This window comes from Massilia cellulosiltytica (genome assembly GCF_047325105.1).
GTDB lineage: Bacteria > Pseudomonadota > Gammaproteobacteria > Burkholderiales > Burkholderiaceae_D > Telluria > Telluria orientalis.
The window spans coordinates 7,189,919-7,247,589 of record NZ_CP168562.1 but is presented as its reverse complement, the minus strand read 5'-3'; the positions used below and the strand labels follow the sequence as shown (position 1 = coordinate 7,247,589).

Below are 57,671 nucleotides of genomic sequence, written 5' to 3'. Positions count from 1 at the left end.
CCAGCCGAGGGCCGTGACGCTCAGCCGCATGTCGCCCGGCAGCGCGGCGCGGATGCGGTGCACGAGGTCGCGGTAGTCGGCGCGCTGCGACGGCCGCGCTTCCAGGTCGAGCTGCACCCAGCCCGACGTCGACGCGCGCGCGGCGCTGTGCATGGCGGCCAGCACGGTATCGCGTGCGGCCTGCAGACCCGATGGCGGATGCAGCGGATCGATCTCGACGTGCACGACGGGAATCACGCGCGTGTCGCGCGCGAGCGCACGCGGGCGCGCGCCCGGCCGCACGAGCACCTTGTCGCCGGCGAGCCAGATATGGCGGTCGACCACGGCGACAGTAGTGCGCGAGAACGCGGGGACGGGCGCGTCTCTCCACAGCCAGGCGATGGCGCCGGCGGGCGGTTCGGGCGGCAGGGCGGGAATGGGCAAGCGGGTCTTTCGGCAGCTGCGGCGGACGCCATGTTAGCAAGTTTTATTGGCCGAATTTGCACACACAATCACACACGACAGGCGTAAAAAAAACCCGCCGGAGCGGGCTCATTGTCGGCTCACTTGCCGATACAGAAGCGGCTGAAGATCACCCCCAGCAGATCGTCCGGCGTGAACTGCCCGGTAATGCTGGACAGCTGATCCTGCGCGAGCCGCAGCTCTTCCGCGAACAAATCGAGCGACTGGTCATCCTGCGCCGCATGCTCGGCGGCATACCGCAGGTGCTCGCGTGCCTGGCGCAACGCGACGAGGTGGCGTTCGCGCGCGAGGTACAGCGACTCGCCCGTCTGCTGCCAGCCGGCGATGCGCAGCAGTTCCGCGCGCAGCAGGTCGATGCCGATCTTCTCGTGTGCGGACAGGTAGATGTTGACCGCCTCCGCGCCCTGGTCCACGGATGGCTTGTGTCCGGACAGGTCGATCTTGTTCCAGATGCGCACGACGGGCACACCCGGCGGGAACGCGGCGACGATGTCCTCGTCGGCCTTGGCCGGGCCGAGGCTCGCGTCGAGCAGGTGCAGGATCACGTCCGCCTTGCCGACCTCGCCCCACGTGCGCTCGATGCCGATGCGCTCGACGACGTCGATGCCTTCGTCGATGGCGCGGATGCCGGCCGTGTCGACGATGTTCAGCGGGATGCCCTCGACCTGGATCGTCTCGCTGACTTTATCGCGCGTCGTGCCCGCGATCGGCGTGACGATGGCGACGTCCGAGCCGGCCAGCGCGTTCAGCAGCGACGATTTGCCGACGTTCGGCTGGCCGACCAGCACGACATTCAAACCCTCGCGCAGCAGCGCGCCTTGCGCGGCTTGGCGGAACACGGCTTCCAGCGCGTCGACGATGCCTTTCAGCTGGCCGCGCGCATTGGATTTCTCGAGGAAGTCGATCTCCTCTTCCGGGAAATCGAGCGTGGCTTCGACGAGCATGCGCAGGTTGATCGTCTTCTCGACCAGTTCGTGCACGACCTTCGAGAACGCGCCGGACAGCGATTGCGACGCCGATTTCGCGGCGGCCTCGGTGGACGCGTCGATCAGGTCGGCGACGGCCTCCGCCTGCGCGAGATCGAGCTTGTCGTTCAGGAAGGCGCGGCGTGTGAATTCGCCCGGCTCGGCGAGGCGCAGGTCCAGGTCGCGGCCCGCCTCCAGCACGCGCGCGAGCAGCATGCGCAGCACGACGGGGCCGCCGTGGCCCTGCAGTTCCAGCACGTCCTCGCCGGTGTACGAGTGCGGCGCCTTGAAGTACAGCGCGAGGCCTTCGTCGATGACGGTGTCCGCGGCATCCTTGAACGGCAGATAAGTGGCGTGGCGGGGCGCGAGCTTCGTGCCGGGGAACAGCACGGCCACGAGCGGTGCGAGGTTCTTGCCGGAGGCGCGCACCACACCGATGCCGCCGCGGCCGGGGGCGGTGGCGATGGCGGCGATGGGGGAGGTGTCGAGTTTCATGTTGAGGATTCTAGTCGATTAGTCGCCGTCATTCCCGCGGAAGCGGGAATCCATACTGAGCATCTTCGGTCGACTCAGCATGGGTTCCCGCTTTCGCGGGAACGACGGGACAACCTAATAAAAAAGCCCGTGCAAGCACGGGCTCTTAACGCATTCAACCGCGATTACTTGGCCGGCGCGAACTTCTTGGTGATGACGTACTGCTGCGCCATCGAGATCAGGTTGTTCACGACCCAGTACAGCACGAGACCGGACGGGAAGAACAGGAAGATGACCGAGAACGCCAGCGGCATGAACATCATCATCTTGGCCTGCACCGGATCGGCCGGCTGCGGGTTCAGCTTCTGCGTGATGAACATCGAGATCGCGTACAGGATCGGCAGGATGAAGTACGGGTCCGGTGCCGTCAGGTCGTGGATCCAGCCCACCCACGGTGCGCCGCGCATCTCGACCGCGGCCTGTAGCACCCAGTACAGGGCCAGGAACACCGGCATCTGCACGAGGATCGGCAGGCAGCCGCCCAGCGGGTTGATCTTCTCGGCCTTGTACAGCTCCATCGTGGCCTGCTGCATCTTGACCGGATCGTTTTTGAAACGCTCGCGGATCGCCTGCATCTTCGGCGTCACCGTCTTCATCTTGGCCATGCTGCGGTAGCCGGCCGCCGACAGCGGGAAGAACAGCAGCTTGATCAGGATGGTGAAGGCGATGATGGTCCAGCCCCAGTTGCCGATCATCGAGTGCAGCCAGTTCATCGTGGCGAAGATCGGCTTGGCGATGATCGCGGCCCATGCGTAGTCGCGCACCAGATCCAGGCCCGGGGTCACGCCTTCCAGCAGGCTCTGCACCTGCGGACCCGAGTACAGGCGCGCGGCGTTCGAGACGGTCGCGCCCGGTGCGACGGTGCCCAGCGGCTCGACGGCGCCGATGGCGAACAGGTTGTTACCCAGCGACTTCGTGTAGATGTCGCGCTGCGTGTTCGCCGGCGGGATGAAGGCCGAGACGAAGAAGTGCTGCGAGATCGCGATCCAGCCATCCTTCGACTGCTTGGCGTGGTCGGCCGAGCCCTTGCCGATCTTCTCGAACGTCAGCTTCTGGTAGTGCTCTTCCGGCGTCCACAGCGTGGGGCCCGTGTAGCTGCTGTTGAAATAGGTGTCGCCTTCCGGCTTCATGCCGTCATGCTCGAGCTGGAAGTACAGCGACGGCGTGACCGGTGCCTGGGTCAGGTTCGTCACGTCGTGGCGCACGTCGATCACGTAGTCGTTGCGCTTGAACGTGAAGGTCTTGGTCAGGCGCACGCCGCCCTGCTCCGCGTCCAGCACGACCTGCACCTGGTTGTTGCTGTCCAGCGTACGCGGGCCCGGACGGACCGTGAACGGGGTGTTGTGGTTCGGCAGGACGCCGGCCGCGCTGGCGCCGGTCAGGCCCGTCTGCGCGAGGTAGACGCGCGGACCGTTGGCCTGAAACAGCACCTGGTTCTTCGTATGGTCGACCTTGTCGCGGTACTTCAGCAGCTCCAGGCGGCGGATCACGCCGCCGGCCGTGTCGATGTCGACTTTATAGACGTCGGTGGTGACGGTGATGACCTGGGTCTGCACGGGCGCGGGTGCCGCGGGCGTGCCCGGGACGGTGCCGGCCGGGGTCGGCGTCGCGGCCGTCGGCAGATCATTCGGCTTGGCCGGGTTCGGTGCCTGCGCGACCTTGGCCGGCGGCTGCGCCGAGAACATCGACTGCTTGCCGTTGGCCACCATCCAGTCGTTCCACAGGACGACCAGCGAGACGGCGAACACGATCCACAGGATGGTACGTTTATTGATTTCCATTGGTCTTATTCAGGAATGCTTGCAACCGCAAGCGGTTGGTGAGGAATGCTGCTCCCCGGGACGCGGTACCAGGTCGACGCCGCCATCGTTCCACGGATGGCAGCGGCAGACGCGGCGCAGGGCCAGCCATCCGCCGCGCGCGGCGCCGTGGATCTTGACGGCCTCGATCGCGTAATTGGAACAGGTCGGAAAGAAACGGCAGTTCTGTCCGAGCATCGGAGACACCAGCAACTGGTAACCGCGCAACAGCCAGACGAGCAACCGGTTCATGATAGTCCCGGTTGCGAACCTGAAGGCGCAACGCTTGCCGCCTGTGGAGCGGCATTGGCCTTACGTGGACGCGGCAACTGCGATGCGAACAACCGCGCCAGCTCGACGCGCAACTGCGCCTTCAGCGCGGACGTCGTCGCCGGACCGTCCTTGCCGTTGACCGGACGCGACAGGCGCACGATGCAGTCGAGCGCCGGCAGCTGCGTGGTCCGGAACAGTTCGCGCGTGATGCGCTTGATGGTGTTGCGCGTGACCGCGCGCGGCGCAAAACGTTTGGCCGCGACGACGCCCAGCCGCGCATGAGGCAGGGCATTCGGTCGGGTATAGAGCACGAAATGCGCGGTTTTTTGTGCAGGGCGCAAACGAAAAACGGATGAAAACTCATCCGTTTTTACGATACGCCGAACGCGCGCAAAGTCGAGCGAACCTTCGCCTGACATATGTCGTAGGCGTGGTCGATGCGGCTTTCCGGGCTTAGACAGCCAGGCGCTTGCGGCCCTTGGCGCGGCGAGCGTTCAGGACAAGGCGGCCACCACGGGTAGCCATACGTGCGCGGAAGCCGTGCGTGCGCTTGCGACGGACGACGGAAGGTTGGTAAGTACGTTTCATGGTGGTCTCGCTTAAAGCAAAATAGAATGCAAAAAATCGGGGCTGAGCTCACGATGAGTCAGCATTGCGCCAATGACATTTCGCAGTTGTTAAGCCAGCGTCACGCCACAGCAAAGCTTGTCGCCTGTGTGCCATTTGTTGGATTAACAAGGCGTACGGGCGGGGAACCCTGAATTATTCAGCATTTTTACTTCAACTGTCAAGGCGGCCGTTGTGTCAAGACCGCGCCATTGTGCGCCGCAAACGGTTGCGGACGCACGTCGGGCGTTCCCGTTTCAGTGGAAAATTCCTGTATCGCCTGTGGATAACTTGCGAGAACACAGGTAAAATAGAGTGTTACGCTTAACTTAGTCGATGTATGGATAACTTTTGGCAGACCTGTTCCAACCAGTTGGAGCTCGAGCTGACACCGCAGCAATATACCGCGTGGATCAAACCACTCGTCGCCCTCGACTACGAGGACGGCAAGCTGCGCATTGCGGCGCCCAATCGATTCAAGCTCGACTGGGTGAAGTCGCAGTTCGCCAACCGCATCACCGCGCTGGCGTCCGAGCATTATCAGCGGCCGGTCGACGTGCAGTTCGTGCTCGACCCGAAGAACAGCATGCCGAAAAAAGCGGTGTCGTCGGCCCCTGCCCCGATGCCGTCCAGCAGCGGTGCGCTGGGCATCAACGCCGCCGCCGACAAGACCGTGCCTGAAATGCCTGTCGTCACGCCGGACAATGTCATCGCGAACAATCCGCGCCGCGAACAGAGCCGCGTCAACCCGGACCTTACGTTCGAGAACTTCGTGACCGGTAAGGCGAACCAGCTGGCGCGTGCCGCCGCGATCCAGGTCGCCAACAACCCGGGCGTCTCGTACAACCCGTTGTTCTTCTACGGCGGCGTCGGCCTCGGTAAGACCCACTTGATCCACGCGATCGGCAACCAGGTGATGGCCGACCAGCCGGGCGCGCGCATCCGCTATATCCACGCGGAACAGTATGTGCGCGACGTCGTGACCGCGTACCAGCGCAAAGGCTTCGACGACTTCAAGCATTACTATCACTCGCTGGACATGCTGCTCATCGACGATATTCAATTCTTCGGTGGCAAGAGCCGCACGCAGGAAGAATTCTTCTATGCGTTCGAGGCACTGATCGCAGCGAAAAAGCAGATCATCATCACGTCGGATACCTATCCGAAAGAGATCACGGGCATGGACGACCGCCTGATCTCGCGCTTCGACTCGGGCCTGACGGTCGCGATCGAACCGCCGGAACTGGAAATGCGCGTGGCGATCCTGATGAAGAAGGCGGAATCGGAAGGCGTCATGCTGAACGACGACGTCGCCTTCTTCGTCGCGAAACACCTGCGCTCGAACGTGCGCGAACTGGAAGGCGCGTTGAGGAAGATCCTCGCGTACTCGCGCTTCCACGGCAAGGACATCACGATCGACGTCGTGAAGGAAGCGCTGAAAGACCTGCTGTCCGTGCAGAACCGCCAGATCTCCGTGGAAAACATCCAGAAGACCGTGGCCGATTTCTTCAACATCAAGGTCGCGGACATGTATTCGAAGCGCCGCCCGGCCAACATCGCGCGTCCGCGCCAGATCGCGATGTACCTGGCGAAAGAGCTGACGCAGAAGAGTTTGCCGGAAATCGGCGAACTGTTCGGCGGACGCGACCACACGACGGTGCTGCACGCGGTCCGCAAGATCGCCCAGGACCGCACCAAGAACGCAGAGTGCAACCACGAATTGCACGTGCTGGAACAGACCCTGAAAGGCTGATGCGTGAACGCGGGGGAAAAGGCGGTACCCCCGATGATTTCTGGCAAAATATTGCGCGAACAACATTTTTACCCTACCCATAACCGAGGATATTTATGCAACTGGTCAAATCCACCCGAGACACGCTTCTCCGGCCACTGCAGATCGTGAGTGGTATTGTCGAGCGTCGGCACACCATGCCGATTCTGGCCAATATCCTCATCCGCAAGACTGGCGAAAGCGTCTCGTTCCTGTCGACCGACACCGAGGTGCAGATCACGACCCTGGCCAACATCGGTTCGGGTCCTGAAGAGACGGGCACGACCGTCGCGGCACGCAAGCTGCTGGACATCCTGCGTGCCCTGCCGGAATCGGGCGACGTCACGATGACCCTGCTGAACAAGCGCCTGACCGTCCAGAGCGGCAAGTCGCGCTTCGCGCTGCAGACGCTGGCGGCCGAGGAATTCCCGACCGTGTCCGTGGCCGACAGCTACAACGCGACCGTCACGCTGCCGCAAAAAACGCTGAAGCACCTGTTCAACATGGTGCACTTCGCGATGGCCCAGCAAGACATCCGCTACTACCTGAACGGCCTGCTGCTGGTGCTGGACGGTAACAACGTCATCGCCGTCGCCACCGACGGCCACCGCCTGGCTTTCGCGCAAGTGACGGCCGAGCAGACGTTCGAGCGCCAGGAAGTGATCATCCCGCGCAAGACCATCCTGGAACTGCAGCGCCTGCTGGAAGAAAGCGACGACGAAGTCCGCCTGGACATCGCCGCCTCGCAGGTCAAGCTGACGTTCGCCGACATCGAACTCGTGTCGAAACTGGTCGAAGGCAAGTTCCCGGATTACACCCGCGTGATCCCGAAGGGTTACAAGAACGACTTCACGATCAGCCGCGAAGAGCTGCTGCGCTCGCTGCAGCGCGCCGCGATCATGACGAGCGACAAGTTCAAGGGCGTGCGCTGCATGATCTCCCCGGGCTCGATGAAGATCAGCTCGACCAACGCCGACCAGGAAGAAGCGGTGGAAGAGCTGGAAATCGACTACGGCGGCGACACGATCGACATCGGCTTCAACGTCACGTACCTGCTGGACGTGCTGAACAACCTGAAGTGCGACCAGGTGAATATCTCGCTCGGCGACTCGAATTCGTCGGCGCTGATGTCGATTCCGGAAAATGGCGACTTCAAGTATGTCGTCATGCCGATGCGTATTTAATTAGGGCGAAACGCCCATATATTCGTCCTGTTGTGCGGGGATTCAAGTGGTGATTGGGTCCCTGCCTGCGCAGGGACGACGGTGTCGAGGCCGCGTGCCCCAATCCGTCGTTCCCGCGAAGGCGGGAACCCAAGTTCGCAATCGAAGCCGCTCCCCGTATTTATTGACGATCTAGACAGCTGGCCCCTCGCCCGCCCGTCTGATTCACACGTTATTTGAGAAAGCAGTCATGTCCGAGAACACTCAAGCAGTTTTGGAATCCTCCCCTGCCAAGGCGGAAGAGTACGGCGCCTCGTCGATCCAGATTCTGGAAGGCCTGGAAGCGGTACGCAAGCGTCCGGGCATGTACATCGGCGACACGTCGGATGGCACCGGCCTGCATCACCTGGTGTTCGAGGTGCTCGATAACTCGATCGACGAGGCCCTGGCCGGCTACTGCTCCGAAATCCACGTCACGATCCATTCCGACAACTCGGTCTCGATCACCGACAACGGCCGCGGCATCCCGACCGGCATCAAGATGGACGACAAGCACGAGCCCAAGCGCTCGGCGACCGAGATCGCCCTGACGGAACTGCACGCCGGCGGCAAGTTCAACCAGAACGCGTACAAGGTGTCGGGCGGCCTGCACGGCGTCGGCGTCTCGTGCGTGAACGCGCTGTCGAAGCTGCTGCGTGTGACCGTCCGCCAGAACGGCAAAGTGCACCAGATGGAATTCGAGCGCGGCGTTCCGCTGAACCGCGAAATCGAAATCCGCGACGGCGTGGAAGTCTCGCCGATCAAGGTCATCGGCGAGACCGACAAGCGCGGCACGGAAGTCCATTTCTGGGCCGACGAGGAAATTTTCTCGCACGTCGAGTTCCACTACGAGATCCTGTCCAAGCGCATCCGTGAACTCTCGTTCCTGAACAACGGCGTCAACATCAAGCTGACCGACCAGCGCACCGGCAAGGAAGAAGTGTTCGCCTTCGAGGGCGGTACCCGCGGCTTCGTCGAGTACATCAACAAGTCCAAGACCGTGCTGCACCCGACCGTGTTCCAGGCGACCGGCGACCGTATGTCGGAAAACGGCACCAATGTCTCGGTCGACGTGTCGATGCAGTGGAACGACGCGTACAACGAGCAAGTGCTCTGCTTCACGAACAACATCCCGCAGCGCGACGGCGGCACCCACCTGACGGGCCTGCGTGCGGCGATGACGCGCGTGATCAACAAATACATCGACGAGAACGACTTCGCCAAGAAGGCCAAGGTCGAGATCTCGGGCGACGACATGCGCGAAGGTCTGACCTGCGTGCTGTCGGTGAAAGTGCCTGAGCCGAAGTTCTCGTCGCAAACGAAGGACAAGCTCGTGTCGTCGGAAGTGCGCGGCCCGGTCGAAGAAATCGTGGCGAAGACGCTCACCGACTTCCTGATGGAAAAGCCGAACGACGCCAAGATCATCTGCGGCAAGATCGTGGAAGCCGCACGCGCGCGCGAAGCCGCCCGCAAGGCCCGCGACCTCACCCGCCGCAAGGGTGTGATGGACGGCCTGGGCCTGTCGTCGAAACTGGCCGACTGCCAGGAGCGCGACCCGGCGCTGGCCGAGCTCTACATCGTCGAGGGTGACTCCGCAGGCGGTTCCGCCAAGCAGGGCCGCGACCGTAAGTTCCAGGCCATCCTGCCGCTGCGCGGCAAGGTGCTGAACGTGGAAAAGGCGCGCTTCGAGAAGATGCTGTCGTCGGAACAGATCACGACGCTGATCGCGACGCTCGGCACGTCGATCGGCCCGGACGAGTTCAACGTCGACAAGCTGCGCTACCACCGCATCATCATCATGACCGACGCGGACGTCGATGGCGCCCACATCCGCACCCTGCTGCTGACGCTGTTCTACCGCCAGATGCCGCAGCTGGTCGAACGCGGCCACATCTACATCGCGCAACCGCCGCTGTACAAGGTGAAAGCCGGCCGCGACGAGCGCTACCTGAAGGACGACGTCGAGGAAGCGAGCTACATGATGCGCTTCGCCCTGAACGGTGCTGCCCTGATGCCGAAGGAAGGCGCGGAGACGATCACCGACGGCGCGCTGGGCGACCTGGTCGACAAGTACAACAAGGCGAACGCGATCATGATGCGCCTGTCGCGCGTGATCGACCGCGCCGCCCTGTCCGCCATCATGACCGGCGTGAAGCTGGACCTGTCGACCCAGGAGGCGGCCGAGAAATCGGCGCAGGCGATGGCCGACGCGATCCACGACCCGAGCGTGAAGGTGGGCGTGCGTTCGGACGAACTGTCGGACAAGCACAGCCTGCGCATCGAACGCATCCACTACGGCAACGTGCAAGTGACGTCGATCGACGCCGACTTCGTCGCCGGCGCCGACTACAAGACGCTGGAAAACTCGGCCGAGACGTTCCAGGGCCTGATGGGCGAAGGCGCCATCATCCGCCGCGGCGAAGGCGAGAAGATGAAGGAATTCGCCGTGCGCGACTTCCAGCAGGCCATGGAATGGCTGCGCGAGGAAGCCGAGCGTGGCGTCTCCAAGCAGCGCTATAAAGGTCTGGGCGAGATGAATCCCGAGCAGTTGTGGGAAACGACCATGGATCCGACCGTGCGTCGCCTGCTGAAGGTACAGATCGAGGATGCCATTGCTGCGGACCAGATCTTTACCACGCTGATGGGCGACGAGGTTGAGCCGCGTCGTAATTTCATCGAGTCGAATGCGCTGCAGGCGGGGAATATCGACGTTTGACGTGACAAGATCTGACGAACAGGCCCAGGCAATCAACGATTTTCTTATGTGATCTGCAAGGGCCGAATCATCTGGACGTTCTACGGGACGCCATTGCTCCAGTCTAGGACCGGGGCATTGGCGTCCCGTAGTTTTTCAGTCGAATGGGGTCGTCAGTTCCTTGTCATTCGTGTCCACCACGAACACCGCAAGAAGCTTGGCCGGCTTGGTCTTGCTGGCATTGGCGCTGACACCGTGACGGTCCCCGGGCAGCTCGGAGAAGTTCTGTCCGGCCTTGTACGTGGTCACGGGTCCGTCGTTGACCTGGCTGCGGACTGCCCCTTCCAGCACGGTCGCGTAGATGAAGGCGGACCTGGCATGCGTGTGACCAGGCGAGTAGCCGCCCGGGCCGTATTCGACAAGCACGCCCTTCATGCTCTTGCCGGGAACGTTCGGCAGCTCGTGCTGGTAGACGAGGGTCACCTTGGCGTTTTTCGCCTTCGGCGCTTCGGCGAGGGCGCTGGCGAGCGGCAAAATGGCGACAAGCAGCGAACAAAGAATGCGTTTCATGGAGATCTCCTTCAGTGAGCGGATGCGGAATCAGGCCTCTGCCTGCGGGCGGCGGAGCCATTCGTCGAGACCGATACGGCCGAGGCGCGCCTCGCCCAACGGCACGAGCGAATGTTCGTCGACGCGGCCGCCGAAGTATCGGGCGTCGGGATCGCTCACCACCTCACGCGGGTCGCCGATCGCCTTCAGGTAGCGGGCGACAAATTCGTTGAACGGCGCGCGTTCCGGACCGGCGATATCGACAATACCGTTGCGCGGCGCGGCGAGCGCCACATCGGCAACGATGGCAGCGACGTCGTCCGACGCGATGGGCTGGAACAGGCCGGGCGAAAGCCGGACGATGTTCCCATCCGTACTTGAAGTGGCGATGCCGCCGAGGAATTCCATGAACTGGGTCGAGCGAATAATCGTGTAAGGGCTGCCGGCGGCCTCGATCAGTTTCTCTTGCGCAACCTTAGCCCGGAAATAGCCATTGTCGGGCATCCGGTCGGTCCCAACGATAGATAACGCGACATGGTGCCGGACGCCGGTCGCGGCTTCTGCCGCAAGAATGTTGTGGCTGGACGTTTGAAAAAATTCCAGCACCGCCTGGTCTTCCCATGACGGCGCATTGGCAAGGTCAATCACGACATGCGCGCCGGCCATGGCCTCCTTGAGCCCCTCGCCGGTAATGCTGTTGATACCATTTTTGGGGGAGCCTGCGATGACCTCGTGGCCGCCCTGCCGCAGTATGGCGACGGTCTTCGAGCCGATCAGCCCGGTGCCGCCGATGACGACGATCTTCATGATGTGCCTTTCGCTAAGATAAGGAACAGACTCCAAAAGTCTGCCCCTGACTCTTAGACGGTCGGCGGGGTCGATCTGTGACAGGCAATCGTTCTTCTTGCGAAGCCGATCGATTTCAGCCGGCCATCAATTCAACAACCGGCTATGCTTCGGCAACTGTGCCGCAAGATACTCATGTTGGTCAGCGAGGATATTCCGGCCACTCAGCAGATAATGCTCCGCGCGACACGGCACATACGGCACGTAGATCAGCGGCCGGAATTGCTCCACCAGCAGATTGCCCTTCTCCTGGTTGCAGCGCTTGCAGGCGGTCACGCAATTCATCCACGTGTCCTGGCCGCCGCGCGACCTCGGCAGGATATGGTCACGCGACAGTTCCTTGTGCGCGAAGCGGTTGCCGCAATAGGCGCAGGTATAGCGGTCGCGCTTGAAAAGTAGATCGTTCTGGTGCGTCAGCGGCAGGCCGGTCCTGAACATGCGCGTCATAATTTCGCTGCCGGCGATGGCAATGATCGGCTTGACCGCGATTTTCGACTGCACGCCCGAACGGGAATAGCCGCCGCGGAAAACGAATTCGCGGCCGCCCAATTCCCAGGCCACTTTGCCGAGTGCGTAATACAGGATGGCGTCCTCTGGCGCAATCCAGTCGAACGGGTTGCCTGCAATATCGAGTGCCAGGATTTGCGTGTTCATCATGTCACCTTCATTCCGTAGTGACAGCGTAGCTTGAACACAAATAAAAGTCAGCAATCGTGTGCTGGCTTCGACGTCATCCCCGCAATCTCGCTGGCTTGGTGCCGAACGACTGGACCACGACCGGCTTCGCCAGCCCGGCCAGGAAACGGCCCAGCGGCGCTTCGACCCAGTGATAAAACACCGCCCCGGACGCCACGCTGGCCGCCCACGCCCACACGACGCCTGCACCTTGCAAATAAGCATCATTCGGCACGAAGCGCGTGAACGCCGCATTCACGACCAGGCACACCGGAAAGTGGACGAGAAAAATCGAGTAGGAGATCTTGCCCAGGTAATTGATGAGCGACCATCCCGAGTTCGCATACGTGCTCAGCCGCGTGCGGCCGTACAGGCACAGGAAGCAGGCCACGACCGACGCCACCGCGATACGGATCCGGAAATCCAGTTCCAGCGCCAGCACGGCCGGCACCACCATCATCAACAGCAGGGAGAACGTCGCGATGAACGGGCGGCGCGGGTCGCTCGCCCACCACGCGAGGATGCCCAGGCCATAGCTGCCGAAAAAGTAAGGCGCCCACACGTCGAAATCAGCGTCGCGGTTGAAGTACAGTAGCGAGATGCTCACGCCCAGCGTGACCAGCAGGGGCATCAGCCAGGGCATGAAGCGGTTGCCGGCGATGCGTCCGCCCAACCACAGCAGGCAAGTGATCAGCGCATACAGCTGGAAATCAATGGCGACATACCAGGCGCCGGCGGACAACGATTCATAGCCCAGCACGCTGTGCAGCAGCAGGACGTGCGCGGCCAGCTGGGACATGTTCGGCGGGGCCGAGATCGAATCGTGGACCATCCACGTGCGCGCGAGCGCGGAGGCGCCGATCGCCAGGAACATGGCCACGATGAACGGCGGCGCCAGCTTGATGTAGCGGCGCCAGATCGTGCCCAGCGGATTGCCGATGCCCGGCACGCCGGACGGCGACAGCGATTTCGCGACGAGGAAGCCGCTGATGACGAGGAAGGCCTGGACGGCGATGCGGCCGTACTGGTCGAGCCAGTCGATAATCGGCGGCATCAGCGGCCGCGCGGCGTCGGCCATCGGGCCGTAGAACGCCAGGTGGTGCAGGACGATCAATTGCGCCGCACCGGCTTTCAAAAGGTTGATCAAACCAAACTGTTTTTGGACCGTCGCGTTCGGTCCAGACACTCCCGTATCTTTCATCTGTGAGCCCAGCCATTTCAGTGTTGCCCAGCATTAATTAAGCAACAATGTTGCGGAAACAGCTGAGCGGGCGGCCATCATAGCCGAGCTGAATTGTGTGGGACCACGCTTTACACCTCGTAAAGCCTGTTACATAAAGATGCAAATTAATCGTAAAAATAATGGCTGAACAGGTGTTTTGCGAGTGATTTCAGTCATGCTGGATCACTAAAGTGTTTCAAGAACAACTCCCATACGCGTAATAGCCCACCGACGTCTGCCTCACATCCGTATAAGCGGCGACCATGTAATACCCCAGATACTGGTTCGAATTCTTCGCATACACCTGCCCATCCGCCCCGATGTAAGCCCGGCCGGCCGACACATGCGACACATTGCTGGCATACCAGTAACTGCACGTGAATGGCGCCGCCGCGTTGCCGCTGACGATCTTGTCGATCATCGTCTTGATGGCGACCATTTGCCCGCCGCTCTTGGCCGGAAAATTCACGTCCTCGTAGCCCCACCAGTCCCAGCATCCGCCGGGATTGTTCGCGGTGACGATCGTTTGCGGATACAGCACGATCATGTTGTTCGTATCGGCCCAACGGTTATAGCCGGCATTCTGGTAAAACGCCGTGCCGACGACGGACGCGCTTTGCAGGCAGCCGTGGAAGGCCACGTGCAGCCGGCAGGATTGACCCGCGGCACAGCTGGCCGGCACGTAGGCGTAGCCGCTGTTGGCCATGCTATAAAAATTTGGATTGAAATTGCCCCAGAAAACGGATTGGTCGAAGTTGATGAAGCTGCCGGACAGCACACCCGTGTTCTTCGGATTCAGTGGCCCATAAATCCATTTCAGGATCTCGCCCGCGGTATCGAAGTTGCAGTTGTTGACGTACGGGATGCCGTTGATGGCGCAGCCGTTGCCGAAGAAATCCGTCGGGATCGAATGCTCGGCCGCGAGATTGTTCTTGTAATAGATATTGGCGGCCGGAAGGTACGAACCGTACATCGTCTTGAGATCGTCCATCACGGGCTGGCGCACCGTGGAATCGATCGTGCCCGACAGCAGATAGACCTTCGATGCGGCCATATTGCTGGTCGGGTCGATATAGCCGTTGCCCGACCACGTATTCACCACCGAGATCAGGTACGGCAGATTGCGCGAGCCGGTATTCGCCATGCACGGACCGACCGAGATCGCGACGTTCCCCTGCGAGCAGTAGACGGGCCCGCCGGCGATGATGCCTGCGCCCTTTTTCACCGTTTTCGAATACGCGAAATGCATCTGCGCCGCCATGTGGGCGCCGGAGGAAAAACCGGAGACCGACACGTCGTTCACGCTGACGTTGTACTTCGGTAAAGCGACGACCGCTGCGAAGGCGCTCGTGCCGAGAAAACCAATGAGGATGCCGGCAAGCTGCCTTGCCCTGATCAGGATGGTCATGCTGTCTCCGGTTGTTTTATAGGTTTGACCCGGATCAGCTTAGATGAGGCAGACCGATGTGCAAGCGCAAAGCGATGTGCGCTTGCGATCAGGCGGCTGTGCAAAAAACGATGCATCCAAAGCTGAAGCACGCCGCGTGTACCATGTGCGCATGACCTACCGCCTCGCCATGTTCGATTTCGACGGCACGCTCGCCGACTCGTTCCCGTTCGTCCTCACCGTCTTCAACACGATCGCCGACCAGCACGGCTTTCGCCGCATCGACGTCGCGCGCGCGGACGAGCTGCGCCACCTCCACGTGCGCCAGATGATGGACCATGTCGGCATGCCAGCCTGGAAGCTGCCGCTCGCGTCGAAGACCTTCATGACGATGATGCGCGACAGCGCCCACGCGATTCCCCTGTTCGACGGCATCGCCGACGCGCTGCGCCACCTGCACGACCGGGGCGTGGTGCTCACCGTCGTCTCGTCGAATGCCGAGCACAATGTGCGCGCGGTGCTGGGACCCGAGCTGGCGGCACTGATCCGGCGCTTCGAATGCGGCATGTCCGTGTTCGGCAAGGCGAGCCGCATCCGCGCCGTGCTCAAGGCCTGCGGCGTGGCGCCGGCGGATGCCCTGTATGTCGGCGACCAGGCGACGGATGCGGAGGCGGCCCAGAAAGCCGGCGTGGCGTTCGGCGCCGTCCACTGGGGCATTGCCACGATCGACGCGCTGCGCGCGCAGGCATGCGCCACCGAGTTCGTCACGCCGGCCGACCTGCGCCGCATCGCCCCCGCATCCTGACCTGTCCCGCGCACATATCGGCAGCTGGCTTGAAGGAAAATACTTCGCATGCTAAACTTTCGCATATCAACAGTGAACAAGAAAAGTATTTACGAGGATCAACATGCGACTCACCGACCAGACCCTGAGCAGTCTCACCGCCGCGCTGACCCACGCGTCGCGCGCCTACCGTGCCGCCGCTGACAAGGTCGCATCCGACTTCGGCCTGTCCCAGGCGACCGGGCTGCCGGTGCTGGTCATCCACCGCTTCGGCGAGAACGGCGTGCGGCCAGGCATCCTGGCCGAGACGCTGAGCCTGGAAGCGTCGTCGCTCGTGCGCGTCGTCGACCACCTGATCGGATCGGGCCTCGTCGAGCGCCATGAAGATCCGCAGGACCGCCGCGCCAAGATCCTGCGCCTGACCGACGAGGGCCTCAAGACCGCCCACCAGATGGACCAGGCGCTGACGCCCTTCCGCCGCAAACTGTTCGGGCAGTTCGACGCGGCCGACGTCGAGGCCACGCTGCGTGTCCTGTCCGGCCTGCCGACGGCCATCACCACCATCCAGGCCGCATGAACTTGCCAACCCGGTCGGAGATCCTGTTCTCCGTCAAGTCATTCGCGGCAGCGATGCTCTCGGTCTATGTATCGATGCGCATCGGACTGCCGCGACCGTTTTGGGCCATGATGACGGCCTATATCTGCGCCGCGCCGTTCGCCGGCCCCGTCCGCTCCAAGGGGCTGTACCGCGCGGGCGGCACGGTGCTGGGCGCCATCGCCGTCACGTTCCTCGTGCCGCGGCTGATCAATTCCCCTGAACTGTTGTCGCTGGTGCTGGCGCTGTGGATTGCCGGCTGCCTGTATTTTTCACTGCTCGACCGCACGCCGCGTTCGTACATGCTGATGCTGGGCGGCTATACCGCCGGTCTCATCGCCTTCCCCGCCGTCAATGAGCCGGCCGCCATCTTCGACATCGTCCTCGCGCGCGTGGAGGAAATCCTGCTCGGCATCACGTGCGCAACCGTCGTGCACAGCCTCGTGCTGCCGCAGCCGTTCGGTCCGATGCTGGTGGCGCGCCTGGACAATGCCGTGCGCGACGCCCAGCACTGGATCCGCGACGCGCTGAATCCGGCCGGCGACACGCGCTCCGCCTCCGACCGCCGCAAGCTCGCCGGCGACATCACGGAGATGCGCCTGATGACCACGCACCTGCCGTTCGACACATCGCACCTGCGCTGGACGGAGAAGGCGGTCAATGCGCTGCAGGAACGCCTGGCCGCGTTCGTGCCGATCGTCTCCGGCGTCGAAGACCGCCTGACGGCGCTGCGCGAGCTGGGCGCCACCGAGGTGTCGGAACGGTGGCACGCGCTGCTGCGCGACGTCGTCGCCCTCACCGAGAGCCCGAAGGACGTGGCCATCGATGCGCAGGGCGCCGCGCTGCGCCAACGCATCGACGCCCTCGAACCGAAGGTCGACGACACGCTGGGCTGGACCGGCATGATCGAAGTGAACCTGGCCGCGCGGCTGCGGCGCCTGATCGAGATCTGCGTCGAGACGCGCGCGCTGCGCCAGCACATCGACGCCGGCGTGCACGGGCGCCTGCCCGAGGCCGTGCGCCACCTGCCGGGCGTGCCGGTGAGCGCGCTGCACCTGGACCGCGGCATGGCCCTGCTGTCCGCGTTCGCCGCGGCCGTCGCCGTGCTGGCCTGCTGCGCATTCTGGATCCTGACCGGCTGGCCGTCCGGCGCGGCCGCCCCGATGATGACGGCCGTGCTGTGCTGCTTCTTCTCCACGCAGGACGATCCGGTCCCATTCATCAAGACCTTCATGTGGTATTCGATCTACGCGATCCCGCTGTCGGCCCTGTACCTGCTGGGCATCCTGCCGGCCGTGCACAACTTCGAGTCGTTCGTCCTGGCGTGCGCCCCGACCTTCCTCGCACTGGGTGTCTTCCTTGCGCGGCCCTCGACGTTCGGACGTGCCATGCCGTTCCTGTTCGCCATCTGCGGCACCCTGGCCATGATCGACACGCACAACGCGGACATGGTGTCCTTCGTGAACAGCACGCTGGCGCAGGTGGTCGGCTACATCGCGGCCGCCGTCACGACGAGCGTGTTCCGCCGCGTGGGCGCCGGCTGGACGGCGCGCCGCCTGCTCAAGGCCGGTTGGAGCGAGCTGTCGCGCATGGGCACCGGCGAGCGCGTGCCGTCGCTGCCGGAATTCTCGGCCAGGATGGTCGACCGCGTGGGCCAGCTGACCCCGCGCCTCGCGCTGGCCGGCAAGGACCAGGACCTGCAGGCCGTCGACGCGCTGCGCGACCTGCGCATCGGCTTGAACATGACCCTGCTGCAAAGCGTACGCGCCCGGCTGGGCCGCGGCGAAGCGGCCGTCGGCCCGCTGATGAAGCAGCTGTCGCGCCATTTCGCGCTGCGCCCCAGGGTCGACGCCGGCTGCGAACGCAGCCTGCTGGACACGCTCGACAACGCCCTGCGCGCCATCTGCGCCGGCGAACGCGACGCGGCCCAGCGCGAGGCGCTCGCCGCCCTCACCGGCATGCGGCGCGACCTGTTTCCCAAGGCGGCGGCTTATCAGCCCTCGCTGGCAACTGCAATCTGAAAGGAGATCCGATGATCGGCGAAGTCAGCATCTACGGCCTCTACGTTCCTCCGCTCCTGCTGCTCACGCTGGCGGCGCTGGTGGTCTCGCGGCTCATCAACCTGGTCCTGGCGAAGACGGGCTTTTATCGCGTCGTCTGGCACCCGGCCCTGTTCGATTTTTCACTGTTCGTCATCGTGCTCGGCGCACTGACGTATTACACACGCAACTGGTCCTGAGATGGCTATGAAAACTATTTTGTCGACAATTGGCCGGGTAAGTATCACGGCGGTGGTGACCGCGGGCGCGGTCTACGCGGGCTGGCAGCTGTGGCGCCATTACGAGGTCGAGCCCTGGACGCGCGACGGCCGCGTGAAGGCCTATGTCGTGCAGGTCGCGCCCGACGTGACGGGTCAGGTGACCAAGGTCTATGTGCACGACAATCAGCAGGTGAAGGCCGGCGAGGCGCTGTTCGACATCGACCGCGCCCGTTTCGAACTGGCCTTGCGCCAGAGCGAAGCCCAGGTGACGGCGGCCCAGGCGGCGCTGGCCCAGGCGCTGCGCGAGAACCAGCGTAACACCCAGCTCGACGACCTCGTGTCGCAGGAAACCCGAGAGCAGGGCCAGACCCGCAGCGACCAGGCGCGGGCCGCGCTGGCCCAGGCCATCGTCAACCGCGACACGGCGAAGCTGAACCTCGAGCGCACGCGCGTCGTCTCCAGCGTCAACGGCATCGTGACGAACCTCGACCTGCGCGAAGGCGCGTACGCCACTGCGGCGCATCCGGTGATGGCCGTCGTCGACAGCAGCTCGTTCTACGTCGAAGGTTATTTCGAAGAGACGAAGCTGCCCGGCATCCAGCTCGGCGACGCGGTCGACGTCACCTTGATGGGCACGCGCCAGCCGATTCGCGGCCATGTGGAAAGCTTCGCCGAAGGCATCACGGACCGCGACCGCAGCACCGGCGCCAACATGCTGCCGAACGTGAACCCGACCTTCAACTGGGTCCGCCTCGCGCAGCGCGTGCCGGTGCGCATCGCCATCGACCAGGTGCCGGCCAATGTGCGACTCGTTGCCGGGCAGACGGCGACGGTGAAGGTGTTGCCTGCTGTGGCCAAACCTTTGACCACACCTTTGGCCAAACCTGCGGCCAAGGCGGTGGCTGCCCTTCCTGCCGCGACTACCACGCATCAATCGTCATGAACCGCTTCCGATCCTCCGTCAAGAAAGTCTTCACGCTGTCGCTGCTGGCGGCCGCGCTCGCCGCCTGCACGACGGTGGGCCCCGACTACCACGTGCCGAAAGAGGCCGTGATCAAGCGCGACGCGGCCAATGCCCCGTTCATGGGCGCGGCCGAGCAGTCCTTCAAGTCCGAGCCGCTCCCGGCCGACTGGTGGCGCCTGTACCAGGACCCGCTGCTCGACAAGCTGGTTGCCAAGGCCTTCGCCAACAACGCCGACCTGCGCGTGGCCGCCGCCAACCTGCAGCGCGCGCATGGCGTGCTGGAAGAGGTCGAGGAAAAGAAGCGCCCCGAAGTCGAGATGAGCGCCGCCCCGCAATACGGCCGCATCGCCGGCGCGCAGCTGGGCATCCCGGAACAACTCCCCACCGACGGCCTGTACGACGCCGACGTCAAGATCGGCTACACGCTCGACCTGTGGGGCCGCATCCGCCGCGCCGTCGAAGCATCGGAAGCGGACGTCGAAGCCGCACAGGCGGCCAGCGACCTCACACACGTGATCGTCGCGGCCGACACGACCCGCGCCTATGCGGAAGCGTGTTCGGCCGGCTACCAGCTGAAAGTGGCGCAGGAGTCCGTCGATCTGCAGCGGAAGTTCGTGAATCTCACGGCCGAACGCGTCAAGCGCGGCCGCGGCATCGCCATCGACACCACCCGTGCACGAGCCCAGCTCGAACAATTGCGCGCCAACCTGCCGCCGCTGGAAGCGCGCCGCCGCACGGCGCTGTACCGTCTGGCAGTTTTGACAGGTGAAGTGCCGAGCCAGTTCCCGGCCGAGGTCGCGCAATGTTCGACGCCGCCGCGCGTGGCCGCGACGATCCCCGTCGGCGATGGCGCCGCCCTGCTGCGCCGCCGCCCCGACGTGCGCCAGGCCGAACGCCAGCTGGCCGGCGCCACCGCGCGCATCGGCGTGGCGACGGCCGAGCTGTACCCGAACATCAACCTGGGTGCGTCGGTCGGCATGATCGGCATGATGAACCAGTTCAACGATGCGAACACGTGGAAGTTCAGCCTGGGCCCGCTGATCTCATGGAGCCTGCCGGCGACCAGCTCCGCCCGCTCGCACATCGCGCAGGCGAAGGCCGGCACGGCCGGTGCGCTGGCCCGCTTCGACTCGGTCGTGCTGAACGCACTGCGCGAGACGGAAAGCGCGCTGACCGTCTACGCTCGCGAGCTCGACCGCAACGCCGCCCTGCGCGCTGCACGCGACCAGAGCGCGCTGGCGTCACGCCAGTCGGCCAAGCTGTACCAGTTCGGCCGCACCGACTTCCTGTCCCAGCTGGACGCGGACCGCACCCTGGCCAGCGCCGAGAGCGTCCTCGCGGCGTCCGACGCGCAGCTGGCGGCGGATCAGGTGCAGCTGTTCCTGGCGCTGGGTGGCGGCTGGGAGAACACGCATGCCAAGCATGGCGAGGAGCATGTCGCGCAGGCGCATCACGCGGAGTGACGCGCCCGGCGTTCACAACAATTTATCGAGTGTGATCGGCAAATCCCGCACCCGCTTGCCCGTAGCGTGGAACACGGCATTCGCGATCGCGGCGCCCACGCCCGTGATGCCGATCTCGCCGATGCCCTTGGCGCCCAGCGGGTTCACGTGCGGGTCGTCCTCGTCGACGATCTGCACGTCGATCGCCTGGATGTCGGCATTCGTCGGCACGTGGTACTCGGCCAGGTTGCCGTTCACCGCGCGGCCTTCTCGCTTGTCGATCAGCGTCTCTTCCAACAGCGCCAGGCCGATGCCCCAGACGATGCCGCCCATCAGCTGGCTGTAGCCCGTCTTTTCGTTCATCAGCTTGCCGACGCCGTAGACGCCCACGACGCGCGGCACACGGATCTCGCCCAGGTCTTCGTCCACCGTCACCTCGACGAACACGGCGCCGAACGCATGCATCGAGTACTTCTGCTTCGCGTCGCCGGGCTCGGCCTTCGCCGTCACCTCCACGGGACCGCCGTGGCGTGCGGCGATGGCCTGCATCGCGACACGCCGCGCCGGATCGTCCAGCAGGTAAAGCTCGCCACCATCCGACGTCGAATCCACGCCCACCTGGTCGGCCGTCGCGCCGAACAAGGGCGAGCGTTCATCGGCCGCCGCGATGCCGAGCAGTTTCAGGCGCAACGCCCTCCCCGCCGCCTGCACGGCCGGGGCCACGCTGGCCACCGTCGTCGATCCGCCCGAGACCGGCGCTTCCGGCATCTGCGAATTGCCCAGCTCGAAACGCACGCGGTCGACGGGCACGCCGAGCGCATCCGCCGCCACCTGCGTCATCACGGTGTAGGTGCCGGTGCCGAGATCCTGCGTGCCGGAGCGGAACAGCGCGGTGCCGTCCGGCAGCAAGGTCGCGGAGCATTCCGCCGCCGAACGGTTCGTCGGATAACTCGCCGTCGCCATGCCCCATCCGACCAGTTTATTACCTTGACGCATGGAGCGCGGCTGCGGATTGCGGTCGCGCCAGCCGAAGCGCTCGGCGCCGATCTCGTAGCACTGGCGCAGCGATTTACTCGAAAACGGCAAGTCCTTGCCGGGATCGCGCTCCGTGTAGTTTTTCAGGCGCAGATCCAGCGGATCCATGTGCAACTCGTAGGCCAGCTCGTCGATCGCGCAATCCTGGGCGTACGAACCGGTGGCCTCGCCGGGCGCGCGCATGAACGTGGGCGTACCGAGATTCATGCGCGCCAGCCGGTGCGACGTTGCCTGGTTCGGGCTCTCGTACATCATGCGCGTGACGAGGCCGCACGGCTCGATCCAGTCCTCGATCATCGACGTGTAGGCGATCGTGTCGTGGCTGGATGCTGTCATGCGGCCGTCCGACAGCGCCGCCATGCGCATGCGCTGCTCGGTGTTCGGGCGGGTGCCGACCGGGCCGAACATCTGGTTGCGGTCCAGCGACAGTTTCACGGGACGCCCCAGCTGCTTCGCGGCCATCGCGGCGAGCACCACGTGCGACCACACGGAACCCTTGGCCCCGAAGCCGCCGCCCACGTACGGGCAGATCGCAGTGACGTTCTCGGGTGGAATACCGAAGATGCTCGCGACGATGCGCTGCACGCCCTTCATGTACTGCGTCGAGTCGTACAGGGTGAGGCGGTCGCCGTCCCACTGGGCGATCGTCGCGTGCGTTTCGAGCGGGTTGTGGTTCTCGACCGGCGTCGTGTAGGTGACGTCTATCCGCGCGCTGCCGGCCAGCAGCCCCGCCTGCAAATCGCCCCGCTTCGTGTCGGTTTCTTCCGTCAACACTTTTTCCGGCGGATGTACGGACGCCTTGGCCTGCTCGAAGTCGAGCACGGCCGGCTTGCGTTCGTACTCGATGCGCAGCCGGGCGCCCGCCTCGCGCGCGCGCTCGAACGTGTCCGCCACGACGACAGCGATCGGCTGGTTGTTGTAGTAGACGTCGTCTTCCTGCAGCAGGGTCAGCCTGCGCCCGATCGGCGGCTGGAGCTTGCCGTCCTTCATGTTGGGAGGAAGCCGCATGGCGTTCGCGGGCGTCATCACGAGCAGCACGCCCGGCACCTCGCGGGCCGCGCTGTCGTCGATGGAGAGCACGCGTCCGCTGGGGATCGTGCTCGTGACCAGGACCGCATGGGCCACGTTGTCGACCGGATGCTCGGCCGAATAGCGCGCCGCGCCGCTGACTTTCGCCCAGGCGTCGACGCGATTGATGGGAGCGCCCGTGATCGTCATGCCATGCCTCCCATCTCGCCCGTGGCCTGACTGCCCGTGGCCTGACCGCCCGTGGCGATCCGCAGCGCCCGCGCGACCGCGCGCTGCGCCAGTTCGACCTTGAACGCGTTGTGCGCATGCGGCTGCGCACCGGCGACGGCATCCGCCCCGACCTTGCCCAGCACGTCGTCGGTAAGCGCGCCCAGCGACTGGCCGCGCAATCTCTGCTCCGCACCCAGCGCCCGCCAGGGTTTATGGGCCACGCCGCCCAGCACGATGCGCAGGTCGCGGATGGTGTCGCCGTCCACGTCGACGGCCACCGCCACCGACACGAGCGCGAACGCATAGCTGGCCCGGTCGCGCACCTTCAGGTAGTGCGCATGCCGGGAAAACGGCGTCGGCGGCAATTCCACCGCCGTGATCAGTTCGCCGGGGCGGATCACCGTGTCGTCCTGCGGGCGGTCCTCCGGCAAGCGGTGGAACTCGGCGACGGGCACCTGCCGCGCGCCGTCCGACCCCTGCAGGTGGATGACCGCATCGAGCGCGACGAGGGCCACGCTCATGTCGGAAGGATTGGTCGCGATGCAGTGCGGGCTCGCGCCCAAAATCGCGTGGATGCGGTTGTGGCCGTCGATGGCGTCGCAGCCCGAGCCGGGATCGCGCTTGTTACAGTGAGGGAAAGTCGGATCGGTGAAGTAATAACAGCGCGTGCGCTGCAGCAGGTTGCCGCCGATGGTCGCCATGTTGCGCAGCTGGGCCGACGCGCCGTTCAGCAGCGCCTCCGACAGCAGGCGATAGCGCTGGCGCACGAGCGGATGATTCGCGGCCGCCGTGTTGCTCGCCATCGCGCCGATGCGCAGGCCGCCACCCGGCAGCTCGTCGATGTCGGCCAGCGCGAGCCGGCTCACATCGATCAGGCGGACAGGCTTTTCGATGCCGCTCTTGTACAGGTCGAGCAGGTTGGTGCCGCCGCCGATGTATTTCGCACCCGGCTGGCGCGCCAGTTCGAGCGCGTGGTTCACATCCCTGGCACGGTCGTAGAAGATCGATTGCATGCACGTCCCCCTACGCCTGGCGCAAGACCACGCTGTGGATGGCCTTGACGATGTTGGGATAGGCGCCGCAGCGGCACAGGTTGCCGCTCATGCGCTCGCGGATCTCGTCTTCGGACAGCGCGCCCGGCGCCAGCTGGTCGCCTTCGGTCAGCATGCTGGCCTGCCTGGCCTTCACTTCGTCCAGCAGCGCCACCGCCGAACACACCTGTCCCGGCGTGCAATAGCCGCACTGGAAGCCGTCGCAATCCATGAAGGCCTGCTGCATCGGGTGCGGCTGCCCTTGCTCGCCGAGGCCTTCCACGGTCGTGATCTCGCGGCCGTCGTGCATCATCGCCAACGTGAGGCAGGCGTTGATGCGCTGGCCATCCACGAGGACCGTGCAGGCCCCGCACTGGCCGCGGTCGCAGCCCTTCTTGGTGCCGGTCAGGCCCAGCACCTCGCGCAGTGCGTCCAGCAGGGTCACGCGGGGTTCGATCGTCAGGTTGTGCTCAGCGCCATTGATCCGCAAGGTGAGCGGTTGCGGCGGCGCATGGAGCAACGTCGCGCCCTGCGCACGCTGCTCCGATAGACTCTGGTCATCGTCTGGCATGACTTTGCTCGCTTTCGAAGATGGATTGCCTGATTCATCATCTCCGAAATCAAAAAATCGGGGAGCGCGCGAGAAGCGTGCCGTTGCGGCAAGTGTTTGAAGCGCTCTATACTCGCGCAGAGATGCACAGAAGCATCAGCAACCCGGAAATGACCATGCGCTCCCCCTTGCTCCTGTTGACACCGCTCTTGCTGCTGGCCGGCTGCGTCAACGAATCGGCCAGCTACACGATCGACAGCAACGACCACGCCCTGACGGTGGTCGTCACGCAGGATTATTTCTGGAGCAAACAGGCGGGCCTGCGGGTGATCGCGTCGCGCCTGCCGGACTGCCAGCGCCAGTTCGACCTCGGCAAGACGCCGCTGGCCGACCTGAACGTCGAGCTGTTCTCCACGGGCGACGACACCTTTTTGCTGCGCGCGGGCGACGCGATGTGGCAGCTGGAAACCCGTACCTGCAGCCAGTTGCCGGAACCATCGGACAATGTGCAGGCCCAGCCGATCGGCGTGTTCCACATGGATGCGAAACAGAAGCTCGTGTTCGAGCCGGCGGAAGGCTCAGTGGCGGCCACGCGCTAGCGCTCACACCCGCCGGCGGCAGGCCGGCCATCCGGCAACACAGCCCGGATCAGTGCTGCCCGGTCAGCTGGCGCAGCCGTGCGATTTCGGCCGTGCGCCCGAGCCGGTCGAGCGTCTGCTCGAGCAGGGTGCGGTCGCTGTCACGCAGCATCGTCCATTGCGTGAAATATTCATGCACGGTACGCCAGGGCGGAAACTCGGGCGGCATGCTGCGCCAGGCGCTGCCGGTGTGGAGGAAGTACAGGACGGCGCAGAACACATCGTACAGATCGTGCTTGCGCGGCCGGGTCTTGCGGCGGGCCGCTTCGAGCATTTCACGCACGGTCTCGAACTGTTCACGCGGTACATCGCTTGGAAAGGTTTGCCTGGCCATGTCGATCGCCTCAAATTCACTTGGAGACACATGATCCGGAACAGGTTCCCGGTCATCGACGGGGCGTAGCGCATTGTCGCGACGGATTCGAACACGGCGCCCAGTAAATACAGTCTAGCAGCGTGTTCGGAATCATGGCGCCTTTTTTTTGAGGCGCCATGCGTGCGGGGTCGGGCAGGCCGTCAGTCGCGGGCCAGCGACAGGAACTCGGTGCGCAGCGCCAGGTTCGGCTGCAGTTCGCCCAGGAGGGTCGACGTGATGGTTTCCTCGCCCGGCGTGCGGATGCCGCGGCTTTCCATGCACATGTGGCGGCACTTGATGACCACGCCCACGGCCTTCGGTTCCAGCACTTCCATCAGCGTGTTGGCGATCTGGACCGTCAAGCGTTCCTGCACCTGCAGGCGCTTGGAGAACACGTCGACGAGGCGCGTGAGCTTCGACAGCCCGACGATCTTGCCGTTCGGCAGATAGCCCACCGTCGCCTTGCCGAAGAACGGCGCCAGGTGGTGTTCGCAATGGCTGTAGACCGGAATGCCGCGCACGACGATCAATTCGTTGTATTCCTCGGCGCCGTCTTCGAACGCCTTGAGGATCTCGACCGGATCCTGGTCGTAGCCGGAAGTCCAGTGTTTCCAGGCCTTGGCGACACGCGCGGGCGTCTCGTGCAGGCCGGAGCGATTGGGATCTTCGCCAAGGCTTACCAGCAGGCGGCGCCAGTCATTCTCGGTGAAGACTTCTTTGTCAGACATGGTTAACCCTAAAATTTTCGATTGCCGAGAGTATATAGAAAATGGAGCGGATCCACCGATGACGGCGGCTTCCTTGCGCAAAACGAAAGCCGGACTGTGGCGGATGCGCTAGCGTAGTCGACGTCCTTGTCACTGCGCGGAGAACAGCCATGCTTGGGAGCACCGTCCTGGAAGTCGCGATCGGCCTGACATTTTGTTATGGCACGGTCGCCCTGATCGTCAGCACTTTGCAGGAAGCGTTGGCCGCGGCGTTTCGGCTGCGTGCGAACACCCTGCTGGCGGGCGTCAAGAGCATGCTCAACGACTCCCGCTTCGACGGGCTGGCGCGTGCCGTCTACCAGCATCCGCTCGTCAACCCGCATGCGGACGGCACGCATCCGAGCGAACGGGACATGCGTACGCGGCCATCGTACATCGAACCGGCGCATTTTGCGATTGCGCTGGTGGACAGCCTGTGGAAAGTGCCGGGCGACTTCGCCCAGCTCGGCAACGCCATCGAGACGATTCCCGATCCGCAGGTCCGGCAGGTGATGCGCGGGCTGTACGGGCGCGCGCGCGACCTGCAGCAATTCCAGGACATGCTGGCCGGCTGGTTCGACAACGCGATGGCGCGCATGTCCGGCGCCTATAAACGGCGCCAGTTGCTGATTTCCCTGCTGCTGGCGCTGCTGCTGGCGATCCTGTTCAACATCGACAGCATCCATCTGTTCCGCACGCTGTGGCAGCAGCCGGCCCTCGCGGCGCATCTCCATGACGCGCCCGGCGCGCTGGACCCGGCCGTGTTCGACGCCATGATGGCGCTGCCGATCGGCTGGACGCGGTTCCCGCCGGTAGCCAATGCCGATTTCGCGCTGCAGGTCGCGGGCTGGATCGTCACGGCGTCGACCGCGTTGTTCGGCGCCCCGTTCTGGTTCGACCTGATGCAGCGCGTCGTGCGCATGCGCAGCACGGGCACGCGGCCGGAAGAGACGCCGCTGGCGCTGCGCGTGGAAGGCAGGATCGCAGCCACGCCGGCGCCCTGAGCGGGCTGGCCGTCAGCGGCCGGGCGGACGGTGGCTGTCGACCAGCATGCTCGAGATCGACACGTGCGCCACGCGCTCCGGCCACTCGTCGCCCGGTCCGAACCAGCGCGCCTCGCTGATCTCGTTGGGATCGGTACGGATGTCGCCGTCCAGGTAATCGGCCGTGAACGCGATCATCAGCGAGTGCGGGAACGGCCACGACTGGCTGCCGAAATAGCGCAGGTTGTGCACGCGCAGGCCCACTTCCTCGAACACTTCGCGGTGCACGGCTTCCTCGATCGTCTCGCCCGCTTCCAGGAAGCCGGCCAGCGGCACGAAGCGTTTGACGGCGGACTGCGTGTGCAGCGCCAGCAGCACCTTGTCGCCATTGCGGATCAAGACCATCATCGCCGGCGAAATGCGCGGATAAGCCATGTGGCCGCAGTTCACGCACTTGAAACAGCGCTCGCCCGCCGCCAGCACGGTGCCGCTGCCGCAGGCGCCGCAGAAGCGGTGCGTGCGCGCCCATTCGGCGATCTGGCAGGCGCGCGCGGCCACGCCAAGGTGGCCTTCGTCGAACTCGCCGAACAGCGAACGCAGCCCGCGCCAGGCGTGGCCGGGCGGTGCCAGGGCCTCGTCGTCGACCCAGGCGGTCTGGCAATAACGGTCGTCCAGCAGGCCCACCGGCTGCAGGCGCGGCGGGTCGAGCGCGAGGCTGCGCACCGCGGCCTCGTCGGGCAGGCCGAGGTCGGCCTCGCGCACGAGCAGCCGCCCGCCGTGGAAGACGAAGGACAGCGGTGCGGCATCCTGCTGCGGAGCCATCAGGGGCGTGAACGAGGCGGGCGTCTGGAGCATGAGGTATCCGGTCATCAAGGGATTGCCTTCGATGATACCGTCTTTCTCCGCACCGTTCAGGCCGCCATCGACATCCAACAACCGCGCGAATGGATGAACTAATCCAGCTCATCGTGCTCCAAGCCTCAGCAGGACCGCAGCGCAACCCAACGCGGAGGAGACGATGAGCGTGATGACCGAAGACAGCTTGAGCGGCGCCAGCTACCGGCACGGCGGCGGCTGGTGGGATGGTCCGCGCAGGTCCGGCGGCTATCGTGTCCAGCAGCCCGATCACTGGATCTTCACGGAGACCGGCCTGGCGCGCGGCGACGCGCTCGGGCGGCATAGCTGGCCGCCGCTGGCGGGCTATGAATGCGACGGCGTCCCGCTCGACGTCTTCGATGCCGGCCATGGCGCATTGCTGTCCGTCTGGGCGGACGGGGACGGTACGCCGGACGGCTATGCATTGCTGGCGGCGGCGCGCCTGGGTCCCGACTGGCAGGAATTGCCGGCACGTGCACGCCACGCGGCCGGCGAAGGCATCCACACGGCCGCCATGGGCCTGTTCACACGCAACGGCACCGTGTTTTCTGCCGGAACCACCGACTGGGCGCAAGTCCTCGACGACGGCCGGGATCGCCAACTGGAGCGCGTCACGCGCAATGTCCTCGATGGCCTGTTGCGAAGGTAGCGCGGTAACTCAGGCGCCAAAGGAGCAACAAGTGTACCGTCGACCACTGCTGCAGCGTCTCGATCCGCCTTCGGTGATCGTATTCCGCGCCCTTCACCTGGGCGACATGCTGTGCACGGTGCCCGCCCTGCGCGCGCTGCGCGCCGCCTTGCCCCGTGCCCACATCGCGCTGGTGGGTTTGCCGTGGGCGCAGCAATTCGCAGACCGGTTCAGTGCGTACGTCGATGAATTCATCGCCTTTCCCGGCCACCCTTTGCTGCCCGAGCAACCGGTCCGGCATGATGCGCTCGCGCGTTTCTACAACAGCCTCTGCACCCGCCAGTTCGCGCTGGCGCTCCAGTTGCACGGCAGTGGCGACGTGAGCAACGACATCGTCAGCGGCTTCGGCGCACAGGCGATGGCCGGGTTCTGCCGTGGCGCGCCCGTCGTCCGCGACCGCACCGTCCTGTTTCCCTATCCGGAAATCGGGGCGGAGCCGGAGCGCCTCCTGTCGCTGATGGAGCAACTGGGCGCGCCGTCGACCGGCGTCCACCTGGAATTCCCGCTGTCGCGCGACGACGAAGACGAGTGGCGCGCCAGCGGCCTCGGCGCCTCTCTCACGCCCGGCGCCTACCTGTGCATCCACCCGGGCGCGCGCAAGCGGGACAAATGCTGGCCGGCGGCCTTGTTCGCGAAGGTCGGCGACCGCCTCGCCGCCGAGTTCGGCCTCAAGGTGGTGTTGACGGGATCGGCCGAGGAAGCGGACCTGACGGCCGACGTGGCGTCCCGCATGCACCACCCGCCGGTCGACGCCGCCGCGCCCATCTCGATCGGTGCGATGGCCGTCCTGATGCGTGATGCCAGGCTTTTGCTCTGCAACGACACGGGCGTGTCCCACATCGCGGCCGGCCTCAGGCTCAAAAGCATCGTCGTGTTCAGCAAGGCCGACATCGCCCGCTGGGCGCCGCTCGACCGCCACACGCACCGCTGCATCTGGGATCCCGGTGCGGAGCGCGCCCAGGTGGTGCTGCAACATGCACGCGCATTACTGGCCGGCACGGCGCCGAGCCGCCAGCGCAGTGTCGGCATGTGGCCTTACTGGTGACTATTGATGAGCCAATGCCGCATGGGCCAGCGCCTCCACCTCGTCGATGCCGACATCGGCGACAAAGCTCACATCGTGCGGACAGCGCGCTCGCAGATTGTCCTGATCGCAGACAGGGCAGCGTGTCCGCACCGACATGGCCGCATGCAAGGTCGAGGGCCGCAACGGCAAGCCGTCGATCAAATTCGTCAGCCAGAAGATGCCGACACTCGGCACACCAAGCGCCAGGCCCAGGTGCAGTGGGCCGGTGTCGTTCGACACGAGCAGCGCGGCGCGCGCCAGCAAGCCGCACAGCCCGCCCAGGCTCAGCCGGCCTGCGAGTGCGGCGGCCGGCGCGTGCATGCGCGCCACGACCTCGTGCACGAGATCCACTTCGTCCGGCGAACCGTTGACGGCGACACAGGCGCCGTCCTGCGCAAGCCGGTTGCCCAGCGCCGCGAACGACGGCGCCGGCCAGCAGCGGCGCGGATCGGTCGACCCCGGCTGCAGCACGATGAGCCGTTTGCCAGCCAGCCCGGGCATGATCACCGCGGCCTCGTGCCGGTCGGCTTCCGTGAGCGCGAGTTCCGGTTGCGCATCAAGCGGCAACCGCATGGCCGCACCGGCCAGGCCCGCGATCTCGAGCAAGGCCAGCCTGCGCGGGCTGGGCTCGCGAAACGGCACCCAGCGATCGAGCAAGGGGACGCCCGGCGCGCATGCCCCCGCCGTCAGCCGCGCACCGCAGCGCAACAGCAACGGATTCGAATGCCGCCCGCCCCCATGCATCTGCAGTGCGAGATCGAAGCGCTCGGCGCGCATCGCGTCGACGAAGCGCTCGACCTCTTCTTTTGAAGTCTCGTGTGCGCCGACGCCTTGCACGGGCGGCACCTCGACGACCCGGTCGACCGGCCCCGGCCTCCCCTGCAGGAACGCACGATGCCAGGCTTTTCCCGCCAGGACCAGTTCGCCCCCGGGATACGCCTGCTTCAACGCGTGCAGGGCCGGCAGCGCGAACACGAAGTCGCCCACTGCGCTCGGTCGCAGCACGACGATCTTGCGCACATCGTGGACACGCATGTCGTGGACACGCATGTCGTCCACACGCATGTCGTCTGCACGCATGTCATTGAGACGATCATGGATCGGTCGCATCGTGCGGCTCGTCGTGTGGCTCACTGAGCGGCAACACATACGGCGCATCGATGGCCCGTGCCGTGATGGTCGTCGGCAGTTCCATGTGATACGCACCGGACGGAAATATCGCGCAGCCGCCGTAAAGCGCCATCACACGCTGCTGGGCCAGCACATCTTCTCCGCAATGCTGGGCCGGCAGGTCGCGCCAGAAGTCGAAGCCGCCCACCGCGCGCAGCTTGGCCGTATCGAACATCACGCAGCCGCCGACCCAGGCGATCTTGTAGCGCCGCGTTGCTCCTGCTTCGCCCGCCAGGCGGGCCTGCACGTGAAAGAGGTTCGCCGCGCTGTGCAGGTGATGACGCGCCCACGCCGGGCTGCCGGGCCGCACGGTTTCCGGCGTCACGGGACCGTCCCAGAATTCGATCGCTTCCTGCATCGGCCGCAACTGGCCCAGGTGGCTCAATCCGTGCAGCGCACTACCGACGAGGCCGCATCCCTCTTCCCGTAGCGCGGCGTGCAGACGGGCGACGAGGTCCGGTTCGAGGATCACGTCGTCGTCGACGAACAGGCAGCACGGCGAGCGCACCTGGGCCAGCAGGAAGGCGCGCTGTTCGGCCATGCCGCGGCGGCGCGGGCGCCGGAACGTGTCGACGCCGCGGCCGCTGACGCGCAGGTAGCGCAATACCGCCTGCACCTCGCCATGCGTGCAGACGCCTTCGCCATCCGACTGGTCGGCAAGCACGATGCGCAAGGCCGGCCAGGTCTGCGCGCCGAGCGCCGTCAGCGTGACCGCGAGCGCAGCGGGGCGGTTGCGGGTCGGGATCAGGACGTCGATCGTCTCGTTCACGGCGCCGCCCTTCCATCCCCCTGCACCTGGCCGTTGAGGTACGGGTTCAGCGCGGGATCGTTGTACATCTTGAACTGGCGATAGAGCTTGAAATAGGCCCGTCCGGCCCTCGCTTCCGTGAGCAGCAGGTCGAGGCACGACATCAGGTCCTGGCGCTGCGCGAGCAGGCGGTCGAGCTTGGCGGTGCACGCGCGGACGTGGGCGTCGTCCGCATCGACGCGCTGCGTCTGCGCGCGCATGTGGTGGATCTTCAACGCGAGGATCGACAGGCGGTCGATCATGGCGCCGGCCGTTTCGCTGGAGAGCCGCGCGTCGGGCACGCAGACGACGTGGCGCAGGCTGGCCAGCAGCGCTTCGTCGATGGATTCGACCGCGTCGTTGCGTTTCTGGTTGTAGCGGTCGATCAGGCGCTTGCCGGCCGCGATTTCGGAAGGGGGCACGTCCAGCCGGCGCGCCCGGTCTTCCTCGCGCCACAGCAGGCCGTTGTAGCGGTGATTGGCGGCGATCCATTCCCATACGCCCAACCGGCCCGCATCGGCGGCGACATGCGACATCACGGGCCAGTCGCGTTCGCGCAGCTGGCGGTCGTGGAACCAGACGACGGACACGGCATCGATTTCGCTTTGCATGGCAACTCCGATCCTGGGCAGACGAGTGACGTTTGCTTGGAGTACGCAGGCGTACTGGAGTTCTGCGGAATGCGCGCGGCCTTGGCACAGCGCAAAAAAACGGGGCGGCGCCATCGGCGACCGCCCCGGAACAGGAAGATGCGTGAGAACAGATTACTTCAGCAGGCGCGAGCGGCTGGCCACGAAGGCGATCAGGCAGGCGAGGCCGCCGATGTAGGCGATGGCGATCTGCATGCCCATGCCCTGGGCGATGGCGCCGATGACCGGCGGGCCCATCAGGCTGCCGCTGTAGGCCATGCTGGCCACGCCGGCCAATGCCGCCGGGCCCTGCGCGCCCGCCGCGCTGAACACGAACGGGAACACCAGCGCCAGGCCCATGCCCGCGACGGCGAAGCCGAACAGGGCGAACCAGGCATTCGGCGACAGCACGGCGAAGAACAGGCCGGCGGCGCCCAGCATCGAGCCGCTGGTGACGAGCGAACGGGCACCGTAGCGCACCTTGAGCTTGTCGCCGACGAGGCGGGCCAGCAACATCATCACGGAGAACGACGACAGGGCCAGCGGCGCCAGGCCGTCCGACGCACCGAAGTGCTCTTTCAGGAACACGCCGCTCCAGTCGGCGATGCTGCCTTCGGCCATCGAACCGAAAAAGCCGAGTGCGCCCAGGAACAGCAGCGGACCGCGCGGCAGCGAGAACGATTTTTTCTCGACGGCTTCCCCGGCGTCGTCCGCATCCAGCGACGCATGACCGTAATAGAGCGCCAGGGCCAGCGGACCGGCCAGCATCACGAAATGCGTGAGCGGCGCGATGTGCAGGCCGGCCATCAGGCTGCCCAGGGTCGCACCCGCCAGGCCGCCGGCGCAGCCGAGGCCGTGCAGTTTCGACAGTTCCGACTTGCCCGACTGCTTTTCGCGGCGGGTGGCGGCCGAGTTGACGGCGACGTCGAACGTGCTGGCCGTGATGCCCAGGCCCAGGACGGCCATCATCAGCAGCGGCACGGTCGGTGCGCCGCCGATGGCGACCAGCACGGCCAGCAGGGCCAGGCCGGAAAACAGCATGGTCTTGCGGGCGCCAAGCGAACTCATCATGCGCGATGAAATCGGGTACGACAGAACGGCACCGAGGCCGCCGCACAGCAGCACCATCGACAACGCCGAGTGCGACACGTGCACGCGTTCGGCCATGGCCGGAATACGGCCGGCCCAAGAACCCATGATCACGCCGAATACCGTAAACAGGAGCGGCAGGGCGAACGACTGCGATTGCGCGAGCGGGAGGCTGCGGGAGCGGGAGGCAGTAGTAACGGGCAAATGATTTTGCATTTAGTAGATGACTTTTTTTAAAAAAATGTCTGGATCAAAAAGCAAACGCCAACCGAGCGGTTGGCGCATGGAAAGCTGATGGGAGGCAATTCTAAACGGTTTGCGAGAACTTTGCTTTGCCACTCGGAAAAAATTTTCAGCGTTGCGGGATGCCGACAAACACCGGCAGTTTGTAACCAGATGTGAACTTATAACGAGAAATAAGCGTGGGCGTTGTAAAAAATATAGTGGAGATGAAAACGATTCCAAACTAGAATGGCCGGGCCCAAAAAACGGACAGGAATACCATGACGCCCTCCTCCGACATGCCCCGTACCGACTCCCGCCTCGACCTCGTCGACGCCCTGCGCGGCTTTGCCATCGTCTCGATCATGCTGCTGCATAACATCGAGCACTTCGATCTCTATTTTTCGCCACCGGGCGAGCCCGCCTGGCTGAAGGGACTGGGACAACACATCTGGGACGCGATGTTCGCTCTGTTCGGCGGCAAGTCGTATGCCATCTTCGCCCTGCTGTTCGGCCTGACGTTCCACCTGCAGTACGACGCCCGGGCCCGGCGCGGGGAGGATTTCCGGCCGCGCTTCGCGTGGCGGATGCTGCTCCTGCTCGGGTTCGGCCTGGTGAATTCCGCGTTCTACCATGGCGACATCCTGTCGATCTATGCCGTGCTCGGCCTCGTGCTGATCCCTGTGGCGCGCCTGGGTACGCGCACCGTCTTCCTGCTGGCCTGCTTCCTGAGCCTGCAGCCGTTCGCGTGGATCGATGCGCTGGCGGCACTGGACAGCGCGCCGGGCAAGCTGCCCGATCCGGAATCCTGGTCGATGTTCGGCCGCGCAAACCAATACCTGATGCACGGTTCGGTACTCGATGTCTGGATCGGCAACCTCACGAACGGCAAGCACGCCGTGGTGCTGTGGAGCTGGGAAATGGGCCGCGTCCTGCAGATTCCCGGGCTGTTCATGTTCGGCATGCTGGCCGGACGCCTCGGACTGTTCGCCGTCAACGACCGGAACATCGGCATCTGGCGACGCATCTTTTTCGGTGCGCTATTGCTGCTCGGTCCTCTGTTCTTCATTCATAGCCAGCTGGAAGCATGGATCGCCGCCGAGGCCCTGCGCCGGCCGGTGGCATCCATCTGCAACCCGCTGCTCAACTTGGACGTCATGCTGCTGCTCGTGACGGGTTTCGCGCTGTTGTTCCGCCGTGCCGCGGGCGCGCGCGTGCTGGGGAAGCTGCGCTGGATGGGACGGATGAGCCTGACGAGCTACATGATGCAGTCGATCGTCGGCACGACCTTGTACTATGGCTTCGGCTTCGGCCTGTACGCGGTCGCGGGTACTGTGATGGCATTGTCCATCGGCATCGTGCTGGCCGTGCTGCAGGGCACCTTCAGCGCCTGGTGGCTCAAGAGCCACAAGCAGGGCCCGCTGGAAACCGTATGGCACCGTCTGACGTGGATCGGAGCGGCGTCAACGCAAAGCGCTCAGCCCGCGACGCGCGTAAACAACCCCTCGTAGCGCAGCACGACGCCATCGCCGTCGACGTCGAGGTCGGCGGCGAACGGCCGGGACAGGCTTTCGAACCGCACCCGGTCGGGCGCCACGCGCGTGTACGCCTGCGCGACGGGCTGGACGTCGAGCTTGGGCAGGTCGACGTACGCGACGCGGATTTCCTGGCGGTCATGCAGCACATCGCCGAGGCGCCGGATCGGCAACGTGTTCGTGAAGGGACTGCCGGACAGGTCGACGTCCGTGCAGCCCTGCAGCGCCGGCAGCGGGGTGCCGTCCGCGTCAGTCCAGTTGCCGGCCCCGTCGGCGTGCAGGCTCACTTGCCCCTTGCCCGCGACATGGACGTCGAGGCTGCGCACGCGCCATTGTTCGTCGCAGCACAGCAGATAACTGCATGCGAACAGCCGCCCGCCCGCGGGGCCGATGAGGACGCCTTCCGCCGTCACGCCGGCCTCCCCGGCCTCCCCGGCCTCCCCGGTCTCCAGTTCGACATGCTCCAGGCCGCCACCCTGCTCCGTTGCCCAGCGATAGCTGCGTTTCACGTGGCCCTCCCTGTGCGCCATGCACGCTTGATGTAGCACCGAATGTAGCACCCCCAGGCGGAGTTGCGCGCCAGCGAAGAAGGCGTCGCCGTATCATCATGACAAGGCCCGCCGCCGTGGCGGGTTGCTGACAGGGAGACGCCGTGTTCGGTATCGATGCGCGTACGGCCCGCGTGGTGTGGACGGCCGCGCTGGTGATAGCAGGTCTGTACGGCGTCTTTCTCGTGCGGACGACGCTGCTGGTGATGTTGATCGCCGTGCTGTTCAGCTACCTCATCTATCCGTTGTTCGTGCTGGCCCAGCGCGTCGCCGGCGGCCGCGTGCCGCGCACGCTCCTGCTGTGCCTCGTCTACCTCGTCGTGGTCGGGCTCGTCGCGCTGGCCGTCGGGCTGTTCGGCAACACGGTGGCCGAGCAGGCGACGGCGCTCGCGCAACAGTTGCCGACCCTGCTCGATCCCGCCACGCTGGAGCGGCGCCTGCCGCTGCCCCACCTGCTCGAACCCTTGCGCGCGCGCCTGGCCGCTTTCCTGCGCGACCTGTTGCAGGGCGGTTCGGCGGAGGCGATGCCGTTCGTGCGCAACATCGGCTACGGCCTGGTGCACCTGGCCGGCAACCTGATCTACGTCGTCGTCGTCCCGATCCTGAGCTTCCTGATGATCCTGCAGGCGCCCGTGTTCGACGAGCTGCTCGTGGCGATGCGCCACCGCCGCAACGGCGGCTTCTGGACGGACGTGCTGCACGGCCTGAACACCGTGCTGTCGAGCTATGTGCGGGCGCTGGCCCTGCTGTCGCTGGCGACGCTCGTCGCCTACGGTCTCGTGCTGTCGCTGATGAGGGTGCCGTTCGCGCTGCTGCTGGCCGGCGTCGCGGCCGTGCTGGAAGTGATTCCCGTGCTGGGGCCGCTCGTCGCGGCGGCGGCCATCGTGGGCGTCGCCCTGTTCAGCGGCTACGAGCACGTGGGCTGGATCATTCTCTTCATCGGCGGCTACCGCGTCTTCCAGGACTATATGTTGAGCCCCTGGCTGATGAGCGAGGGCGTCGACGTGCCGCCGATCCTCGTCGTGTTCGGCCTGCTCGCCGGCGAGGAACTGGCCGGCGTGGCCGGCATCTTCCTCTCCGTTCCCTTCTTGGCCGCACTGCGGATGTTTGTCGTGCAAATGCGCCTGCATCGGACCAAGATCACGACTCCACCAACGTCTGGTGATGCAAACGTGTTGTAAACGCCACACGCTCTCAATGTAATGCCGCCATGCACAACTGATAGCGCTATCAGTCCCGTTTTCGCGGTTTCCCTCTGACGCAACAGCGATATGCCCCCCATTTCATGCAAATTGCATGAGTCGCCTGCCGCCCGGTTTGCTCCGCAACATGAATAACGCTTTACAAACCCGCCGCCTTATTGAAGACTTGGCAAAAATGATAGCGCTAACGGTCGCTGTGAATTGACAGAAAGAGAGAAAGAATGGCATCACCAAGCGATGTATCCAACCAGTCGGGCGAAGGCTACCGCTGGGTCGTCATGGGCGTCTGCGGCTGCGGCAAGAGCACGATCGCTGCCGCCCTCGCCGCGGCGTTCGACGTCGCCTTCCTCGAGGGCGACGCGTATCACCCGGCGCCGAACGTGGTCAAGATGTCGGCCGGCATCCCGCTGACGGACGACGACCGCGCCGGCTGGCTGCAAGCCCTGGCCAACGAGATCGGCGCCGCACGCGAACGCGGCACGGGCGTCGTCGTGTCGTGCTCGGCGCTCAAGCGCCGCTACCGCGACCTGTTGCGCCAGGCCGACCCGAACCTGCGCTTCGCCCATTTACATGGTCCGCGCGGCACGATCGCGGCACGCATGCAGACGCGCATCGGCCACTACATGCCGATCACCCTGCTGGACAGCCAGCTGCGCGACCTCGAGCCGCTGCAGCCGGACGAAGCCGGCATCACCCTGGACATTACCCAGCCGCCAGACGCCCTGGTGGCCAGCATCATCGCATCGATCAATCAATAAGTCAGTCGTCGCACCCGGCCCAGCCGCCCATCCGAGGCGGCATGCCGATCACATGAGAATAATGGAGACTACCATGCGTACACCACTACAACGCACCCTCATCAACCTCGCCGTCGCCAGCGCCTGCGGCATGCTCGGCGCCGCTCACGCCCAGCAGGCCGAACCGGCACAACAACCCGCTACCGACACACAAGCGGCCCCGGCCGACCAGACCGCCGGCACCACGCCCGCCGTCCCGGAAGCGAACGTCGTGCGCATTTCCGGCTCGCGCATCGCGGCCCGCGGCTTCACCCAGCCGACGCCGACGACGAGCCTGTCCAGCGCCGACCTCGAAAAGGCCGCGAAGCCAAACCTGTTCAACACGCTGGCCGAACTGCCGGCGCTGCAAGGCAGCACGGGCCGCACGACGAGCACCAACAGCACGTCGAGCGGCATCCAGGGTTTGAGCTCGCTGAGCCTGCGCGGCCTGGGCACCATCCGGACCCTGACCCTGCTCGACGGCCAGCGCGTCGTCGGCGCGAACGTCACCGGCGTCACGGACGTCAGCCAGTTCCCGCAACTGCTGGTGAAACGCGTGGACGTCGTCACGGGCGGTGCGTCGGCGTCGTACGGTTCGGATGCGGTGGGCGGCGTCGTCAACTTCATCACCGACAAAAAATTCACGGGTTTTAAAGCCAACGTCGAGGGCGGCCAGACGCGCTACCACGACGACAAGAGCGGCACGCTGCAGGCCGCCTGGGGCAAGGGCTTCATGGACGACCGCCTGCATGCGACCGTCAGCGGCGAGTTCAGCAAGGAAAACGGCATCGATTCGCCGGGCTTCGGCGAAGTGGGCGCAGGCGGCCGCACGTGGTACCGCAACACGGTGTTCCAGCGCCGTCCGCTGTCGCAGACCACCGACGGCAGGCCGGAATACATGGCCATCGACCATGCCCAGCAATACCAGTATTCGAAATACGGCCTGATCACGAACGGCCCGCTGCAGGGCACCGCGTTCGGCGACGGCGGCGTGCCGTACCAGTTCAACTACGGCTCGAACGGCGTGCCGACCGGCACCGGCCAGGTCACGAACTGCGTGAATCCATTCTGCGTGGGCGGCGACCTCTCGGGCAGCGTGGGCGCCGGTACGAACCTCGCGATGAATTTCAAGCGACAAGTCGCCTACACGCGCTTGTCGTGGGACCTCGACGCGGATAACGAGATCTATTTCACCGCGAACTATGCGCAGGTGAAATCGCACTTCTCGCCGAACCCGGGTGCGGCCAAGCAGGCCAACCTGACGATCCAGTGCGACAACCCGTTCCTGCCGGCGTCGATCGCGGCGGCCTGCGCGGCCAACAACATCAGGAGCTTCCAGTACGGCACGGCGAACGCGATCTTCCCGGAAAACATCAACGTCCACCCGACGCGCACGCAGCGCCGCTTCGTCGTCGGCGCGGACGGCACGTTCAAGCTGTTCGGCAAGGACTGGTCGTACGACGCGTATGCGGAACACGGCGAGAACACGACGAACATCAACGTCCACGACATCACGCTGAACACGCGCTACAACAACGCGATCGATGCCGTGCGCGATGCCAGCGGCAAGATCGTCTGCCGCAACGCCGTCGCCGCCGCCAACGGTTGCGTGCCGCTGAACATCATCGGCAACAACCCGGTCGATCCGGCCGCGTGGGGCTATATCGCGCCGGGCGCCGGCCCGATCCAGCGCACGACGCAGAGCCAGGACGTGGCCAGCGCCAACTTCAACGGCGAGATCTGGGAAGGCTGGGCCGGCCCGCTGTCGATGGCGACGGGTGCCGAATGGCGCCGCGAGAAATACGACGTGCATGGCGACCCGTACGGCGCCGGCGTCTCGCCCGATTCGATCGGCGGTGCCGCCTACCCGCTCGATCCGACCCTCAACAGCACGGTCGGCAACAACTGGTATGCCGGTAACTATCACAACGGCGCGGGCTCGTACAACGTGCGCGAGGCGTACGTCGAGCTGAACCTGCCCGTGCTGAAGTCGGACACCTGGGGCGAGGCGAACCTGAACCTGGCCGACCGCCAGACCAAGTACAGCACCGCCGGCAGCGTCAGCAGCTGGAAGATCGGCGCCACGTGGAAGACGCCGATCGACGGCCTGCGCTTCCGCGCGGTCAGCTCGAAGGACGTGCGCGCACCGAACCTCTCCGAACTGTTCGCGGCACCGGTCGTCGTCAACAACCAGGTGCAATACCAGGGCAACACGGTCAGCGTGCAGCAGCGCACCGTCGGCAACACGAACCTGCGTCCGGAAATCGCGCGCAACAACTCGTTCGGCATCGTACTGAGCCAGCCGAGCTGGGCGCCGGGCTTCTCGACGTCGCTCGACTACTACGACATCAAGGTCAACGACGTGATCTCGACCTTGTCGATCCAGCAGGAAGTCGACCTGTGCGTGGCCGGCAACCAGGAGATCTGCCAGGCGATGGTGCTGAACAGCCCGGGCAACAACTACGTCACGGTGCAGAACTTCAATCTCGCTTCCCTGCATCTGAAGGGCTTCGACATCGAGTCGGCGTACCGCACGAACCTCGATAAATTCAACCTGCCGGGCCGCTTCACCGTCCGTGCGCTGGCCACCCGCACGCTGCACTTCATCACGGATTCGGGCGTCGTCGGCACGATCCCGTCGGAAGGAGCTGGCGTCAACCTGGGCAACACGCCGAAGTGGAAGCTGCTCGCCACGCAGTCGTGGGACAACGACAAGTTGAGCCTGACCCTCACCGAGCGCTGGTTCAGCGATGGCAAGTACAGCAACGAGTACATCGAGTGCCAGACGAACTGCCCGGTGTCGACCTTGATCCACCCGACCATCTACGACAACAAGATGAAGGGCGCGACCTACGTCGACTTCGGCGGCAGCTACAACGTGTCGAAGCAGCTGATGGTCTACTTCAAGATCGACAACCTGGCGGACCGCGATCCGGAACCGGCACCGCAAGCCAACCCGAGCTTCGCGATCAACCCCGCCCTGTACGACGTCGTGGGACGCACCTACCGCGCCGGCCTGCGCTACAACTTCTAAACGGAGGCCGGCCGTGTGGAACCTGCTGTCCGTACTGCTGGCGGTCGGGCTGCTGACGGTGATGATCGCGTGGGGCAAGATTCAGCCGCTCCTCGCGTTCGTCGTCGCAGCCATCGTCGCCGCCTTGATGCTCGGGATGCCTGCCGCGAAAATCCCGGGCGCCATCGAAAAGGGGATCGGTGACCTGCTCGGGTCCCTGGTCGTCGTGATCTGCCTGGGCGCCGTGTTCGGCAAGCTGATCGCCGACAGCGGCGCCGCCCGGCGCATCGCCATCAGCCTCGTCGACCGGCTCGGCATGGCGCGGATTCCGGTGGCGATGACCGTCACCGGCTTCGTCGTCGGCATGCCGCTGTACTACAACGTCGGCTTCGTGCTGATGATCCCGCTGATCTTCTCGCTCGTGTACCAGTCCGGCCGTCCGGCCGTGGCGCTCGGCATGCCGCTGCTGGCGGGCCTGTCGATCGCGCACGGCTTCCTGCCGCCGCATCCGTCCGCGACGGCGCTCGTCGTCGCCGTGCACGCGGACATGGGCAAGACGCTGCTGTATGGCCTCGTCGTCGCGATCCCCACGCTGATCATCGCCGGGCCGATCTTCGCCATGTCGCTGAAACACATCCGCGCGGAGCCCGCGCCGATGTTCCGCACCGCGCAGCAGGAGATCCCCGACAGCGAGCTGCCGGGCACCTTCAACAGCTTCTTCACCGCATTGCTGCCCGTCGTGGTGCTGGGGGCACTCACGCTCGTCACGATCGTCCGTCCCGACCTGTCCAAGCCGCTCGCATTTCTATCCAGCCCGCTCATCGTGATGCTGCTGTCGTACTTTGTCGCGGTCGTCACGCTGGGTATCGGCCGCGGCCAGCCGTTTTCGAAAGTGACGAACAGCGCCGCGGGCGCGCTGCGCGAGATCTCGCCGATCCTGATGATCATCGCCGGCGCCGGTGGGTTGAAACAGGTGCTGATCGATTCCGGCGTCAGCGCGGAACTGGGCACGCAGCTCGCGCACATGCCCGTGCATCCGCTGCTGCTCGGCTGGGCCGTGGCGACGCTGATCCGCGTGTGCCTGGGCTCCGCCACGGTGGCCGGCATCACGGCGGCCGGCGTCGTCGGGCCGCTCGTGGAAAGCTCCGGCGTCGACCCGAACCTGATGGTCCTCGCCGTCGGCGCAGGGAGCCTGATGTTCAGTCACGTGAACGATTCGGGCTTCTGGATGTTCAAGGAATACTTCGGCCTGTCGCTGAAGGATACGTTCCGCTCGTGGACGATGATGGAGACCCTCGTCGGCGTGTTCGGACTGCTGTTCGTGATGTTGTTGTCGCTGTTCGTCACTCAAGGATAACTATAAATGAAGACTACGCTTTCAACGCTTTTACGTCCGCTTCCGGCGGCGCTGGTGCTCGCGTTCGCGCTTTCCGCGCCGGCATCCGCCGCTTCCGTGTCGGCTTTCCAGACCATGCCCGAGGACCCGCGCGCCGTCGTCGTGCATGCCAAGGGTGACGGCAAGACGGACGACACGGCCGCCATCCAGCAGGCCATCGACGCCGCCGCCAACAAGGGCGAAGGCGGCGTCGTGTTCCTGCCGTCGGGCCGCTACCGCATCACGAAAAGCATCCTGATCCCGCTCGCCGTGCGCGTGTACGGCGTGGGCGCGACGCGTCCCGTGTTCGTGCTGGCGCCGCAGACGCCGGGCTTCCAGCAGGGCGTCGCCAACATGGTGATCTTCACCGGCGGCGACCAGTACACGGTGGGCAAGGTGCCGATGCCCGTCGCCGGCGCCGTCGGCGCGGACAAGGACGTGCGCGACGCGAACTCCGCCACCTTCTACTCCGTGCTGTCGAACGTCGACTTCGAGATCGGCGACGGCAACCCGGCCGCCACCGGCGTGCGCATGCACACGGCGCAGCACTCGAACCTGTCGCACATCGATTTCCATATCGGCAGCGGCCTGGCCGGCGTCTACCACGTCGGCAACATCGCGTACGACCTGAAATTCCACGGGGGCCGCTACGGCATCCTCGCGGAGAAGACGTCGCCGGCGTGGCAGTTCACGCTCGTCGACGCGACGTTCGACGGCCAGCGCGACGCCGCCATCCGCGAACACGAGGCCGGGCTCACGCTGGACAACGTCGACATCCGCGACACCCCGGTCGGCATCGACATCGACCGCGGCTACGGCGACTGGCTGTATGCCAAGAACGTCCGCTTCGAGAACGTGGCGAAGGCCGCCGTCGTCATCAGCAACGAGGACAACGTCTACACGCAGATCGCGTTCGACCATGCTTCCGCTCGCAATGTCCCGACATTCGCGCAATTCCGCGACAGCGGCAAGACCCTCGCGGGCGCCGGCCGCGCGTACGAGGTCACGGAACTGAATTACGGCATGAAGCTCGACCAGCTGGGCGCGCCGGGGCGGTTCACGACCAACTACAAGACGGCGCCTTTGCCTGCCAAGGCCACGCCGCAGCGTGTGCTGAAAGCGCTGCCGCCGTCGAAAGAATGGGCCAACGTGCACAAATTCGGCGCGAAGGGCGACGGCCGCACGGACGACACGGCCGCCATCCAGAAGGCCATCGACAGCAACCGCGTCGTGTACCTGCCGCAGGGCTTCTACATGGTCAACGACACGATCCGCATGAAGCCGGACACCGTGATCGTCGGCCTGCACCCGGGCCTGACACAGCTCGTGCTGCCGAACGGCTCGCCGCTGTTCCAGGGCGTCGACACGCCGAAGGCGCTGCTGGAAAGCGCGCGCGGCGGCGCCGGCATCGTGTCCGGCATCGGCCTCGCGACCGGTGAGGTCAACAACCGCGCCGTCGCGCTGCTGTGGCGCGCGGGCGAGCAATCGCTGGTCGACGACGTCCGCATCCAGGGCGGCCACGGCACGCGCCTGTACGACGGCACGCGCGCCGATCCGTACAAGAAGACGGACCGCTGGGATACGACGGCATGGTGGGACCGCCAGTATCCGAGCGTCTGGGTGACGGACGGCGGCGGCGGCACGTTCACCGGCATCTGGTCGCCGAGCGGCTATGCGCAGGCGGGCTTCTACGTGACGAACACGAAGACGCCGGGCCGCGTGTACGAACTCTCGGCCGAGCACCACATCCGCAACGAGATCGTGCTGGACGGCGCGGAGAATTGGTCGTTCTATGCACCGCAGACGGAAGAGGAAGTCCGCGACGGCATGGATTCCGTGTCGCTCGATATCCGGAATTCGAAAAACATCCTGATCGCGAACTACCACGGCTACCGCGTCACCCGCTCCATCAAGCCGGCGGTGACGGCCGTGCGCATCGCGAATTCCAGCGACATCCGCTTTCGCAACGTGCACGTGAACGGCGAGAGCGGCTTCGCCACCTGCGACGAAAACGGCTGCACGACGTACGCGCGGGCATCGAAGTACCCATACGAGAACGCCATCACCGACATCACGCACAACATCCAGGTGCGCGAGCGCGAATTCGCGATCCTCGACTACACGGGCAAGCAGACGGCCGCGCCGGCACCGCTGGGCAAGGTCGAGAAGGTCGCGGACGGCTTCTACTCCATCGCAGGTGCCGCCGTGGACTCCCACGGCAAGCTGTACTTCATCGACCGCCACTTCAAGCGCGTCCACGCATGGAGCCATGACCGCGGCCTGGAGATCGTGCGCGACGCGCCGCTCGACCCGATCAACCTCGCCATCGACCGCAGCGGCAACGTGATGGTCGTGTCGCACTACGGCCCGAGCGCGAGCGTGTATGCGTTCAAGCCGGACGTGCCGCCGACGCCGGAAGGCTACACGATGATCAAGCCGACGGCTGCCGCGGCGCGTGCGGATGCACGTGTGGCCATTCCCGTCAACTTCTGGCAGAACGGCGAGTTCCAGGACCAGATCGATCCGAAGACCTACGAGTTCACCACCTTGAGCGAGATGTTCGCGCGCGACGTGGCGAAGCCGAAGGCGCAGGAATACGTGTCGCCGGACGGCAGCCTCGTGCTCCCGGCATGGCGCGTGACGCGCCAGGGGCCGACGAACCACCTGGGCTACCGCTGGTCCGACACGCTCGACACGCACGGCTTTACCAGCGCCCGCGTGGGCGAGCGCGTGATCTTCACGAACGGTTCCGAGAACCGCACGTTCAGTGGCCTCGTGGGCCAGGGCGGCGCCATCACGGACCTGAAGCAGGTGGCCGACCGCGGCGGCGAGAGCGCGACCCTGGGTCCGGACGGCAACGTCTACGTCGCCAACGGCCAGGTGTTCATCTATGGCCCGGACGGCAAGGAACGCGGCCGCATCGACGTGCCGGAACGGCCGCTGCAGCTGATCTTCGGCGGTGCGGACAAGCGCACCCTGTTCATCCTGACGCACCACAGCCTGTACACAAGCCATGTCGACTAAGCGCATCGTCGTCTCCGCCCTGCTGGCGCTGGGCTGCGCCGGCAGCGTGCTCGCCCAGCAGGCCATTCAACTGTGGCCCGACGGCGCGCCCGGTTCCGAGAAGCGCCACGGCGAGCCCGAGAAGCTGACGGACGGCGCGTACGTCAGCAACGTGCACGACCCGTCGCTGACGGTGCTGCGCGCCGACCCGCGCCATGCGAACGGCGCGGCGATCGTCGTCGTGCCGGGCGGCGGGCATCGCATGCTCGTGTTCCAGAACGAGGGTGTCGTGGCGGGCAAGCTGCTGAACCGCATGGGCGTGACGGCCTTCGTCTTGAAATACCGGCTGGCGCGCGATCCGGATTCCGCCGGCTACAGCATCGAAGGCGATGGCGCGGCGGACCTGCGGCGCGCCGTGCGCTGGGTGCGCGCGCATGCGGGCGAGTACGGCATCGACCCGCAGCGCGTGGGCATCATGGGCTTCTCGGCGGGCGGCGAACTCGTGTCGCTCGTCGCCGACAATCCGGAGCCCGCGCCACGCGGAAAAGCCGATGCGCTGGACCGCCAGAGCGCGCGTCCGGACTTCCAGGTGCTCGTGTATCCCGGACCGCTGGGCTCTCCCGCGAAGGCCGTGGACGGGGCGCCGCCCGCGTTCCTCGTCGCAGGCTCGCGCGACACGTGCTGCATGCCGCCCACCATCACCCTGTACCAGCAGCTCGTGAAGGCCGGCGTGTCGGCCGAGCTGCACCTGTACGCGGACACGGACCACGCCTTCAACGTGGGCCAGCGCGGCGAACGGATCTCGCTGCAGCACTGGCCGGATCGCCTCGCGGACTGGCTGTCCGACGGCGGCTGGCTCGTGCCGCGCAATGGACGCAAGCCGGAAGGCGTGCCTGCACCTTGAAAGGATCATCATGAAACGCATCGTATCGACGTTGGCGGTGGCCGCTGCCGTGGCCACGCCGGCGGCCTGGGCGGCGGACGTGCAGTACAAGCTGCTCGTGCTGGCCATCCCCAACAAGTACCACTACGAATACATCCCGATCGCGCGCGAGAGCCTGGAAAAGCTGGCGAAGCTGCACGCGTTCGACTTCACGTACACGAACAAGCCGGAGGTGTTCGACGGCGACCTGAAACAATACGCGGCCGTCGTCTTCCTCAACACGCCGGGCGAGGAACTGAATCCTGCGCAGCGCGCGAAGTTCGAGGCCTACATGCGTGACGGCGGGAATGCCGTCGTCGTGCACCGCGCCGCGATCACGCCGCCGAATGGGTGGGTGTGGTACGAGAAGCTCGTCGGCCGCTCGTTCAAGACGCACCCGATGCTGCAGACGGGCGCCGTCGACGTCGTGGATAAAACGTTCCCCGCGACGTTCGGCATCCCGCCGCGCTGGATGTGGAGCGACGAGTGGTACGAGACGACGAACCCGTACAAGGTCGCCATCCACCCCGTGCTGAACATCGATGAATCCAGCTACGACGTCACGAAGATCTGGCCCGGCCAGGTGTCGACGGGCATGGGCAAGGATCACCCGGTGTCGTGGTACCACACGGTCGAAAAGGGCCGCGTGTTCGTCACGCTGCTGGGCCACAACGGCGACATGTACCGCGACCCGCAATATCTCGCGCACCTGATGGGCGGGATCTGGTGGGCGGCGACGGGCCGCGGCCAGCAGCGCTGAAAATTCGGGGTCAAAAAATTCGGGGTCAGAGCACATTTTCGACCAAATTCGGGGTCAGAGCACATTCCGGGTCAATGTCCGGGTGAACAGTGCTTCTCCTAGATTGGCGCAATCGGGGCGCCATTCACGCCGAGCCACACGCCGGAGCTGGCTGTAGCTCCAAAAGATCTTTCTTTGAAGATCATGTCTCAAAAAGTGCTCTGACCCCGAATTTGCGGCGAAATGTGCTCTGACCCCGAATTTATCTGGTGGGCTGTTTCAGGGCCAGCGGCGTCAGGCGGCACTGTAGAAGGATAGCCAGTCTTCCAGCCGGCTGCTCCAGAACTGCGCGTCGTGGCCGCCGCTGCCCACGTGCAGTTCGCTGGCGGCGCCCAGCACCGCCTGCATCGCCTCGTCCTGCTTGCGCAGCGGGTCGCGGTCGCCGACGTCGAGGTAGAAGCGCAGGCCGCGCAGGTCAGTGTGCTGCGCCAGCAGCAGCGGATCGCGTTCCGCGCGCAGGGCCGGCGTCGGGTACAGCCAGTCGCGCTGGCCGGTGAACTGGTCCGCGCTGCTGTAGTCCCACAACGCGGCGCTGTGCGCGCCCACGCGGGAGAACATCTCCGGGTGGCGCAATGCGAGATGCAGCGCGGCGAATCCGCCCATCGACACGCCGCCGATGCGGCGGTCCGCGCGCGTGGCCGTCACGCCGAGCCGCGATTCGACGGCAGGCAGCATCTCCGTCATCAGATAATCCTCGTACAGGCCGATCGTGCCGCCGGCACTCGACGTGCCCTGGGCCGGCGTCGTGTTCACGCCGAAGCCGTTGTCGTAGTCGGGCGCGGCGATGACGAGCGGTGTGCCCAGCCGGTCAGCCGCGCGGTTGATGGCCAGGCCGGCGTCGAAGAACGCTGCGCCGTTGCCGCCGAAGCCGTGGAACAGATAGAGGATGGGATGGCGCGCGCCGCCCGGGGGCAGGTAGAGCGCGACGTTCATCGTGCGCCCGAGCGCGCGGCTCGCGACGGCAAGGGTTTCGACGGTGCCCGCCGGTGCGGCAGGGACCGGCGCGACGGCCTGCTGGACCGAAGCGTTGCCGCCTCCGCAACCGGCCAGGCAGGCAGCCGTGGCAAGCAAAAAACACCGACGTTCCATCCGTGGCCTCCCATGAGCACCAGCTCATTCTAGCCACGAATGGAACGGGCTTTCTTCAGGCAGTCTTCAATAATTGAAGCCCGCGCGGATGCCGAACATGCGCGGCTCGACGTAGGTGGCTTTCATGAAGCCGCCCCACAGCGAATCGCTGCTCGTCTTGGCGCGCTTGTCCGTCACGTTGCGCACGTACGCTTCCGCATACCAATTGCCGTCGGGGGCGTCCAGGCGTGCCGACGCATCCGCCAGCGCATACGCGGCCTGGTAGCGGCCGATGCCGGCCCAGTCCGAGTTGCGCAGGTCGAAATAGGCCTTGTCGCGCCAGTTCACCTTCACGTACGGCGTGAGGCGGTAGCCGCCCGGCAGCTCGAACTCCTGCGAGAAGTTCAGGTAGACCTGGTACTTCGGCGTGTTCGGCAGGTGGTTGCCGTCGATGTCGTACAGGCGGCGGCCCAGCAGCGACTTGTCCGGGCCGTTGTAGATGGCCGGGCAAGGCTGGACGCCGAATTCCGCGCGTACATCGCCGCACTGGTAGTCGTCGCTGTAGTTGTAGAAGCCGTGCACCTTGGTGTCGATGAACGCGAAGCCGCCGCCCACGCGCGCGCCGCGCCACGGCTTGTAGTCCCATTCCAGTTCCAGGCCCGGGATGCGCGTGTCGCCCACGTTGATCGTGCGCCAGGCTTCGTACACGTCGCACTTGGGCTGGTCGGCCGGGCAAGGCTTGTGGTCATCCGGGATGATCTGGTTGATGAAGTAGTTACCCGTCAGCTGCATGTCCTTGTAGCGCATGTAGAACGCGGTCGCCGAGAGGCTCAGGCGGTTGTCCAGGAAGCGGCCCTTCCAGCCCAGCTCATAGTTGGTGACGGTCTCCGGGCCGTACGGCAGGAAGGTCGCCTCGCCCGGCTTGCCCGTCGCGGCGCACAGGTGGTAGTTGCAGCTGTCGACCTTGTCCGCGAAACCGCCCGCCTTGTAGCCGGTCGACACGGACGCGTACATCATCTGGCGCGGCGTGATCTGGAATTGCAGGCCTGCGCGCCACGTCACCTTGCCCCAGGTTTCCTTGTGATCGTTGTTGGTCGCGTTGGCGTAGCCGGCATAGGCGATCGGACCGCCGCCGGCCCAGCCCATCTGCTGCGTCAGGTCGGTGCCGTCGTGGATCGTGAAGCCCGGCGTGCCCGGGATGCCGCGGTCGTACAGGCCGCGGTAGTAGGCCGGGTTGCCGATCCAGTTGGCGCCGTACACCTTGCCGCCCTTGTCTTCCTTCGAATCGCGGCTGTAGCGCGCACCCAGCGTGGCCGTCCACTTCGGCGCGAAGCTCCAGTCGGCCTGGCCGAAGATGGCCTTCGAATCGATCTGGCGGTTCGGCTGCGCGTACACCACGCTGCCCGGGTCGCCGAACGGCTTCTGGATCGCTTCCGTCATCTCGTAGTCGATGCGGTTACGCTCGTGCATCCAGAACAGGCCGGACACGTATTTCAGGGAACCCAACTGCTGCTTGAGCTGCAGTTCGTGCACGGTCGACAGGTAGCGCGAATCCGCGGTGCGGTGCCACGTGTCGCGCAGCGGCCAGGTGCCCCAGTTGCCGTCCTTCGTATTTGGGAACGGGGCGATGTCGGCCCACGACGGCGCGTTCTGCAGGCCCAGGTCGTCGTCCGAGATCTGGCTGCGGCGCTGGTCGGCGACGGCGAAGTTGTAGCTCACCGACGTGCGGTCGTTGACGTTCCAGTCCGCGCCCGCGCGCACCGTGCGGATCTTCATGTCGGTCTGGCCCGGCACGTTGACGTTGATGTAGAACTCGTCGTTGGTGCAGGCATAGCGCGTGCCCACGCCGGCGCCGCAGTCGCGGAAGAACGCATAGCCCGCGCCCGAATCCTGGAAGTGCTCGTAGGCGGCGTGCAGGGTGAGGTCCTTGTTGACGCGCAGCAGGGCCTGCAGGCGCGCGGCCCACTCGTTCTGGTTGGTGTAGTAGTCGGACGGGCGGACCTGGCGGTTGTAGCGCATGTCGACGTCCGGCACGCCATTCGGAATCCAGCCTTTCGACGGCACGTTCGCTTCCGACAGGTCCTGGTGCTGGTCGGCGTAGCCGTCGCGGCGCACGCGCATGAAGGAGCCGCGCAGCGCCAGCTTGTCGTTGACGACGACGTTCTGCACCCAGTTGACCTGCTTCTTGTTGTAGTTGCCCAGGTCCGTCTCCACGCGGCCGTAGTTGCCGTTGAAGTCGGGCTTCGCGGTGATGACGTTGACGCTGCCGCCCGTCGAGTTGCGGCCGAACAGGGTGCCCTGCGGACCGCGCAGCACTTCGAGCTGGTCGATGTCGAACATCAGCGCCTGCGCGCCCTGCGGCCGCGGCGAGTACAGGCCGTCGACGTGGAAGCCCACGGCCGGGTCGCCCGTCTCGGTGAAGTTGGTCGACGTGATGCCGCGGATCGTGATCTGCACGCCGTTGTCCAGGCCCGAGTCGATGGTGACGTTGGGGATGTCGTTGGCGAGGTCGCGGATGTTGGTGGCGCCCTTGCGGGTCAGCTGGTCCTGCGAGAACGCCGTCACGGCGACCGGCGTCTTGAGCAGCGAGGTGCTGAAGCGGGTGGCGGTCACCGTCACTTCGGGGATCGTGTCGGCCGACTGCGCAGGCTTGGCGTCGGTCTGCGCCCAGCCGGGCATGGCGGCGAAGGTGCAGGCACTGGCGACGGCCACGCTCATGGCCGTCCGTTTGATTGGATGCAGCATCATATCTCCTTGGTTTTTTGAATTCTGCGTGCCGGCGAACCGGTCACGTATCGACGAGTATTTCAATCGGGATTCGTAAAATCAAAGAATTTCGCCGGACACCTTTCAGTTTCTTCGTCTTTACTAAACAATCAGCTTGTCGCGCAGGTTCAAGGCTGCGCGGCGTCCACCGCGACCGCCTGTTCCGGGCCGTTCCAGGCGCGTACGGCGACCTTCAGCGCGCCTGCCGCACCGGTAAACTCGGCGCTGACGGTCCGGCTCTCGCCCGGCATCAGCGCCACGTAGTTGTCCGACCAGTACACGGGCAGCACGCGCGCGCCGGCCGCGTCGAGCAGGGTCAGTTTCGTGTTCAGCACGGGCACCCTGGACGGATTGGTCAACGTGACGTCCACCTTGCGCGTCGTACCTTCCGTACGGGCGGATGCGCGCACGGTCACGGGCACGCCGGCGAGCGTATCGAGGCCGCGCTGGCGCTCCGGGCTCGTCGACGGCCAGTACACGTTGTCCGACAGCGTGCGGCCCGCGCCGTCGGTCAAGGTCAGCTTGACGACCAGCAGGCCTTCGCGCGCCAGCAGCGGCGCGATGCCGAGATCGATCGGCCCCGACGTGGCCACGCCGGGCACGCTGACGGTGGCGGCGCCGCGGCCCGCCAGGCGGCCGTCGACGGTCCAGGCCTCGAACGCGACGCGCGCCTTGTCCAGCGGCGCGGTCGGGTTGTTGATGACGTCGACCGCATGATCGGGCAGGTTCATTTGTACGTGCACGGGTTCGGACGCGTGTTTCGTGCCGTAGTAGGCGGCGTGCGTGTCGTAGTCGTGGCTGAGGATCTGCCACATCGTGCTCGGCCAGGCCGGCTGCGTCATCCACAGCATGCGGCCGCTGTTCTCGCGCCACAGTCCCGCGTTCATGCCTTCGAAGATCGCGCGGTGCGATTCGTAGTTCATCAGCTGCGCCTTGCGCTCGAAGTCGGCCAGCGACGCCGGCGCGCCGTACTGCCGCTCGAGCGCCTTCATGAACGGTTCCACGCGGCCGTTGCCGCTGGGGTGCCAGTCGTGGTACGCGGCGGTGTCGCCCAGCGGCCAGCGCTCGGACGCCGGCACCGCGGCTTCGAACGCTTCACGCGTGGGGAACGACGGCGTGCCCACCTCGACGGCGAAGCCCTTGCCGTGCGTCGTGAAATACGTTTCCGGCGGCTGGTAGTCGTACGGGCCGCTGTTCTGCAGGTTCACGCGGTTCGAACTGCCCGTGTACCAGCGCGTGCCGTCTTCCGCGTAGATCAGCGCTTCCAGCTTCTCGTTCAGCGCCGGCTGCGGGACGCCCTCGTTGCGGCCGAACCAGGCGACGATCGAGGGGTGGTTGCGGAAACGGCGCACGACGTCGACGGCGTTCGCCATGAACAGGTCGACGTCCTGCGGCTCGATGTTGTAGTCCTGCGTCGAGGCCCAGAAGTCGTTCAGCACCATGAGGCCGTATTCGTCGGCGAGCTCGAAGAACGTCTCCTCCGTGTTCTGGCCGACCCAGTTGCGGATGATGTTCACGTGGGCGTCGCGGTGCAGGCGGAAATAGGGTTCCAGGCGCGCGCGGCCGACGCGCTTCATGAAGTCGTCCATGCCCCAGTTGCCGCCGCGCGCCGCGATGCGCACGCCATTGACCTTGATGACGAGGTGCGGCGCCAGGCTGCCGGCATCGGCCAGTTCGCGGATCGCGGCCGTGCCCTCCGCTTCCGCACGCAGGCCGGTGGCCCACTGGTTGCCCGCGACCTTGCGCAGCGCCTCGTGGCGGGCGTCGGTGATACGCACGCCGAGCGCGTGCGCCCTGGTGAAATCGGCCTCCACGCGGCGCAGGTGGCCCGTGCGGTCGACCAGCGACAGTTCATAGGTCACGCTGCGGATGCCGAACGCCGTGCGCGCATGGTCGGACAGCGCCGCGCCCTGCAGCACGTCGACGTCGAGGTCGTGCAGCTCCGGCTTGCCGTAGCCGTTCGGCCACCACAGGCGCGGCTGCTTCACCTTCAGCGCGGCGAAGTCGTTCGATGCGAAGCGCACGGTATGCGTGCCGGGTGCCACGTCCAGCGTGCGGCTCACGACGATAGCCTGCATCGACCCCGCCCGGTCGCGGATGGTGGCGCGCACGGTCGCGCGCACGGTCTTGTTCGACAGGTTCGTCAGCGGCACCTCGATGCCGACGTCGGCCTCATGATGGTCGTCCGCGAGCGCCGTGATCACGTGCGCATCGCCCACGCGCACGTCGCCGGTGCTGCGCAGGACGACGTCCTGCCACAGGCCCGTGTTGCGGTCGCGGACGGACGGGATCCAGTCCCAACCCTCGGTGGCGATGAAGGTCGGGCCGTCCTGCGCCTGCACGCCGCCGTTCTCGCCGACGCCGGCCGCGACGGATTCCTCGTGCGCGATGCCGGGATGCGGCGGCGGCGACACCTTGACGGCGATGACGTTCTCGCCTGTCGGATTCAGGTACGGCCCCAGGTCGACGCTGCCGCGCACGAAGGCGCCGCGCGTCGTGCCGGCGCGGCGGCCGTTGACCCAGATCTCGGACGCGTAATTGATGCCCTTGAACGTGACGAACAGGTGGCGGCCGGGGCGATGGCCGCGCGGCAGCGTGAAGCTCGTGCGGTACCACCAGTCCTGGCGGCTGAGGCTTTCCGGGATCGCGAGGTTGTCGAGGCCATACGCCGGGCTCGGATAGACGCCGCGGTCGACGAGCGTGGTGAGCACGGTCCCCGGCACCGTCGCCTTGTACCAGCGCGACGCGTCATAGCCGCCGCTGGCGATCTGCTGCGCGGATCCCGGTGCCTGGTCCGCCGATTGCAGCGTCCACGCACGGATCGTCCATTCGTTCGCGCCGCGCGGTTCCAGCGCCGGCCCCGCATAGGCCGGCACGGCGACGGGCTGCGACGGCGGCGTCGCGCTGTGCGGCAGCGTCCATGCGTCCTGCGGCGCGAGCTGGCCGGCCATCTGGCGGGTCTGCAGCGGCCAGTGCGGGCTGCCGTTCTCGAACACGATCATGCCTTCGTTTGGCGGCGTCGCCGCGAGCCGTGCGACGGCCTGTGCGTCGTCGCCCAGCGTCAGCCCGGCCACGCGGCCCGCGAACGCGGCATCGGTTCCCGTGCGGGGTGCGATCGCGATCTGCGCGGCGGCGGCTGCACCGCCTTGCACCTCCTGCCGCGCCACTTCCCTGCCGTTCGCGTACAGGACGACGTGGCGGCCGTCCCGGCTGGCCGCCACATGGGTCCAGGCGCCGGCGGGCAGCGGTACGCCGCTGCGCACCGGCGCACCCGCGCCGCAGAAGGCCAGCGTGCCGTCCACGCTGCACAGGTAGCCGATGCCGTCCGCGCCGGCCAGCAGCGCGGTGCCGCGCGCGACTTCCGACGGCTTGAACCAGCCGCCGATGGCGACGCGCTGCGCCGTCAGCGTCACGCCGGCGGGTGCCTTCTTGACCAGGCCATCGGCGGCGGCCGGGAATTCGGCGTTGAACGGTCCCCATGTGGCCGCGTGGGCGGCGGATGCCGCCAGCAACACGGCGGCGAGCAAGGCGTTCAAAAGGCGGGGCGGGCGTGCGGCGGGCGTGGGCAGGCCTGAACTGGCGTGGCGCATGATGGTCTCCGGGGTAGGCATGAAGTACCGGCGCGGACGGCCGGCATCGTTATGCGGCGGATTCTGCATCCGCCCGGAGGGAGGGTCAAACGCCGGAAAGGCTTTGCGGCGCTGTTTAGCGGTGATTACTAAACTGGCCGCGATTGATGGTCAAACGATGCCGTCCGCCGCGCGGGCAGCGGCGCGCGGCGTTTTAGTAAAGCCGCCCGTCAGCGCTGCGGTTCGAAGAACAACACCTCGCCTGTCGCGGTGGCCGCGATCAGCTGGCCGTCGTACCAGGCCGGCGAGCCGACGAAGGCGCCGAGGCGCTTGACGTATTCGACGGCCGCATACAGCGCATGCGGTCCGCCCTCGTACATGTGCTTCGTGTCCAGCTTGCCCGTGGCCGTGTCGATCACGCGGCCATCGTTCACGGCAAGCGCATCGCCGCGCCACGACCAGCGCGCGCGCCCGGTCGCCGCGTCGAGCGCGTGCAATTCTCCCTTCATCGACGCCGCCACGACGACGTCGGCCACGCGCAGCGGCGACGCGAACGTCCACACCTTCGTGTCGAAGCGGTAGCGTTCGCGGCCGGTGCGCTTGTCCAGCGCCAGCAGCAGGCCGGTGTCCGATGTGCCGACGTACACGCTGTCGCCATCCACCGCCGGCGTGCCGACGACCCAGCTGCCCTGCGCGTCGTAGCGCCACTTCGGCTGGCCGTCGGCCGCATCGAGCGCGTAGAAAAAGCCGTCGCGCGAGCCGACGTAGACCGTGTCGCCATCGACGGCGGGCGACGCCTGGATGCCGAACATGATGCTGGTCTTCTGCTCGACGCCCGTCTGGTGGCGCCAGCGCTGCTCGCCCGTCCGCGCATCGAGCGCATACACGGCGCCGTCCCAGCTGCCGACGACGATGTTGCCGCCTGCGAGCGCGGGCGACGAATGCACCATGCCGCCCGTGCGCCACGCCCAGGCCAGCTTGCCGTCCTTCGTGTCGAGGGCATACACGTGGCCGTCGCTGCTGCCCACATAGACCTTGCCGTCATGGACCAGCGGCGACGACAGGTACAGGTCCCACGGGTCGGGCACAGGCTGGCCGTCGCGCGGCATGCCGAACATGCCGTGCGCGGCGAACACCGCCTCGCCCTGCGTGCGGAAGGTCCACCGCGGCGAGCCGTCGTCCGCCTTGAGCGCATGCACGCTGCCCGCGCGGTCGAGGAAGTAGACGGTGCCGTCGGCCACCGCGGGCGTCGACGCAATGCCGCCGCGCGCGTGATACAACCACTGCAGGGTACGCGTCTTCGCATCGAGCGCGTACAGGTTGCCGTTCTCCGCGCCGACGAACACGCGCCCCTGCGCCGCCACGGGCGACGCGTGGATCGCGGCGTGGATGTCGAACCGCCCCACCAGCCTGAAACCCTTGATGGCGCGCGTCTCGCCGGCGGCACGGCCGGTGTGCGCGGGGTCGCCCATGAACATGGGCCAGTCGGCGGCGAACGATGGGGTGGCGAGGAAGGCAAGCAGCAGGGCAAGGCGGCGCATGGGGATTCCTGACGTTGGGATGCCGCCATTCTAGAGGCGGGAAGCGCGCGCAATCTTCAGGGAGGCTTCACGGCCGATAGGCGCAGCGGCGGCGCGTCGCTATACTTGCGCTCCATGCGACTCCTACTCGTGGAAGACGACCTGGCGCTGGGCCGCGCGCTGCAGTCGGTGCTGCACAACGACGGCCATGACGTCACCTGGGTGCGCCTGGGCAGCGACTGCGCGCGCCTGCTGGACGAGCGCCGCCACGACGCGCTGCTGCTGGACCTGGGCCTGCCCGACGGCGACGGCGTCGCGCTGCTGCGCCGCCTGCGCGCGGCCGGCCACGTGCTGCCCGCCGTCCTGATCACGGCGCGCGACAGCCTGCAGGACCGCCTCGACGGCTTCGACGGCGGCGCCGACGATTACCTCATCAAGCCCTTCGACATCCCCGAGCTGCTGGCCCGCCTGCGCGCCGTCGTGCGCCGCGCCGGCGGCGCGCAGGCCGACACGCTGTGGCAGGTCGGCGACCTGGCCATCGATACGCGCAGCATGAGCGCCACGTGCCGCGGCGCGCCCGTCAACCTGTCGCGGACCGAGTTCGCGCTGCTGCACGCGCTGGTGCGCAACCCGGACCGCATCGTCACGCGCGCGGAACTCGAACAGGGCGTGCTGCCCTACAGCGAAGGCCAGACGCTGGACGTGCATATCTCGAACCTGCGCAAGAAGATCGGCGACGGCTACATCCGCACCGTGCGCGGCGTCGGCTACATGGTGCGCCATGACGGCGACCGCTGAGTCGATGACCAAGACAGCGGCACCGAAGTCGCTGCTGCGCCGCCTCCTGATCGGCTTCATGCTCGTCATGCTCGCCATCTGGCTGGCGGCGCTGGCCCACATCGCCTGGCAGGTGAAGGTCGACCAGGCGCGCCAGACGTCCATCGTCAACCGCGCGTGGACGCGCCAGATCATGCTGAACATGCAGTCGCTGCCATCCGACCCGGCGGCGCTGGCGCGCATCGGCCGCGGCATCGAGGCGCTGCGCCTGGACATGTTCCGCGAGACGGGCTTCGAGACGCACGCGCAGACCCGCGTGTGGCTGAACGGGCAGCTCGTGTACGACTCCGACCCGGACGCGCCGCCGGACGACGGGTGGGTGCGCTGGGTCGAGCGCGACGCCGCGCGCGGCATCGTGGTCGAGCGGCGCGAGAAGCCCAACGTCGACTGGGTGTTCACGCCGTCGGCCGCCAAGTACCTGTTCTCGCCGCTCGTCTACAGCCTGCCGTTCGTGTTGCTGCCGGCCTGGTTCATCGTGCGCGTGGGCCTGCGTCCGCTGCGCGCGGTCGCCCACGAGCTCGAGGCACGCGGCGCGGCCGAGCTGGCGCCGCTGCCCGCGTCGCCCTACCGCGAACTGGCCCCGGTCGTCGATGCGGTGAACCG

Annotated in this window: 48 protein-coding genes and 1 pseudogene (2 of these 49 running past the window's edge); 23 read left to right on the top strand and 26 right to left on the bottom strand. The window is 65.8% G+C overall.

Annotated features, from left to right (window positions below):
• From ACEN9H_RS31870 to rpmH, 6 genes are all read right to left on the bottom strand, one after another.
• A protein-coding gene (locus ACEN9H_RS31870; protein ID WP_413673335.1) for a hypothetical protein crosses the window boundary here: on the bottom strand, window positions 1-423 show its 5' portion. 246 nt of this gene lie to the left of the window's left edge; only the first 423 of its 669 coding nucleotides appear in the window; its start codon is at window positions 421-423; its stop codon lies beyond the left edge, outside the window.
• A 119-nt stretch (window positions 424-542) separates the two neighbouring features.
• Window positions 543-1,922 carry a tRNA uridine-5-carboxymethylaminomethyl(34) synthesis GTPase MnmE gene (mnmE, locus tag ACEN9H_RS31865; RefSeq protein WP_413673334.1) on the bottom strand — a complete coding sequence of 460 codons (1,380 nt, stop codon included), beginning with the start codon at window positions 1,920-1,922 and terminating at the stop codon, window positions 543-545.
• A gap of 164 nt (window positions 1,923-2,086) precedes the next feature.
• Complete coding sequence (gene yidC / locus ACEN9H_RS31860; RefSeq protein ID WP_371763270.1) at window positions 2,087-3,742, bottom strand: membrane protein insertase YidC; 1,656 nt, start codon at window positions 3,740-3,742, stop codon at window positions 2,087-2,089.
• Window positions 3,743-3,751: 9 nt separating this feature from the next.
• On the bottom strand, window positions 3,752-4,012 hold the full coding sequence (gene yidD / locus ACEN9H_RS31855; protein WP_056126914.1) for a membrane protein insertion efficiency factor YidD: 261 nt from the start codon (window positions 4,010-4,012) through the stop codon (window positions 3,752-3,754).
• Window positions 4,009-4,452, bottom strand: a complete 444-nt coding sequence (rnpA, locus tag ACEN9H_RS31850) for a ribonuclease P protein component (protein WP_413673333.1) — start codon at window positions 4,450-4,452, stop codon at window positions 4,009-4,011. The genes yidD and rnpA overlap by 4 nt, the downstream gene beginning before the upstream one ends.
• A gap of 34 nt (window positions 4,453-4,486) precedes the next feature.
• Window positions 4,487-4,621 (bottom strand): 50S ribosomal protein L34, encoded by a 135-nt coding sequence (rpmH, locus tag ACEN9H_RS31845; protein WP_075796440.1) that lies wholly within the window; start codon window positions 4,619-4,621, stop codon window positions 4,487-4,489.
• Window positions 4,622-4,979: 358 nt separating this feature from the next.
• Between rpmH and dnaA the strand changes: the two genes are divergently transcribed.
• The 3 genes from dnaA (at window position 4,980) to gyrB (ending at window position 10,328) form a co-directional block, all read left to right on the top strand.
• Complete coding sequence (dnaA, locus tag ACEN9H_RS31840) at window positions 4,980-6,392, top strand: chromosomal replication initiator protein DnaA (protein ID WP_371763268.1); 1,413 nt, start codon at window positions 4,980-4,982, stop codon at window positions 6,390-6,392.
• Window positions 6,393-6,487: 95 nt separating this feature from the next.
• Window positions 6,488-7,594, top strand: coding sequence for a DNA polymerase III subunit beta (dnaN, locus tag ACEN9H_RS31835; protein ID WP_056126907.1), 1,107 nt, complete (start codon window positions 6,488-6,490; stop codon window positions 7,592-7,594).
• 229 nt (window positions 7,595-7,823) lie between these two features.
• The gene (gyrB, locus tag ACEN9H_RS31830) at window positions 7,824-10,328 is read left to right on the top strand and encodes a DNA topoisomerase (ATP-hydrolyzing) subunit B (RefSeq protein WP_056126906.1); all 2,505 of its coding nucleotides are present in this window, start codon (window positions 7,824-7,826) and stop codon (window positions 10,326-10,328) included.
• Window positions 10,329-10,463: 135 nt separating this feature from the next.
• Here gyrB and ACEN9H_RS31825 read toward each other — a convergent pair whose 3' ends face one another.
• From ACEN9H_RS31825 to ACEN9H_RS31805, 5 genes are all read right to left on the bottom strand, one after another.
• Window positions 10,464-10,877, bottom strand: a complete 414-nt coding sequence (locus tag ACEN9H_RS31825; protein WP_056126905.1) for a cupin domain-containing protein — start codon at window positions 10,875-10,877, stop codon at window positions 10,464-10,466.
• A 30-nt stretch (window positions 10,878-10,907) separates the two neighbouring features.
• Window positions 10,908-11,663 (bottom strand): SDR family oxidoreductase, encoded by a 756-nt coding sequence (locus ACEN9H_RS31820; protein WP_413673332.1) that lies wholly within the window; start codon window positions 11,661-11,663, stop codon window positions 10,908-10,910.
• Between the two features lie 126 nt (window positions 11,664-11,789).
• Window positions 11,790-12,359: an HNH endonuclease gene (locus tag ACEN9H_RS31815; protein WP_307188321.1), complete on the bottom strand. Its 570-nt coding sequence runs from the start codon at window positions 12,357-12,359 to the stop codon at window positions 11,790-11,792.
• 73 nt (window positions 12,360-12,432) lie between these two features.
• Window positions 12,433-13,524 carry an acyltransferase family protein gene (locus ACEN9H_RS31810; protein ID WP_413673331.1) on the bottom strand — a complete coding sequence of 364 codons (1,092 nt, stop codon included), beginning with the start codon at window positions 13,522-13,524 and terminating at the stop codon, window positions 12,433-12,435.
• Window positions 13,525-13,795: 271 nt separating this feature from the next.
• On the bottom strand, window positions 13,796-15,007 hold the full coding sequence (locus ACEN9H_RS31805) for a PHA-depolymerase-like protein (RefSeq protein ID WP_413673330.1): 1,212 nt from the start codon (window positions 15,005-15,007) through the stop codon (window positions 13,796-13,798).
• A 151-nt stretch (window positions 15,008-15,158) separates the two neighbouring features.
• Here ACEN9H_RS31805 and ACEN9H_RS31800 point away from each other — a divergent pair, with 151 nt between their 5' ends.
• The 6 genes from ACEN9H_RS31800 to ACEN9H_RS31775 all read left to right on the top strand — a co-directional run bounded on the left by ACEN9H_RS31800 (window position 15,159) and on the right by ACEN9H_RS31775 (window position 21,052).
• Window positions 15,159-15,791 carry an HAD hydrolase-like protein gene (locus ACEN9H_RS31800; RefSeq protein WP_413673329.1) on the top strand — a complete coding sequence of 211 codons (633 nt, stop codon included), beginning with the start codon at window positions 15,159-15,161 and terminating at the stop codon, window positions 15,789-15,791.
• Between the two features lie 103 nt (window positions 15,792-15,894).
• Window positions 15,895-16,347 (top strand): MarR family winged helix-turn-helix transcriptional regulator, encoded by a 453-nt coding sequence (locus ACEN9H_RS31795; RefSeq protein WP_056126901.1) that lies wholly within the window; start codon window positions 15,895-15,897, stop codon window positions 16,345-16,347.
• Window positions 16,344-18,386 (top strand): FUSC family protein, encoded by a 2,043-nt coding sequence (locus ACEN9H_RS31790; protein WP_413673328.1) that lies wholly within the window; start codon window positions 16,344-16,346, stop codon window positions 18,384-18,386. Before ACEN9H_RS31795 ends, ACEN9H_RS31790 begins: the two co-directional genes overlap by 4 nt.
• Window positions 18,387-18,397: 11 nt before the next feature.
• Window positions 18,398-18,604 (top strand): DUF1656 domain-containing protein, encoded by a 207-nt coding sequence (locus ACEN9H_RS31785; RefSeq protein ID WP_025511664.1) that lies wholly within the window; start codon window positions 18,398-18,400, stop codon window positions 18,602-18,604.
• Window positions 18,605-18,611: 7 nt separating this feature from the next.
• Entirely contained in the window at window positions 18,612-19,568 is a 957-nt protein-coding gene (locus ACEN9H_RS31780; protein ID WP_413673327.1) for an efflux RND transporter periplasmic adaptor subunit, read from the top strand.
• On the top strand, window positions 19,565-21,052 hold the full coding sequence (locus tag ACEN9H_RS31775; protein ID WP_413673326.1) for an efflux transporter outer membrane subunit: 1,488 nt from the start codon (window positions 19,565-19,567) through the stop codon (window positions 21,050-21,052). The genes ACEN9H_RS31780 and ACEN9H_RS31775 overlap by 4 nt, the downstream gene beginning before the upstream one ends.
• A 12-nt stretch (window positions 21,053-21,064) precedes the next feature.
• Here ACEN9H_RS31775 and ACEN9H_RS31770 read toward each other — a convergent pair whose 3' ends face one another.
• From ACEN9H_RS31770 to ACEN9H_RS31760, 3 genes are read right to left on the bottom strand one after another with little or no spacing between them, the layout of a single operon-like run.
• Complete coding sequence (locus tag ACEN9H_RS31770; RefSeq protein WP_413673325.1) at window positions 21,065-23,284, bottom strand: xanthine dehydrogenase family protein molybdopterin-binding subunit; 2,220 nt, start codon at window positions 23,282-23,284, stop codon at window positions 21,065-21,067.
• The gene (locus ACEN9H_RS31765) at window positions 23,281-24,318 is read right to left on the bottom strand and encodes an FAD binding domain-containing protein (RefSeq protein WP_413673324.1); all 1,038 of its coding nucleotides are present in this window, start codon (window positions 24,316-24,318) and stop codon (window positions 23,281-23,283) included. The genes ACEN9H_RS31770 and ACEN9H_RS31765 overlap by 4 nt, the downstream gene beginning before the upstream one ends.
• A gap of 10 nt (window positions 24,319-24,328) precedes the next feature.
• Window positions 24,329-24,907 carry a (2Fe-2S)-binding protein gene (locus tag ACEN9H_RS31760; protein WP_082577558.1) on the bottom strand — a complete coding sequence of 193 codons (579 nt, stop codon included), beginning with the start codon at window positions 24,905-24,907 and terminating at the stop codon, window positions 24,329-24,331.
• A 155-nt stretch (window positions 24,908-25,062) separates the two neighbouring features.
• On the opposite strand from ACEN9H_RS31760, the gene ACEN9H_RS31755 reads away from it, so the two are divergent.
• A complete protein-coding gene (locus tag ACEN9H_RS31755) occupies window positions 25,063-25,485 on the top strand; it encodes a hypothetical protein (RefSeq protein WP_413673323.1) in 423 nt (140 codons plus the stop codon).
• A 97-nt stretch (window positions 25,486-25,582) separates the two neighbouring features.
• Here ACEN9H_RS31755 and ACEN9H_RS31750 read toward each other — a convergent pair.
• Both ACEN9H_RS31750 and folE read right to left on the bottom strand, forming a co-directional pair.
• A pseudogene (locus ACEN9H_RS31750) lies at window positions 25,583-25,858 on the bottom strand (transposase); the annotation flags it as partial.
• A gap of 182 nt (window positions 25,859-26,040) precedes the next feature.
• On the bottom strand, window positions 26,041-26,607 hold the full coding sequence (gene folE, locus ACEN9H_RS31745; protein WP_036238638.1) for a GTP cyclohydrolase I FolE: 567 nt from the start codon (window positions 26,605-26,607) through the stop codon (window positions 26,041-26,043).
• 149 nt (window positions 26,608-26,756) lie between these two features.
• Here folE and ACEN9H_RS31740 point away from each other — a divergent pair, with 149 nt between their 5' ends.
• A complete protein-coding gene (locus tag ACEN9H_RS31740; RefSeq protein WP_413673322.1) occupies window positions 26,757-27,629 on the top strand; it encodes a hypothetical protein in 873 nt (290 codons plus the stop codon).
• Window positions 27,630-27,641: 12 nt separating this feature from the next.
• On the opposite strand, the gene nudC is transcribed toward ACEN9H_RS31740, so the two are convergent.
• Window positions 27,642-28,463: an NAD(+) diphosphatase gene (nudC, locus tag ACEN9H_RS31735; RefSeq protein WP_413673321.1), complete on the bottom strand. Its 822-nt coding sequence runs from the start codon at window positions 28,461-28,463 to the stop codon at window positions 27,642-27,644.
• Between the two features lie 163 nt (window positions 28,464-28,626).
• Between nudC and ACEN9H_RS31730 the strand changes: the two genes are divergently transcribed.
• Both ACEN9H_RS31730 and ACEN9H_RS31725 read left to right on the top strand, forming a co-directional pair.
• Entirely contained in the window at window positions 28,627-29,133 is a 507-nt protein-coding gene (locus ACEN9H_RS31730; RefSeq protein ID WP_413673320.1) for a N,N-dimethylformamidase beta subunit family domain-containing protein, read from the top strand.
• Window positions 29,134-29,164: 31 nt separating this feature from the next.
• Entirely contained in the window at window positions 29,165-30,217 is a 1,053-nt protein-coding gene (locus tag ACEN9H_RS31725) for a glycosyltransferase family 9 protein (RefSeq protein ID WP_413673319.1), read from the top strand.
• On the opposite strand, the gene ACEN9H_RS31720 is transcribed toward ACEN9H_RS31725, so the two are convergent.
• The 4 genes from ACEN9H_RS31720 to ACEN9H_RS31705 all read right to left on the bottom strand — a co-directional run bounded on the left by ACEN9H_RS31720 (window position 30,218) and on the right by ACEN9H_RS31705 (window position 34,129).
• Complete coding sequence (locus ACEN9H_RS31720) at window positions 30,218-31,348, bottom strand: glycosyltransferase family 9 protein (protein ID WP_413673318.1); 1,131 nt, start codon at window positions 31,346-31,348, stop codon at window positions 30,218-30,220.
• A complete protein-coding gene (locus ACEN9H_RS31715) occupies window positions 31,332-32,177 on the bottom strand; it encodes a glycosyltransferase family 2 protein (protein ID WP_413673317.1) in 846 nt (281 codons plus the stop codon). The genes ACEN9H_RS31720 and ACEN9H_RS31715 overlap by 17 nt, the downstream gene beginning before the upstream one ends.
• A complete protein-coding gene (locus tag ACEN9H_RS31710; RefSeq protein ID WP_413673316.1) occupies window positions 32,174-32,806 on the bottom strand; it encodes a DUF4254 domain-containing protein in 633 nt (210 codons plus the stop codon). The genes ACEN9H_RS31715 and ACEN9H_RS31710 overlap by 4 nt, the downstream gene beginning before the upstream one ends.
• 153 nt (window positions 32,807-32,959) lie before the next feature.
• A complete protein-coding gene (locus ACEN9H_RS31705; protein WP_413673315.1) occupies window positions 32,960-34,129 on the bottom strand; it encodes an MFS transporter in 1,170 nt (389 codons plus the stop codon).
• A gap of 287 nt (window positions 34,130-34,416) precedes the next feature.
• On the opposite strand from ACEN9H_RS31705, the gene ACEN9H_RS31700 reads away from it, so the two are divergent.
• Entirely contained in the window at window positions 34,417-35,646 is a 1,230-nt protein-coding gene (locus ACEN9H_RS31700; protein ID WP_413673314.1) for a DUF418 domain-containing protein, read from the top strand.
• Here the strand turns inward: ACEN9H_RS31700 and ACEN9H_RS31695 are convergent.
• A complete protein-coding gene (locus tag ACEN9H_RS31695) occupies window positions 35,613-36,179 on the bottom strand; it encodes a putative glycolipid-binding domain-containing protein (RefSeq protein ID WP_413673313.1) in 567 nt (188 codons plus the stop codon). The two genes, ACEN9H_RS31700 and ACEN9H_RS31695, sit on opposite strands and share 34 nt — an antisense overlap.
• A gap of 143 nt (window positions 36,180-36,322) precedes the next feature.
• On the opposite strand from ACEN9H_RS31695, the gene ACEN9H_RS31690 reads away from it, so the two are divergent.
• The 7 genes from ACEN9H_RS31690 (at window position 36,323) to ACEN9H_RS31660 (ending at window position 47,269) form a co-directional block, all read left to right on the top strand.
• A complete protein-coding gene (locus ACEN9H_RS31690; protein WP_371770667.1) occupies window positions 36,323-37,399 on the top strand; it encodes an AI-2E family transporter in 1,077 nt (358 codons plus the stop codon).
• Window positions 37,400-37,641: 242 nt separating this feature from the next.
• Window positions 37,642-38,178 carry a gluconokinase gene (locus ACEN9H_RS31685; RefSeq protein ID WP_371763242.1) on the top strand — a complete coding sequence of 179 codons (537 nt, stop codon included), beginning with the start codon at window positions 37,642-37,644 and terminating at the stop codon, window positions 38,176-38,178.
• A 73-nt stretch (window positions 38,179-38,251) separates the two neighbouring features.
• Window positions 38,252-41,230: a TonB-dependent receptor domain-containing protein gene (locus tag ACEN9H_RS31680; RefSeq protein WP_413673312.1), complete on the top strand. Its 2,979-nt coding sequence runs from the start codon at window positions 38,252-38,254 to the stop codon at window positions 41,228-41,230.
• A 13-nt stretch (window positions 41,231-41,243) separates the two neighbouring features.
• Complete coding sequence (locus tag ACEN9H_RS31675) at window positions 41,244-42,566, top strand: gluconate:H+ symporter (protein ID WP_413673311.1); 1,323 nt, start codon at window positions 41,244-41,246, stop codon at window positions 42,564-42,566.
• A 6-nt stretch (window positions 42,567-42,572) separates the two neighbouring features.
• Window positions 42,573-45,608: a glycosyl hydrolase family 28-related protein gene (locus tag ACEN9H_RS31670; protein WP_413673310.1), complete on the top strand. Its 3,036-nt coding sequence runs from the start codon at window positions 42,573-42,575 to the stop codon at window positions 45,606-45,608.
• Window positions 45,598-46,491, top strand: coding sequence for an alpha/beta hydrolase (locus ACEN9H_RS31665; protein WP_413673309.1), 894 nt, complete (start codon window positions 45,598-45,600; stop codon window positions 46,489-46,491). Before ACEN9H_RS31670 ends, ACEN9H_RS31665 begins: the two co-directional genes overlap by 11 nt.
• A gap of 10 nt (window positions 46,492-46,501) precedes the next feature.
• Window positions 46,502-47,269, top strand: coding sequence for a ThuA domain-containing protein (locus ACEN9H_RS31660; protein WP_371770672.1), 768 nt, complete (start codon window positions 46,502-46,504; stop codon window positions 47,267-47,269).
• A 273-nt stretch (window positions 47,270-47,542) separates the two neighbouring features.
• Here ACEN9H_RS31660 and ACEN9H_RS31655 read toward each other — a convergent pair whose 3' ends face one another.
• The 4 genes from ACEN9H_RS31655 to ACEN9H_RS31640 all read right to left on the bottom strand — a co-directional run bounded on the left by ACEN9H_RS31655 (window position 47,543) and on the right by ACEN9H_RS31640 (window position 56,252).
• The gene (locus tag ACEN9H_RS31655) at window positions 47,543-48,379 is read right to left on the bottom strand and encodes an alpha/beta hydrolase (protein WP_413673308.1); all 837 of its coding nucleotides are present in this window, start codon (window positions 48,377-48,379) and stop codon (window positions 47,543-47,545) included.
• Window positions 48,380-48,463: 84 nt separating this feature from the next.
• The gene (locus ACEN9H_RS31650) at window positions 48,464-51,121 is read right to left on the bottom strand and encodes a TonB-dependent receptor (RefSeq protein ID WP_413673307.1); all 2,658 of its coding nucleotides are present in this window, start codon (window positions 51,119-51,121) and stop codon (window positions 48,464-48,466) included.
• A gap of 149 nt (window positions 51,122-51,270) precedes the next feature.
• Window positions 51,271-54,732 (bottom strand): glycosyl hydrolase 2 galactose-binding domain-containing protein, encoded by a 3,462-nt coding sequence (locus tag ACEN9H_RS31645; protein ID WP_413673306.1) that lies wholly within the window; start codon window positions 54,730-54,732, stop codon window positions 51,271-51,273.
• Between the two features lie 209 nt (window positions 54,733-54,941).
• Window positions 54,942-56,252 (bottom strand): PQQ-binding-like beta-propeller repeat protein, encoded by a 1,311-nt coding sequence (locus tag ACEN9H_RS31640; protein WP_413673305.1) that lies wholly within the window; start codon window positions 56,250-56,252, stop codon window positions 54,942-54,944.
• 114 nt (window positions 56,253-56,366) lie between these two features.
• On the opposite strand from ACEN9H_RS31640, the gene ACEN9H_RS31635 reads away from it, so the two are divergent.
• Both ACEN9H_RS31635 and ACEN9H_RS31630 read left to right on the top strand, forming a co-directional pair.
• Window positions 56,367-57,029: a response regulator transcription factor gene (locus ACEN9H_RS31635; protein WP_056126878.1), complete on the top strand. Its 663-nt coding sequence runs from the start codon at window positions 56,367-56,369 to the stop codon at window positions 57,027-57,029.
• Window positions 57,013-57,671, top strand: partial view of an ATP-binding protein gene (locus ACEN9H_RS31630; RefSeq protein ID WP_413673304.1) — the 5' end (the start) only. 703 nt of this gene lie beyond the right edge of the window; the window shows 659 of its 1,362 coding nt (coding positions 1-659); the start codon lies at window positions 57,013-57,015; its stop codon lies off the right edge, out of view. Before ACEN9H_RS31635 ends, ACEN9H_RS31630 begins: the two co-directional genes overlap by 17 nt.

Coding starts and splice junctions, on each gene's coding strand:
- ACEN9H_RS31785 (WP_025511664.1), top strand. CDS start 18,398: ATGATCGGCGAAGTCAGCATCTACGGCCTCTACGTTCCTCCGCTCCTG.
- ACEN9H_RS31700 (WP_413673314.1), top strand. CDS start 34,417: ATGACGCCCTCCTCCGACATGCCCCGTACCGACTCCCGCCTCGACCTC.
- ACEN9H_RS31825 (WP_056126905.1), bottom strand. CDS start 10,877: ATGAAACGCATTCTTTGTTCGCTGCTTGTCGCCATTTTGCCGCTCGCC.
- ACEN9H_RS31805 (WP_413673330.1), bottom strand. CDS start 15,007: ATGACCATCCTGATCAGGGCAAGGCAGCTTGCCGGCATCCTCATTGGT.
- ACEN9H_RS31640 (WP_413673305.1), bottom strand. CDS start 56,252: ATGCGCCGCCTTGCCCTGCTGCTTGCCTTCCTCGCCACCCCATCGTTC.
- rpmH (WP_075796440.1), bottom strand. CDS start 4,621: ATGAAACGTACTTACCAACCTTCCGTCGTCCGTCGCAAGCGCACGCAC.
- ACEN9H_RS31680 (WP_413673312.1), top strand. CDS start 38,252: ATGCGTACACCACTACAACGCACCCTCATCAACCTCGCCGTCGCCAGC.
- ACEN9H_RS31780 (WP_413673327.1), top strand. CDS start 18,612: ATGAAAACTATTTTGTCGACAATTGGCCGGGTAAGTATCACGGCGGTG.
- rnpA (WP_413673333.1), bottom strand. CDS start 4,452: ATGTCAGGCGAAGGTTCGCTCGACTTTGCGCGCGTTCGGCGTATCGTA.
- yidD (WP_056126914.1), bottom strand. CDS start 4,012: ATGAACCGGTTGCTCGTCTGGCTGTTGCGCGGTTACCAGTTGCTGGTG.
- dnaN (WP_056126907.1), top strand. CDS start 6,488: ATGCAACTGGTCAAATCCACCCGAGACACGCTTCTCCGGCCACTGCAG.
- ACEN9H_RS31770 (WP_413673325.1), bottom strand. CDS start 23,284: ATGACGATCACGGGCGCTCCCATCAATCGCGTCGACGCCTGGGCGAAA.
- ACEN9H_RS31820 (WP_413673332.1), bottom strand. CDS start 11,663: ATGAAGATCGTCGTCATCGGCGGCACCGGGCTGATCGGCTCGAAGACC.
- dnaA (WP_371763268.1), top strand. CDS start 4,980: ATGGATAACTTTTGGCAGACCTGTTCCAACCAGTTGGAGCTCGAGCTG.
- folE (WP_036238638.1), bottom strand. CDS start 26,607: ATGTCTGACAAAGAAGTCTTCACCGAGAATGACTGGCGCCGCCTGCTG.
- mnmE (WP_413673334.1), bottom strand. CDS start 1,922: ATGAAACTCGACACCTCCCCCATCGCCGCCATCGCCACCGCCCCCGGC.
- nudC (WP_413673321.1), bottom strand. CDS start 28,463: ATGCTCCAGACGCCCGCCTCGTTCACGCCCCTGATGGCTCCGCAGCAG.
- ACEN9H_RS31635 (WP_056126878.1), top strand. CDS start 56,367: ATGCGACTCCTACTCGTGGAAGACGACCTGGCGCTGGGCCGCGCGCTG.
- ACEN9H_RS31705 (WP_413673315.1), bottom strand. CDS start 34,129: ATGCAAAATCATTTGCCCGTTACTACTGCCTCCCGCTCCCGCAGCCTC.
- ACEN9H_RS31660 (WP_371770672.1), top strand. CDS start 46,502: ATGAAACGCATCGTATCGACGTTGGCGGTGGCCGCTGCCGTGGCCACG.
- ACEN9H_RS31795 (WP_056126901.1), top strand. CDS start 15,895: ATGCGACTCACCGACCAGACCCTGAGCAGTCTCACCGCCGCGCTGACC.
- gyrB (WP_056126906.1), top strand. CDS start 7,824: ATGTCCGAGAACACTCAAGCAGTTTTGGAATCCTCCCCTGCCAAGGCG.
- ACEN9H_RS31730 (WP_413673320.1), top strand. CDS start 28,627: ATGAGCGTGATGACCGAAGACAGCTTGAGCGGCGCCAGCTACCGGCAC.
- yidC (WP_371763270.1), bottom strand. CDS start 3,742: ATGGAAATCAATAAACGTACCATCCTGTGGATCGTGTTCGCCGTCTCG.
- ACEN9H_RS31740 (WP_413673322.1), top strand. CDS start 26,757: ATGCTTGGGAGCACCGTCCTGGAAGTCGCGATCGGCCTGACATTTTGT.
- ACEN9H_RS31815 (WP_307188321.1), bottom strand. CDS start 12,359: ATGATGAACACGCAAATCCTGGCACTCGATATTGCAGGCAACCCGTTC.
- ACEN9H_RS31755 (WP_413673323.1), top strand. CDS start 25,063: ATGCGCTCCCCCTTGCTCCTGTTGACACCGCTCTTGCTGCTGGCCGGC.
- ACEN9H_RS31650 (WP_413673307.1), bottom strand. CDS start 51,121: ATGCTGCATCCAATCAAACGGACGGCCATGAGCGTGGCCGTCGCCAGT.
- ACEN9H_RS31765 (WP_413673324.1), bottom strand. CDS start 24,318: ATGCAATCGATCTTCTACGACCGTGCCAGGGATGTGAACCACGCGCTC.
- ACEN9H_RS31720 (WP_413673318.1), bottom strand. CDS start 31,348: ATGCGACCGATCCATGATCGTCTCAATGACATGCGTGCAGACGACATG.
- ACEN9H_RS31645 (WP_413673306.1), bottom strand. CDS start 54,732: ATGCGCCACGCCAGTTCAGGCCTGCCCACGCCCGCCGCACGCCCGCCC.
- ACEN9H_RS31710 (WP_413673316.1), bottom strand. CDS start 32,806: ATGCAAAGCGAAATCGATGCCGTGTCCGTCGTCTGGTTCCACGACCGC.
- ACEN9H_RS31800 (WP_413673329.1), top strand. CDS start 15,159: ATGACCTACCGCCTCGCCATGTTCGATTTCGACGGCACGCTCGCCGAC.
- ACEN9H_RS31665 (WP_413673309.1), top strand. CDS start 45,598: ATGTCGACTAAGCGCATCGTCGTCTCCGCCCTGCTGGCGCTGGGCTGC.
- ACEN9H_RS31790 (WP_413673328.1), top strand. CDS start 16,344: ATGAACTTGCCAACCCGGTCGGAGATCCTGTTCTCCGTCAAGTCATTC.
- ACEN9H_RS31685 (WP_371763242.1), top strand. CDS start 37,642: ATGGCATCACCAAGCGATGTATCCAACCAGTCGGGCGAAGGCTACCGC.
- ACEN9H_RS31760 (WP_082577558.1), bottom strand. CDS start 24,907: ATGCCAGACGATGACCAGAGTCTATCGGAGCAGCGTGCGCAGGGCGCG.
- ACEN9H_RS31670 (WP_413673310.1), top strand. CDS start 42,573: ATGAAGACTACGCTTTCAACGCTTTTACGTCCGCTTCCGGCGGCGCTG.
- ACEN9H_RS31775 (WP_413673326.1), top strand. CDS start 19,565: ATGAACCGCTTCCGATCCTCCGTCAAGAAAGTCTTCACGCTGTCGCTG.